The 43,451-nt window shown below is 70.6% G+C and carries 38 protein-coding genes; 19 read left to right on the top strand and 19 right to left on the bottom strand.

The features are described from left to right. Positions 1 to 60 precede the first annotated feature (60 nt). Both G6045_RS12880 and G6045_RS12875 read left to right on the top strand, forming a co-directional pair. Complete coding sequence (locus tag G6045_RS12880; protein ID WP_165332042.1) at positions 61 to 1,443, top strand: ABC transporter permease; 1,383 nt, start codon at positions 61 to 63, stop codon at positions 1,441 to 1,443. A gap of 6 nt (positions 1,444 to 1,449) precedes the next feature. Beyond that, complete coding sequence (locus tag G6045_RS12875; RefSeq protein WP_165332041.1) at positions 1,450 to 2,157, top strand: ABC transporter ATP-binding protein; 708 nt, start codon at positions 1,450 to 1,452, stop codon at positions 2,155 to 2,157. 48 nt (positions 2,158 to 2,205) lie between these two features. On the opposite strand, the gene G6045_RS12870 is transcribed toward G6045_RS12875, so the two are convergent. From G6045_RS12870 to G6045_RS12850, 5 genes are read right to left on the bottom strand one after another with little or no spacing between them, the layout of a single operon-like run. After that, complete coding sequence (locus tag G6045_RS12870) at positions 2,206 to 3,030, bottom strand: ABC transporter ATP-binding protein (RefSeq protein ID WP_165332040.1); 825 nt, start codon at positions 3,028 to 3,030, stop codon at positions 2,206 to 2,208. After that, complete coding sequence (locus G6045_RS12865; RefSeq protein WP_165332039.1) at positions 3,023 to 4,021, bottom strand: ABC transporter ATP-binding protein; 999 nt, start codon at positions 4,019 to 4,021, stop codon at positions 3,023 to 3,025. Before G6045_RS12865 ends, G6045_RS12870 begins: the two co-directional genes overlap by 8 nt. Then, on the bottom strand, positions 4,018 to 4,875 hold the full coding sequence (locus G6045_RS12860; RefSeq protein ID WP_165332038.1) for an ABC transporter permease: 858 nt from the start codon (positions 4,873 to 4,875) through the stop codon (positions 4,018 to 4,020). Before G6045_RS12860 ends, G6045_RS12865 begins: the two co-directional genes overlap by 4 nt. Then, positions 4,872 to 5,822, bottom strand: coding sequence for an ABC transporter permease (locus tag G6045_RS12855; RefSeq protein ID WP_328707748.1), 951 nt, complete (start codon positions 5,820 to 5,822; stop codon positions 4,872 to 4,874). The genes G6045_RS12860 and G6045_RS12855 overlap by 4 nt, the downstream gene beginning before the upstream one ends. Then, complete coding sequence (locus G6045_RS12850; protein ID WP_165332037.1) at positions 5,819 to 7,522, bottom strand: CocE/NonD family hydrolase; 1,704 nt, start codon at positions 7,520 to 7,522, stop codon at positions 5,819 to 5,821. The genes G6045_RS12855 and G6045_RS12850 overlap by 4 nt, the downstream gene beginning before the upstream one ends. A gap of 100 nt (positions 7,523 to 7,622) precedes the next feature. On the opposite strand from G6045_RS12850, the gene G6045_RS12845 reads away from it, so the two are divergent. Continuing rightward, the gene (locus tag G6045_RS12845; protein ID WP_165332036.1) at positions 7,623 to 8,207 is read left to right on the top strand and encodes a TetR/AcrR family transcriptional regulator; all 585 of its coding nucleotides are present in this window, start codon (positions 7,623 to 7,625) and stop codon (positions 8,205 to 8,207) included. Positions 8,208 to 8,270: 63 nt separating this feature from the next. On the opposite strand, the gene G6045_RS12840 is transcribed toward G6045_RS12845, so the two are convergent. Then, the gene (locus tag G6045_RS12840; RefSeq protein WP_165332035.1) at positions 8,271 to 8,681 is read right to left on the bottom strand and encodes a (2Fe-2S) ferredoxin domain-containing protein; all 411 of its coding nucleotides are present in this window, start codon (positions 8,679 to 8,681) and stop codon (positions 8,271 to 8,273) included. Beyond that, on the bottom strand, positions 8,678 to 10,678 hold the full coding sequence (locus tag G6045_RS12835) for a heavy metal translocating P-type ATPase (protein WP_165332034.1): 2,001 nt from the start codon (positions 10,676 to 10,678) through the stop codon (positions 8,678 to 8,680). The genes G6045_RS12840 and G6045_RS12835 overlap by 4 nt, the downstream gene beginning before the upstream one ends. A 95-nt stretch (positions 10,679 to 10,773) precedes the next feature. Between G6045_RS12835 and G6045_RS12830 the strand changes: the two genes are divergently transcribed. Together G6045_RS12830 and G6045_RS12825 are read left to right on the top strand one after the other, a co-directional pair. Then, complete coding sequence (locus G6045_RS12830; protein ID WP_165332033.1) at positions 10,774 to 11,148, top strand: ArsR/SmtB family transcription factor; 375 nt, start codon at positions 10,774 to 10,776, stop codon at positions 11,146 to 11,148. Between the two features lie 80 nt (positions 11,149 to 11,228). Beyond that, the gene (locus G6045_RS12825) at positions 11,229 to 11,684 is read left to right on the top strand and encodes a nuclear transport factor 2 family protein (RefSeq protein ID WP_165332032.1); all 456 of its coding nucleotides are present in this window, start codon (positions 11,229 to 11,231) and stop codon (positions 11,682 to 11,684) included. A 51-nt stretch (positions 11,685 to 11,735) separates the two neighbouring features. Here the strand turns inward: G6045_RS12825 and G6045_RS12820 are convergent, their stop codons facing one another. The 5 genes from G6045_RS12820 to G6045_RS12800 form a co-directional block, all read right to left on the bottom strand. Continuing rightward, positions 11,736 to 12,329: a dihydrofolate reductase family protein gene (locus tag G6045_RS12820; protein ID WP_165332031.1), complete on the bottom strand. Its 594-nt coding sequence runs from the start codon at positions 12,327 to 12,329 to the stop codon at positions 11,736 to 11,738. 199 nt (positions 12,330 to 12,528) lie between these two features. Beyond that, the gene (locus tag G6045_RS12815) at positions 12,529 to 15,573 is read right to left on the bottom strand and encodes a golvesin C-terminal-like domain-containing protein (protein WP_165332030.1); all 3,045 of its coding nucleotides are present in this window, start codon (positions 15,571 to 15,573) and stop codon (positions 12,529 to 12,531) included. Between the two features lie 31 nt (positions 15,574 to 15,604). Continuing rightward, entirely contained in the window at positions 15,605 to 16,786 is a 1,182-nt protein-coding gene (locus tag G6045_RS12810) for a family 16 glycosylhydrolase (RefSeq protein WP_165332029.1), read from the bottom strand. A gap of 201 nt (positions 16,787 to 16,987) precedes the next feature. Further along, complete coding sequence (locus G6045_RS12805) at positions 16,988 to 17,923, bottom strand: sugar kinase (protein WP_165332028.1); 936 nt, start codon at positions 17,921 to 17,923, stop codon at positions 16,988 to 16,990. After that, positions 17,920 to 18,585: a bifunctional 4-hydroxy-2-oxoglutarate aldolase/2-dehydro-3-deoxy-phosphogluconate aldolase gene (locus G6045_RS12800; protein WP_206343656.1), complete on the bottom strand. Its 666-nt coding sequence runs from the start codon at positions 18,583 to 18,585 to the stop codon at positions 17,920 to 17,922. The genes G6045_RS12805 and G6045_RS12800 overlap by 4 nt, the downstream gene beginning before the upstream one ends. A gap of 135 nt (positions 18,586 to 18,720) precedes the next feature. Between G6045_RS12800 and G6045_RS12795 the strand changes: the two genes are divergently transcribed. From G6045_RS12795 to G6045_RS12785, 3 genes are read left to right on the top strand one after another with little or no spacing between them, the layout of a single operon-like run. Further along, complete coding sequence (locus G6045_RS12795; protein WP_165332027.1) at positions 18,721 to 19,887, top strand: mandelate racemase/muconate lactonizing enzyme family protein; 1,167 nt, start codon at positions 18,721 to 18,723, stop codon at positions 19,885 to 19,887. A 1-nt stretch (position 19,888) separates the two neighbouring features. Then, positions 19,889 to 20,803: a dihydrodipicolinate synthase family protein gene (locus tag G6045_RS41425; protein WP_165332026.1), complete on the top strand. Its 915-nt coding sequence runs from the start codon at positions 19,889 to 19,891 to the stop codon at positions 20,801 to 20,803. Continuing rightward, positions 20,800 to 21,519 (top strand): SDR family NAD(P)-dependent oxidoreductase, encoded by a 720-nt coding sequence (locus G6045_RS12785; RefSeq protein ID WP_328707747.1) that lies wholly within the window; start codon positions 20,800 to 20,802, stop codon positions 21,517 to 21,519. Before G6045_RS41425 ends, G6045_RS12785 begins: the two co-directional genes overlap by 4 nt. Before the next feature lie 123 nt (positions 21,520 to 21,642). On the opposite strand, the gene G6045_RS12780 is transcribed toward G6045_RS12785, so the two are convergent. The 4 genes from G6045_RS12780 to G6045_RS12765 form a co-directional block, all read right to left on the bottom strand. Beyond that, positions 21,643 to 22,452 carry an IclR family transcriptional regulator gene (locus G6045_RS12780; protein ID WP_165332024.1) on the bottom strand — a complete coding sequence of 270 codons (810 nt, stop codon included), beginning with the start codon at positions 22,450 to 22,452 and terminating at the stop codon, positions 21,643 to 21,645. A gap of 113 nt (positions 22,453 to 22,565) precedes the next feature. After that, complete coding sequence (locus tag G6045_RS12775; protein WP_165332023.1) at positions 22,566 to 23,867, bottom strand: ABC transporter substrate-binding protein; 1,302 nt, start codon at positions 23,865 to 23,867, stop codon at positions 22,566 to 22,568. Between the two features lie 58 nt (positions 23,868 to 23,925). Then, entirely contained in the window at positions 23,926 to 24,801 is an 876-nt protein-coding gene (locus G6045_RS12770; RefSeq protein ID WP_206343655.1) for a carbohydrate ABC transporter permease, read from the bottom strand. Positions 24,802 to 24,806: 5 nt separating this feature from the next. Beyond that, on the bottom strand, positions 24,807 to 25,742 hold the full coding sequence (locus tag G6045_RS12765; RefSeq protein WP_165332022.1) for a carbohydrate ABC transporter permease: 936 nt from the start codon (positions 25,740 to 25,742) through the stop codon (positions 24,807 to 24,809). A 548-nt stretch (positions 25,743 to 26,290) separates the two neighbouring features. Between G6045_RS12765 and G6045_RS12760 the strand changes: the two genes are divergently transcribed. From G6045_RS12760 to G6045_RS12740, 5 genes are all read left to right on the top strand, one after another. Continuing rightward, positions 26,291 to 27,778 (top strand): ABC transporter substrate-binding protein, encoded by a 1,488-nt coding sequence (locus tag G6045_RS12760; RefSeq protein WP_165332021.1) that lies wholly within the window; start codon positions 26,291 to 26,293, stop codon positions 27,776 to 27,778. Between the two features lie 97 nt (positions 27,779 to 27,875). Further along, the gene (locus tag G6045_RS12755) at positions 27,876 to 29,606 is read left to right on the top strand and encodes an ABC transporter permease subunit (protein ID WP_165332020.1); all 1,731 of its coding nucleotides are present in this window, start codon (positions 27,876 to 27,878) and stop codon (positions 29,604 to 29,606) included. After that, positions 29,603 to 30,622, top strand: a complete 1,020-nt coding sequence (locus tag G6045_RS12750; RefSeq protein WP_165332019.1) for an ABC transporter ATP-binding protein — start codon at positions 29,603 to 29,605, stop codon at positions 30,620 to 30,622. The genes G6045_RS12755 and G6045_RS12750 overlap by 4 nt, the downstream gene beginning before the upstream one ends. Then, a complete protein-coding gene (locus tag G6045_RS12745) occupies positions 30,619 to 31,419 on the top strand; it encodes an ATP-binding cassette domain-containing protein (protein ID WP_165332018.1) in 801 nt (266 codons plus the stop codon). The genes G6045_RS12750 and G6045_RS12745 overlap by 4 nt, the downstream gene beginning before the upstream one ends. Next, positions 31,416 to 32,369, top strand: coding sequence for a M14 family metallopeptidase (locus G6045_RS12740; RefSeq protein ID WP_165332017.1), 954 nt, complete (start codon positions 31,416 to 31,418; stop codon positions 32,367 to 32,369). The genes G6045_RS12745 and G6045_RS12740 overlap by 4 nt, the downstream gene beginning before the upstream one ends. Before the next feature lie 18 nt (positions 32,370 to 32,387). Here the strand turns inward: G6045_RS12740 and G6045_RS12735 are convergent, their stop codons facing one another. The 3 genes from G6045_RS12735 to G6045_RS12725 all read right to left on the bottom strand — a co-directional run bounded on the left by G6045_RS12735 (position 32,388) and on the right by G6045_RS12725 (position 36,317). Next, positions 32,388 to 33,989 carry a PucR family transcriptional regulator gene (locus G6045_RS12735; protein ID WP_165332016.1) on the bottom strand — a complete coding sequence of 534 codons (1,602 nt, stop codon included), beginning with the start codon at positions 33,987 to 33,989 and terminating at the stop codon, positions 32,388 to 32,390. 58 nt (positions 33,990 to 34,047) lie between these two features. Next, complete coding sequence (locus G6045_RS12730) at positions 34,048 to 34,887, bottom strand: GNAT family N-acetyltransferase (RefSeq protein ID WP_328707746.1); 840 nt, start codon at positions 34,885 to 34,887, stop codon at positions 34,048 to 34,050. A 173-nt stretch (positions 34,888 to 35,060) separates the two neighbouring features. Next, positions 35,061 to 36,317 (bottom strand): serine hydrolase domain-containing protein, encoded by a 1,257-nt coding sequence (locus G6045_RS12725; RefSeq protein WP_165332015.1) that lies wholly within the window; start codon positions 36,315 to 36,317, stop codon positions 35,061 to 35,063. 374 nt (positions 36,318 to 36,691) lie between these two features. On the opposite strand from G6045_RS12725, the gene G6045_RS12720 reads away from it, so the two are divergent. The 6 genes from G6045_RS12720 to G6045_RS12695 form a co-directional block, all read left to right on the top strand. Next, complete coding sequence (locus tag G6045_RS12720) at positions 36,692 to 38,260, top strand: ABC transporter substrate-binding protein (protein WP_165332014.1); 1,569 nt, start codon at positions 36,692 to 36,694, stop codon at positions 38,258 to 38,260. Position 38,261: 1 nt separating this feature from the next. Further along, entirely contained in the window at positions 38,262 to 39,371 is a 1,110-nt protein-coding gene (locus G6045_RS12715; RefSeq protein WP_165332013.1) for an ABC transporter permease, read from the top strand. A gap of 26 nt (positions 39,372 to 39,397) precedes the next feature. After that, positions 39,398 to 40,273 (top strand): ABC transporter permease, encoded by an 876-nt coding sequence (locus G6045_RS12710; RefSeq protein WP_235967849.1) that lies wholly within the window; start codon positions 39,398 to 39,400, stop codon positions 40,271 to 40,273. Next, positions 40,270 to 41,028 carry an ABC transporter ATP-binding protein gene (locus G6045_RS12705; protein ID WP_165332011.1) on the top strand — a complete coding sequence of 253 codons (759 nt, stop codon included), beginning with the start codon at positions 40,270 to 40,272 and terminating at the stop codon, positions 41,026 to 41,028. Before G6045_RS12710 ends, G6045_RS12705 begins: the two co-directional genes overlap by 4 nt. Then, entirely contained in the window at positions 41,025 to 41,957 is a 933-nt protein-coding gene (locus G6045_RS12700; RefSeq protein WP_165332010.1) for an ABC transporter ATP-binding protein, read from the top strand. Before G6045_RS12705 ends, G6045_RS12700 begins: the two co-directional genes overlap by 4 nt. Positions 41,958 to 42,184: 227 nt before the next feature. Continuing rightward, positions 42,185 to 43,451: RNA polymerase sigma factor (locus tag G6045_RS12695; RefSeq protein ID WP_328707745.1), on the top strand; the 1,267-nt coding region annotated here is incomplete at its 3' end.

Below are 43,451 nucleotides of genomic sequence, written 5' to 3'. Positions count from 1 at the left end.
CCCTTCCCCCGGCAACACGGCACACCCACCCACCAGCACGGACCGAGAGAGCCGAATTCCATGAACTTCGTCAAACGTGCAGGGCTCAGCCTGTGGGCCCGCAAGGGCCGCACCCTGATCTCCTTCGCCACCTTCCTCGTCATCTCCGTGATGGTGCTGGCAGGCATCCTGATCAACGGCGCGACGGCCCAGGCCGAACAGGATGCCAAGCGCTCCGTGGGCGCCGAGGTCAACCTCGATATGGATCCAGGCCAGTTGGGCGATCCGAGCGCCGGCCTGCAGGCCCCGCACATCGACGCCGCGACCGTCGACAAGCTGGGCAAGCTGCCACAGGTGCAGAAGTACACCTACTCGATGTGGGACCGCGCCCTCCTCAAGGGCGAGCTCGAGCTCGTCGACGGCGGCCCGCAGGACCCCATGGGCCCCGGCGGCACCGTGGGCATGGGTGTGCTCGACTCCTCGTTGCTGCCCGACTTCCGCAGTGGCAAGTTCACCCTCCTCTCCGGTGAGCACCTCACTGCCGCCGACCAGGACGAGAAGCAACTCCTCATCGAGGAGCGGCTGGCCGAGAAGAACGGCCTCAAGGTCGGCGACAAGATCACCCTGACCGGCAACGACGAGAAGACCACGGCCGACTTCACCGTGGCCGGCATCTACCGCGACCCCCGCCCCACCACCGAAGCCGACGCCGAGTACGGCATCAGCCCGGCCAACATGCTCTACGGAACGGTGGGCGGCATGGCCGCCCTCGCGTCCGGTACGAAGGGTCCGTTGCAGGTCGGCAAGGCGACGTTCCTCCTCCAGGACGCCGACGCACAGGGCGCGTTCAAGGACGAGGCAAAGCACGCCGCCGGCTCGGCGCTCGACGGCTTCAAACTGGACGCCAACGACAAGGCCGTCCAGCAGATGACGGGCCCGCTCAAGAGCATCCGCTCCACGGCCACCGTCGCCATGTGGCTGATGGGCCTCGCCGGCGCGGCCGTCCTGACCCTCCTGGTCAACCTCGCGGTCAAGCAGCGACGCAAGGAGTACGGCGTCCTGCTGGCGATGGGCGAAAGGAAGGGCAAGCTCATCGCCCAACAGGCCCTGGAAATCGTGGTGGTCGCCGCCCTCGCGATCGGCGTGAGTTCCCTGTTCGCCCCTGCCCTGACCCAGAGCGCCGGCCAGTCACTGCTCGGCAAGGAAGCCTCCGCCGCCGAGCGCAAGCTCGACTCCTGGCAGCCCCCTGCCCCTGGCAGCACCGGCATCGACCAAGGAATCGACCCGAACGACAAGCCCGTCGAGAATGCCGACCCCATCAACAAGATCACCGTACGGCTGGACCCGGCGGACCTCGCCACCGTCGGCGCCATAGGCCTCGGCATCGGCCTGCTCGCCACCGCCGTCCCGGCCGGCGCCGTACTGCGCCTCAGCCCCCGCTCCATCCTCACGAAGGGCAAGTGACCCGTCATGACCAGCACCACCGCCACGCCACCCGTCCTGCGCATTGCCGACGTCAGCCACACCTACTCGGGCCAGCGCCGCAGGACAACAGTCCTCAAGAGCATCGACTACGTCTTCGAGCGCGGCACGTTCTACACCATCCTTGGCCCCTCCGGCAGCGGCAAGACGACCCTCCTCAGCCTCGCCAGCGGCCTGGACACCCCCACCAAAGGAACGATCAGCTTCGACGGGCAGGACCTCACCGCGCTCGGCCTGGGGCGCTACCGCAACAAGCACGCCGCCACGATCTTCCAGCAGTACAACCTCCTCACCTACATGACGGCCCTGCAGAACGTCACCACCGCCATGGAGATCACCGGCACCAAGCCCGCGAGCGGCAGCCGCAAGGCGCACGCCCTGCGACTCCTCGAGGACATGGGTCTCGACAAGGCCATGGCCACGCGCAACGTGCTGCAGCTCTCCGGCGGTCAGCAGCAACGGGTGGCCATCGCCCGCGCCCTCGCCTGCGACGTGGACATCCTCTTCGCCGACGAACCCACCGGAAACCTCGACGAGGACACCGCCCAGGGCATCATCGACACGTTCCGCGAACTTGCCCACGAGCAGGGCACATGCGTGGTCGTCGTCACCCATTCCCAGCACCTGGCCGCCCAGTCCGACCGCGTCCTCCACCTGCGCAAGGGCAAGCTCACGGAACAGGTGAACGCCCGATGAGAAGGAACCAGACGGCAGGGCACTCGGTCCGAAGGACAGCGCGACCAGTCAGGGAAGCCGGGCGGCTGCGGCCGGGTCCATCCGGCGGCGCGGTATCCACCCCGGCTTCGGCACGGACGCGATAAGGCGCCGCGTGTACGGGTGTTGCGGGTCGGCCAACACCGTTGCCACCGGGCCATGTTCGACGATCTTGCCCGCCTGCATCACGAGCATGTCGTCGCTGATGTGCCGGACGGCGCCGAGGTCGTGCGTGATGAACAGCAGCGCCGTACCGGTGCGGGCACGGATGTCGGCGAGCAGGCGCAGGATCTGTGCCTGGATGGAGACGTCGAGCGCGGCGACAGCCTCGTCCAGGATGAGGATCTGCGGTTCGGCGGCCAAGGCGCGGGCGATGGCCGCACGTTGGCGCTGACCGCCGGACAGGGCCTTCGGCAGTGCGGCCGCCTGCCGGTCGTCGAGTCCGACCATGTCGAGGAGTTCGGCGACGCGGGCGCGGAGCCGGTCCGCGGGCAGGCGTTGGTGCAGTGCGACCGCCTCGGCCACGGCGGCGCCGACGCGTTGGCGGCGGTCGAGGGAGGAGTACGGGTCCTGGAACACCATCTGGATCTGCCGGCCGCGGGCACGCCGCTCGCCCGAGCGCAGGCGCTGGCGCTGGCGCTGGCGCTTGTGGCCGGGCCCGCGCTCCTCGCCCTCGACGAGGATGTGTCCGCCGCTCGCCGTCTCCAGGCCGGCGATCATGCGCGCGGTGGTCGTCTTGCCCGACCCCGATTCGCCGACGATCGCGAGGGACCCTCGCTGTGGAAGGGAGAACGTCACGTCGTCCACGGCGACGAAGTCGCCGAACTCCTTGCGGAGATTGCGTACTTCAAGCATGGCAGCCCGCCTCCTCGGCCGGCGCGGTGTACGGGAAGTGGCAGGCCGCCGTGGAGTCCCCGGCGGCGCTCGGGGCAGGCCGTTCGCTGCGGCACCGGTCGCGCACCCTCGGACATCGGTCGCTGAAGGCGCAGCCGTCGGGTACCTCGAACCCGGACAGCGGCCGGCCGGGAATGGAACGGAGGTCAGCCCCGGCCTCGAAGACCGAGGGCCGCGAGGACAGCAGGGCCCGGGTGTACGGGTGGGCGGCGCGTTCCCGCAGATGGCCCGCGGGAAGTTCTTCGACCGTCGAGCCCGCGTACATGACGACGATCCGGTCGCATACGGCGGCCGCGAGTTCGAGGTCGTGGGTGATGAACAGCAGGGCGAGCCCCCGTGCTTCGCGCGCCTCGGCGATGATGGCCATCACCTCCTCCTGTGTGGTCACGTCGAGGGCGGTGGTCGGTTCGTCGGCGAGCAGCAGACGCGGCTCCGCGGCCAACGCGGCGGCGATCATGACCCGTTGGAGCAGGCCACCGGACAGCTCGTGCGGCCGCTGGCGCATCCGCCGCTCGGCGTCGGCGATGCCGACCTCCCGCAGAATGCCGGTGACTTTCCTTACGGCATCTGCGGCCCTGACTCCCCTGGTGAGGGTCAGCCCTTCGATGAGGAAGTCGCCGACGGAGCGGGCCGGGTTGATGTGGGCCCGCGGGTCCTGGAAGACCATGGCGACCTCGCCCGCGCGGAACCTGCGCAGTCGCTCGGGCGCCATTCCCGCGACGGATTCGCCCGCGAAGGCGACGTCACCGTGGAGGCGAGCCCCCGCGGGCAGCAGGCCGAGTACGGCGCGCGCGGTGAGGGACTTGCCGGATCCGGACTCCCCCACCAGCGCGACGGCCGCTCCCTCGGGGATGACGACGTCGGCGCGATGGACGATCGGGCGCGGTTCTCCGTCGAGCGGCAGGTCGATGCCGAGCCCGTCGATCCGGAGCAGGGGCGGTGTGGCGCTCATGCTTGCTCTCCGAGCAGACGGCGGGACAGTCCCGTGCCAAGCAGGTTGAAGGCGACGACGACGAGGAGGATGGCGAGGCCCGCGTACAGGGACTGTTGAGGCGCACCGGCGAGGATGGAAGGTGCTCCGTTGGCCACCATCAGTCCCCATTCCGGGTCCGGTGGCTGGCTGCCCAGGCCGAGGAAGGAGATCGCGGCGACGTCGAGCAGCGCGTAGCCGAAGCCGATCGTCGCCTGGACGAGGACGAGGGGCCCCAGGTTCGGCAGCAGGTGGCGCAGCCAGATGCGGGCGGTGGGCGCGCCGAGCAGTTGGAGTGCGGAGACGTAGGGCAGGTTGCGTTCCTTGATCGCGGCGGACCGTACGACGCGGGTGATCAGGGGGAGATACGCGATCGACAGGGCGACGACCGGTGCGGTGAGCCCGGCCCCGAACACCGCCGCGACGAGCACTGCCATGATGAGCCCCGGGAAGCCGAACACCACGTCGAGGGCGCCGGAGACGAACCGGTCCAGCCATCCGCCGAACCAGGCCGCGACCAGGGCGAGCAGGGTGCCGAGCGTGGTGGACACGGCGATGACCACGGCGGGGGCGGCGAGGCTGGCGCGGGTGCCGGCGATCAGCCGGGACAGCAGGTCGCGTCCGCTGTCGTCCGTTCCCAACAGGTGGGTGGCGGACGGTCCGGCGTGGACGTTCAGCGGGTCGACGGCGTTCGGGGCGTGCGGGACGAGCAGCGGTCCGCATACGGCGAGGAAGACGAACAGGCCCACGACGCAGCCGGCGGCGAGCGTCACGCGATCGCGCGGGCGACCGGCGCGTGGCTTGGATGCGGTACGGGCGAACAAGGCGCTGGTCATCGGGCCCCCTTCTGCGCGACCCGCGGGTCGAGGGCGGCGCTGACCAGGTCGACGGTGGTGTTGATGACGACGAACACGACCACGAAGATCAGCGACACGGCCTGGACGACGGCCATGTCCTGCTTGGACGCGGCCTCGATCATGAGCGAGCCGAGCCCGCCGGTGCCGAAGGCCTGCTCGGCCACGGCGGCGGTGGCGATGACGCCTGCGATTCCGACGCCGGAGACGGCGAGTACGGGTCCGGACGCGTTGTACAGGACGTGCCGCCGGATCACCGCGTGTTCCGGGACGCCCCGGCTGCGCGCGGTCTCCACGTGTTCCGAGCGCAGCTCCGCGCGGACGGCGGTCCGGGTCACCTGGGCCACGTATCCGATCCAGGTCAGCGCCAACGCGACGGCGGGCAGCGTCAGATGCTTCAGCGTGCCGGCGAAACCCTCGCCGGATCCGTAGACGGGAAACCACGGCAGCTGCACGGCGAAGAGCCAGATGAGCAGCACGGCCATGACGAAGGTCGGCACTGCCATCGCCCCTGCCGTCAGCGTGGTGACGAGCGTTTCGGTACGGCCACCGCGCAGAGCGGCGACGGTCCCGATGACCGTGCCGGTCACGAGGACGATGACGGCCGCGTACGTGACGAGCGCGAGGGTGTCCGCGGCGCGGGTGCCGATGAGGCCGGCGACGGAGTCGCGGTAGACGAGGGACTTGCCGAAGTCGCCCTGGAGGCAGTTGCCGAGCCAGTGCAGATAGCCCTGGATGAACGGGTCGTCCAGGTGGTATTCGCGGTGTATCTGCGCCAGTACGGCCGGGTCGGGATCGCGACTGCCGCCGACGAGCAAGGTGGCGGGGTCTCCCGGGGTGAGGAACATCGCGCCGTAGATGGCCAGGCTGGAGACGAGCACGGTCACAACCAGCAGGCTCAGGCGCGTGAGGACGAAGCGGAGCCTCACGCCGGCTCACTTCCCTCGCCGGTACAGCTGGTACGGGCCGGGGACAGGACGGTCAGACGCAGGCGGGAGGGGTGGGCGGAGCCGGTGCGCAGCTTCTGCAGGCTCGCCTTGGGAGTCGTCGTGTGCCACGGGCTCTCCAGGGAGCCGGAGTTGGGCAGGTGGTTCGGGAAGTCACTGCCGGCGATCATCAGGGCGAGCCGGTGTCCGGGGCGCACCCGGTAGCCGGTGTGCCCCAGGGCGATCTCCAGCTCACCGGCCGCGTCGCTCTGCGCGCAGCCCCGGACGATCAGCCGCGCGGCGCCGTCCGGGGCCAGATCGAGGAGCCGCACGAAGACGTCGTACGTAGGTGCCGTGCTCTCCACGTGCAGCACCGCGTGTACGGGTCCGGCGAGGTCAAGCGGGCGTTCGGAGGCGGGTGTTGTGAAGACGAGCACGTCGTCGCGGTCGAGGGTGGAGCGCTCGTCCACGTGGTCACGCAGCTGCAGAAAGGTGACGGGGGCGGCGGACGGTACGAGGTTCTCCGGGTCGTAGCGCCACTCCACCTCTTCGGCGGCGTCGGCCGGGCTCGGTACGAGCGTTCCGCCGGGGACCGCGCCGGGCGTGGCCGCCGGCTGCGCCAAGTAGAGCTCGGCCGTGGTCGCTTCGGGCGGCGGCCACGCGTCGGAGTCGCGCCATCCCGCGTGTCCGAGCTTCCAGCGCACCCGCGGCAGCGTATGGGGCTGCGCGGTGCCCTTGAGGAAGACGTCGAAGAACGCGATCGCCGGGGCGGTGTAGGAGTCCAGCATGCGGGCGAGGGCGGCATCGTCGGCGAAGTGATCGCTCTCGCGTGACACCGGGGCGTCCTCGAGTGCGTAGTTCTCGTGGTCGGTCGTGTCGGCGATCAGATACTGCACCGCCGACCACCCCGGGCGCCGGGCCAGCTCCGTGTAGTCACGCATGTGCGCGATGCCGAGATTGTCGAACCACCCCACGCAGTGCAGCACCGGCACGGGCCGCGCGTCATACGGGTGCGGCCCGTTGTACGGGTCGAGGCGGATGTCACCGACGATCAGGTCGAAGCCCGCGGACCGTTGGCCGATCGCGTCGAAGGCCTCCTCGTACGCGGCGAGGACGGGACGCCGGGTGAGATCGACGTCGAACTCGTAGCTCTCGCGGTCGGTCCACACCTGCGCCTGATACGTGGCGCCCTCCAGCCATACGGGTTGCCTGCCGGAGCCGGGGTCGTAGGCGGCGATGCCGGGCGCGTTCGTCGTGCAGGTCACCCGGGGGACGATGGCGCGCAGGGCGGGGTGCTGGCTGGAGACCGCGGACCACTGGGTGAACCCGTAGTAGGAGTCGCCGAACATGCCCACCGACCCGTCGGACCAGGGCTGGTGGGTGATCCACTCCAAGGTGTCGTAGGCGTCGTCGACTTCGCCGGTCCAGCCCAGAGTCCGGCCCTGCGAGCGGAACTTGCCGCGGACGTCCTGGACCACCACGACGTAGCCCTGCGCGGTGAACCGCTCGGCGATCTTGTCGAAGAACACGTACCGGCTGTTCTTGTCGTAGGGCAGGCGGGCCAGGACCGTCGGCGCCGGCTCGCCGCCGCCGATGTCGTACACGTCGGTCGCCAGCCGTACGCCGTCGCGCATGCGGACCATGTGCTGCCGCGCGTCCGGGGGCACGGGTTCCGCGTTGACGCGTTGAACGACAAGGCTCATAGGGCCCTCCAGGAAGGCAAACCTTTAGACAACGTTGTGATATAACAGCGTTGCATTCAGGAGAGTTCAGCGTCAACCCCCTCTGAGCTAGGTTGCTTCCATGCCGATCGACGTCGACGAAGTCCAGCGCCGCGAGGCCATCGCCCAGGCCACGCTCGCGATCGCCGCCCGGGACGGCGCACGGGCCGTCACCATCCGAGCCGTGGCCAAGGAGCTCGGCGGATCCACGGCGATGGTCACGAACTACGTGCCGACGCGGACGGCCCTGATCACCAACGCCGTGCGCGCCGCCGAGTCGCGGTGGCGCACCGATCTCGAGGCCCACCTGGGCGACTTGACCGGCGCCGACCGGCTGCGCGCCACCGTGGAATGGCACCTCAGCACGGAGCCCGAGGACCTGCTCCTTCGCACGCTCTGGGTCGAGATGCTGTCCACGGCGCACATCGACCCGGCCGGCGTCGACCACGAGGAACCCCGCGAATCCCGCCAGGAGTTCCTCGAAGCCTCACTCGCCGCGGGAGTGCCCGACGCGGCCCTGGCCGCCGACATCCTGTCGCTGCTCACCCGCGGCTACTACGTCTCCACCATGGAGGAGCCCGCCCACTGGACGCCGGAGCGAGCCGGTCGTGTGGCCCGCGCGGTGGTGGACGCGTTGATGGCCGAGACGCCGGCCCGGCACGGTTAGGACGCGCCTCAGCAGCACTCATCAGCGCACCCAGCCCGGACGAGACCGCCGTCGGCAACAGACTCAATGGTCATCGAGTTCGCTGCGCACCCTCCGGGAGGGAGTGAAGGCGTACAGGGTCAGGACGTCGGGCGGGTCGGCGAGACCGGGGCCGCCGGCGCGCACCCAGGCGGTGATGTCCGCGGCGGCGTCCGGGTCGTTGACCTGGCCGAGCCACACGGGGCGGCCGCCGGCCCGCCGTCCTGCGGCGGAGGGCTGGATGACGATGACATTGGCGCGTTCGCAGACGTCCAGGCAGTCGCTGCGACGCACCAAGGCGACACCGGTGAGCGCCGCGCGCAGGTCGGTGGCCTGGGCCTCGTGGTCCAGGTAGGGGACCTTGGCCGCGGTGCCGCAGCAGCAGCCCCGGCAGACCGTCACGGTGGGCCGCCCCGGTCCGGCCTCGGGGGCGGACGCGCGGTTTCGGCGGCTCATGCGCCGGCCCCGGCCGAGCGTGCCGCGCGGCGCCAGGCCGCATCGCGCAACAGGCGCAAGCCGTTGAGCCCGACGATGACCGTGGAGCCCTCGTGGCCGAGCACCCCCAGCGGCAGGGGCAGGGTGCCGACGAGATCCCAGATGACCAAGCCGGTGATGAAGATCCCGGCGATCACCAGGTTCTGGATCACCAGGCGGCGGGCGGCGCGGGAGAGCGCCACGACCGTGGGAACGGTGGTGAGTTCGTCGCGGACGATGACCGCGTCGGCCGTCTCCAGGGCGAGGTCGGAGCCGGCGCGGCCCATGGCGATGCCGGTGTGGGCGGCCGCGAGGGCGGGGGCGTCGTTGACGCCGTCACCGATGACGAGGACCTTGCGGCCGTCGGCCTCCAGGCGACGTACGGCGTCGACCTTGTCCTCGGGCAGCAGGCCGGCGCGTACGTGGTCCGCCTCGATGCCCGCCTCGGAGGCGAGGTGAGCCGCGGCGCGTGGATTGTCGCCGGTGAGCAGCAGCGGCGACGTTCCGGAGAGCGTGCCGAGCGCGGCGACGGTGGCGGCGGCGTCCGGGCGCAGGCGGTCGGCAACGGCCAGGACGCCGACCGGGATTCCGTCGCGCTGCACAAGGACCGCAGTGTGTCCGCGCTCCTCGTACGGCGCGACGATGCGCGCCATGCGTTCGGCGTCCTTGGCGGTGGATCCGGTCAACAGGCGGTCCGGGGCGCCCACTTCGACCGTCCGGCCCTCCACGGTGGCCTTGACTCCGACGCCCGGGGTGGAGGTGAAGTGGTGAGCCGACGGCACGGGGAGGTGTCGCTCGCGGGCCGCGTCGACGACCGCCCGCGCCAGTGGGTGCTCGCTGGGGTGCTCGGCCGCGGCCGCCAGGGCCAGCAGGCCGGCCTCGTCCAGATCGCTGCCCTCCAGGGGGCGGACCTCGCTCACGCGCGGGGTGCCTTCCGTGAGCGTGCCGGTCTTGTCGAGGGCGACGGCATCGACCTGGCCGAGGCGTTCCATGACGACGGCCGACTTCACGAGGACTCCGTGGCGTCCCGCGTTGGCGATGGCCGAGAGCAGCGGCGGCATGGTGGCGAGGACGACCGCGCACGGTGACGCGACGATCATGAAGGTCATCGCGCGCAGCAGCGAGCCGGTCAGCTCCGCGCCGAAGGCGAGCGGGACGAGGAAGACCGCGAGGGTCGCGGCGACCATGGCGAGCGAGTAGCGCTGTTCGACTTTCTCGATGAACAGCTGGGTGGGCGCCTTGGTCGCGGACGCCTCCTCGACCATGGCGACGATGCGGGCGATCACCGAATCTGAAGCGTCCCGTTCGACGGCGATCCGCAGGGCGCCGGTGCCGTTCAGTGTCCCGGCGAAGACTTCGTCGCCGGTCTGCTTGGCCACCGGCAGCGGTTCGCCGGTGATGGTGGCCTGGTCGATCTCGCCGGCGCCGGCGAGGACGCGGCCGTCCGCGCCGACGCGCTCTCCGGGCCGTACGAGGATGGTGTCGCCGACGACCAGATCGGCTGTGGCCACGGTCTCCTCGCCACCGTCGGCGGTCAGGCGGGTCGCGGTGGCGGGGGCGAGGTCGAGCAGTCCGCGTACGGCGTCTTCGGTACGTGCGGTGGCCAGCGCCTCCAGGGCACCGGAGGTGGCGAAGATGACGATGAGCAGGGCACCGTCCATGACCTGGCCGATCGAGGCGGCGCCCAGGGCGGCGACGATCATCAGCAGGTCCACGTCCAGGGTCTTCTCCCGCAGTGCCTGCAGCCCGGACCAGGCGGGCTCCCAGCCTCCGCTCACATACACGAGGGCGTAGAGCGGGCCCCACAACCAGGCGGGAGCGCCAGCCAGTTGGAGCGGCAGGGCGAGCAGGAACAGCGCCAGGGCGACTGCGGCCCAGCGGGCTTCGGCGAGCGCGAGCACTCTGGTGCGGCGGCGCGGGACACCCGGCCGGGCGGACCTCGCCGTGGGTTCCGGGCGCTGGAGGAGGGCTGAAGGCATGCCGAGGTGACCCTTCGCGTACGGCGGACGGCTTCCTTTCCACCGTACAGGAACATCTGAACAGGTCTTCAGGTGTGCCGGGTAGGATGGCCGTCATGGGTCACGGAACGGACGCCAAGCACGTTGCCACCGCTCGCGAACGCCTGGACGCCGTGGGCACGGCGGACGTGGCCGCGACGCTCCAGGCCCTGGCCACCCCCTCCCGGCTGCGGATCCTCGCCCGCCTCCAGGAAGGTCCCTGCTCGGTCGGCGATCTCGCCGAGGCCGTCGAGATGGAACCGTCCGCCTGCTCCCACCAGCTGCGCCTGCTGCGCAATCTGGGTCTGGTGACCGGCGAGCGCCGCGGCCGGTCGATCGTCTACGCCCTGTACGACAACCACGTCGCCGAACTCCTCGACCAGGCCCTGTACCACGTCGAGCACCTCCGCCTCGGGCTGCACGACGCACCGGGCGAGCAGCCAGGCGCCTAGGGTCTGTTGCGACCGGCCGCAGCCAGGTCGATGTCTGATCGCCGCCAGCGTGGTCCGTCTCGATTGATCACCCTTGCGGCATGACGATTCGATCCACGACGGACTCCGTAACCATCCTCACCGGCATGTACGCGGCCGAGGCGCAGTATCTGGCGGCCGGCGGCCCGGGCGAGGCCCCGTTCGACCTGCTCGCCCCCTTCTTCGCGCCTGATGTCGTACTGCATCAGGCCGACGCGCTGCCCTATGGCGGAACGTGGCGTGGGCATGAGGGCATGGAAGCGTTCTTCCTTGCGATGAGCCAGGTGTGGGAGTCGTTCGACATGGCGGAGCAGGAGTTCCTCGCCACCGGCGAGACGGCGGTGGTGCTCACACAGGTCCATGCGTGCGCCCGTGCCACCGCTCGCGACCTTGCGTTCCCGATTCTCCAGACGATCAAGGTCAAGGACGGGCGGATCTCCGAAGTCCGCCCTTTCTACTGGGATACGGAGGCCATTGCCGTCGCCTGCGGAGCGCCCGGTAGCCGTCGGGGTCGCTGAACCGCGACGCCTTTGGGCCACGAGACCCGCCCGGCCGGTTCGCCAGGGAACTCAGTGGTTTTCACGCGGACTCCCCGGTCGGCGTACCTGGTAGCGGAGATGTGTGACGTCCCGGTCCTCGAGCCGTCGGACGAGGTCGAGTTCGATGTGATCACCACCGAGGTGGTCGAAGAGCCGTCGGCCGCCACCGAGAAGGACCGGCACCAGGTGGATCTCCATCTCGTCCAACTGCCCGGCGCGCAGGAGCGCCTGGGCCGCGCCCGCCCCATGGACCATGACCGGCCGGTCCTCGGAGGCGGCGCGGGCCTGACGGGCGCAGTCCTCGGCATCGGTGACGAATCGTGCGTGGCCGAGTGGCGCGTCCCCGTCGTCCTCACGATGGGTGAGGACGAAGATCGGCACCCCGTCGTGGTGGTCGCCCTGCCAGCGCCCGGCGAGTTCGTAGGTCCGCCGGCCGGAGATCAACGCGCCGGTCGCCAGCGCCTCGCGATAGACCTGACCGCTGGGACCGTCCGACAGCCGGTCGTCGAGCCAGTTGAACAGACGTCCACCGGCACGGCCGAGCTCCTGGCCCGGTCGATCGTCCGGGCCGGCGATGTAGCCGTCGAGCGACATCGACATGTACAGCCGAATCGGATTCCTCATCCTGGCCTCCCTCTCTCCTCCATGACGTGGGGATGCTCCGCTCCCCCGCCCCGTGGGAGCGGGGAGGTCACAGAGGTAGACGTCGGGCGGCAGGCGAATTCATCGGCCGGACTGGGCGTAAGCAGTCAGGAGCAATGCATTGACCGTGCCCAGCCCCGGAAGAACCCGGGACTGGGCACGGCTCCCGCTCAGCAACCTGTCACTTCGGTACGAACTTGACGTAACTGGTGCGCAGATAGCTGCTGCCCGCACCGTTGGAGACCGTCACGTCGCCGGTCGAGCCCGCGGCGAACGCGTAGGTCCCCAGCGAGACCCACCGGTTTCCGTCCGCGGTCTGGCCGATATCCACGGCGTCGGTGCCGCCCGCGTGGGTGACCGTGTACCGGGCGCCGGTGGTGCTGTTCGGATGGTTCGGCACCCATGCGAACACCTCGTAACTTCCCGCTGCTCCCAGATCGGGGCGCCAAGTCGCCGTCGCCGACGTGTCGTTGGTGCTGCGCGTCTTGGAGCCCAGCCAGCCGGCGACGCTCGACCCGGACCAGGTGCCCTTCTCGGTGTAGGCCGGGTCCTCGATACCGATGACGCTCATGGGCAGCGGTGTCACCCGTACCGGTGTCGGCTTCGACTCGTTGCCCGTCTGGTCCACCGCGGTGACGGCCAGCTCGTGCTCGGTGTTGTTCGTCAGGTCCTCGACCGGGAAGCCGAGCGCCCGCAGGTGCGCGTCGACCGGGTTGCCGAAGGGCACGTCGGTGATCCGCTTGCCGTCCACGTAGACGTGGTAGCCGTGCAGGTCCACCTCGAGGCTCTGCTCCCAGTACAGCACCGCCCCCTTGTTCGTCGCCTCCGCGGTCACACCGGCCGCCGGTGCCGGCGGCTTCGTATCGGCCGGGACCTTCACCGACAGCGGTGCCGAGGGCGCCGATTCGTTGCCGGACCGGTCGACCGACGTCATGGTCACCTTGTGGGACTGGCCGGCCAGCATCTCGTACAGGCGGAACGCGTCGCGCCGCACCGGCTTCCAGGTGATCCGGCGTCCGTCCAGGTAGACGTGGTGCCCGAGGACGTCGTCGCCCTGGACGGGGCTCCAGCGCACGTGGAGCACGGAGTCGCCGTTCGACGCGTTCGGCCGGACGAACGCCTGCGGATTCTGCGGCGCGGCGGGCCGGCCGGCGTCGTCCTCGGGCGTCGGGAGGAACTTCACGGCGTCCGCGTGCATCAGCCCCTGCGCGCCCTCGCCCCTGCCCAGTTCCACATAGCCGTCGCTCCCGGCGTCGAACGCGAAGTTGCCGAGCCGCACCCAGCGGTCTGTACCGCCGCTCGTGTCCGCCTGCACTTCGGTGGTGCCGCCCGCATGGGCGACGGTGTAGGCGGCCGGGTCGGGCGTCTCCGCTCCCACCCGAACGAACTTGACCACGTTGGTACGCAGATAGTTGGCGCGGGCGGCGTTGGAGACGGTGACGTGTCCTTCGGTGCCTGCGGCGAACTCGTACTCGCCCAGCTCGACCCAGTCGTTGCCCCCGGTGGTCTGGTCGACGTCGGTGGCATCGGAGCCGCCGGCGTGGGTGACCGTGAACCGGGCCGCAGTCGTGCTGACGGGGTTGGTCGGCGACCAGGCGTACACCTTGTACTTGCCGGCTTCCTTCAGATCCGGACGCCAAGTGGCGGTCGCCGACGTGTCGTTGCTCGTCCGGGTGGGGGTTCCGTCCCAGCCGCGGAGGCTGGACGCGGCCCATCGGCCGGTCTCCGTGTACCTGGAGGTGTTGGTGGCGATGACGGTCTCATTGTCGGCCGCGGAATCCGGCACCCAGGCGTAGACGTCGTACCTGGTGCTCTTGGGCAGCTCGGGCGTCCAGCGCGCGGTCGAGCCGGCGGCGCCGGCCCAGCGGGTGCCGGTCCCCCGCCATCCCGTGACCTTGTCCGACGCGCGCCACGTGCCCTGCTCGCGGTAGCCGTCGTCCCCGTTGTCGACGACCACGGACGGCACGAACTTCGCGGCGTCGGCGCGCAGGACACCGGAGCCCGAGGTTCCACCGGTCACGCTTACGCCGCGGCCGGCGCCGGGCGTCATCCGGTAGGAGCCGAGACTGACCCACTGCTGGCCGGCCTCCGTCTGGTCGAGGACGACGTCGCTCGCTCCGCCGTCATGCGTCACGGTGTACGTGGCGGCTTTGTGGCCGGTCTTGAGGAAACTCGGATTCCATACGAACACCTCGTACGGCTGGGCGGACTTCAGCTTCGGTGTCCACCGGGCCGCGGCCCCCGGGTCCTCGGAGCGGCGGACCTCCTTGTCCTGGTAGCCGAAGACCTCGCGGTGCCCGTCGGTGATCTCGTCCGTCCAGCTGCCCGTCTCGGTGTACGCGCTGTCGCCGTTGTCGACCACGACGGTGTCCGCGGACTCGTCGTCGGCGGAGGTCACGGGCGCGTAGTAGCGGAAGTAGTCCCACGTGGTCTCGCCCGGCAGGTTGGTCTCGTCGACCGGGGAGGTGTAGCCGAGCGTGGTCAGCCAGATGTTCTGCAGTCCGTGCGGACCGGCCTTCGGGAGGGTCTGGGTCAGCTTGCCGTCGATGTAGTAGCGCACCTCGGTGGGCGTCCACTCGAAGCCGTACGTGTGATAGCCGTCGGACGAGTCCGGCCCGGTGTACGGCCGGCCGGGGTTTCCCACGTGGTGCGGTACGAACCAGTGCGAGACCTGGGTGAACTCGTCGGGCTTGTGCGAGTCGACCTCGAAGCCGTCGATCTCGTTCACCCGGTTGTTCGGGCCCTTGTACTTGGGGGTGTCCGGCACGTAGTCGGCGAGACCGGTGGTCCACATCGCGGAGTGGAAGCCCTGGTCACCCCAGAGCTGGGCGCGTGTCTCGTAGTAGCCGTAGCCGAAGGTCCGCTTGCTGATCACACCGCCGCAGGTGTACTCCTTGCCGTTGCGGTCCTCGCGCTTGAGGGCGATATGCATCAGCCCCTCGGACACGGAGACGTTGTCCGGGCTGTTCGAGCAGATCGCCTTCTCGCTCTCGCGGTAGTGCCACTCCGCTTCGTCGAGGCCCTTGCCGTCTGCGTCGACTCCCTCGAACTCGTCGGACCAGGCGAGTTCGTATCCGGGAACCGGTGCACCGGCGGGCGCGGTGGCCTGTGCACCGACGGGCGCCGCTGCCTCCGGGGCGGCGGAGGTCGCGGCCGACCCGGGTATGAGGGAGAGGGCGACGGTGGCCGCCAGGACGGCGGCCACCACCGTTCTGCGGACGTTCACGACACAGGCCTCCTGTAAGGCGTCGGCTGGTTCAGGAACGGACGAACTTGACGGCGTCGGCGCGGATGCATCCCGGGCCGTCCCGGTCGATACGCACGATGTAGGTCGTGCCGGCCTTCAACGTGTGCGCGCCGAGCGGCGCCCAGGAACTGCCGGGCGCGGTGAGGTCCACGCGCGTACGGCTCAGTGCGGTGCCGCCGTCCCACACGCTGACGGGAGCGTCGGCCTGTCCGCCCTCCCCGCCCGCGCGGAAGAAGTACCCCTGGTAGGTGCCGTCGGCCGGCGGCGTGAACGTCCAGCGGCCGGCGCTGTCCGTGTCGCACGAGAACCTTCCGGTCAGCCGGCCGAACGCGGGCAGTCCCGATGTGCTCCAGCCGGTGCCGGTCTCCGAGTAGCCGCTCGGTGCGTCGTTGTCCGCGTACACATCGCGTGCGTAGTGGCGGACGTAGTCGAACTGGACCTTGCCCGGCAGCGCGCTCTCGTCGACGCCCGGAGAGTTGCTGGCGTCGTAGGCGATGGCCGTCAGCCACGTGTTGAGGAAGTTGTGCGTGTAGGCGCTGGGCGCGTACGGCTGCGACCACTTGAGCACCCCGTCCACGTAGAACTTGACGGAGTCCTCGAGCCATTCGAATCCGTACGTGTGCCAGTCGGCCGAACTGTCGAAGTCGAGGCCGTAGATGTTGCTGGTGAACGTGCCCTGGGTCCAGGCGATGACGTTGTGGCGGACCTTGTCCGGCACGTGCGAGTCGATCTCGAACCCGTCGATCTCGGTGCGCGGTTCGGTGCCGCTGCCCGCTTCGGCCGCCCAGAAAGCGGAGTGCCAGCCGCTGCCGCTGTTGGTCCGCACCCGGGTCTCGTAGTAGCCGTACCGGGTCTTGCGTTTACTGATCAGACCGCCGCCGGTGTAGAGGTCCTTGCTGTCCACCTGCTGCGTGCAGCCGGCGCCCGCCTTGTTGCGCGGACACAGATGGACGGTCATCGCGCCACCGCCGACGGTCACGTTCTCGGGCCGCTGCTGGCTCCAACCCTTCGTATCCGTGCGGTAGTTCCACTCGCTCGCGTCCACGGCCGTGGTGTTGAACTCGTCCGCCCAGATCAGTTCGTACGAGGCCGTGGGCGGGGCGGCGACCGCCTCATCGGGGGCCGCGCCCAGGGCGCCGGCGGTCAGCACCAATGCGGCTGCGATACCCGCAAGGCCGGGTCTCCTTCTCACCTTCGGAAGCCTCAACGTCGTTCCTCTCTGGGGAAGCAGCGCGCGGGCGGATCGCGCAACTCAGCGTGTGGGCGGCCGACTTCAGTCCCGACAGGAAGTCAGATCCTCATTATGAATTCCACATGCGATCCTGCCGAAGCGTAGGAGCGTTCATGGGTAACGTCAATCAATCTGCACCACATCAGCGGGCCTGACGGTGCTTCAGCGCAGAGCCGTGCCGGATGTGTGCGTGAGGAGCCCCAGCGTCTGGCGGGTGGGCAGTGCCTCCCAGTCGCCGTGCGCCCCCACGCAGAACGCCCCGGTGGTGACCCCCCGCAGCAGACGATCCGCAGGGGGCAGTTCGTCCAGGAGGGCGGAGAGGTAGCCGGACACGAAGGCGTCGCCCGCGCCGACGCTGTCGACCACGGTGACCGGGAGGGCGGCCTGGTGGTGTTCCCCCTCCGCCGTACGGCAGTGCGCACCGGCGGCGCCTGCGGTCACGACGACCTCGCCGATCCCGTGTCCGAGCAGCTCGGACACCGGGGCCGACGCATCCGTGAGGATGTCGAGTTCGTCGTCCGATGCGAACACGATGTCGGCGTACGGCAGCAGGGGCCGCAGCAGCCGCGCGGCTTGCGGTCGAGTCCACAGGCGGGCGCGGTAGTTGACGTCCACGCTCACCCGCACTCCCGCGGCGTGCGCGGCTTCCGCCACTGCGAGCGTCGCCGCCCCGGCGGCCGGCGAGAGCGCCGGAGTGATCCCGGTCAGGTGGAGCAGGGCCGGGGACGCGTCCTCCAGTGCGGCGAGGCATTCCCCGGCGGTGAGCAGCGAACCGGCCGATCCCTTGCGGTGGTAGCTGACCCGGGTGACGTCGTGCAGCGGCTGGTCGAAGGCGACGAGTCCGGTGAACGACTCGCCCGTGGACCGGATGAAGCGGGTGTCGACCCCTTCGGCGCGCAGCGTTCGGCTGATCAGCCGGCCGGGCTGGTCCTCGCCGACCACGCCGAGCCAGGCGGCCTCATGGCCCAGCCGGGCAAGACCGATGGCGACATTGCTTTCGGAACCGGCCACGGACAGCCGTGCGACGCCGCCGAGTTCCATGGGTGCCGAAGTGCGGACGGACACCATTGCCTCGCCGATGGTCAGCACGCTGCTCATCGCGTCTCCTGCCGACGGTCGCGGCCCGCACCGCGGCCGGGTGCCACGGCTTCGAGGAACTGTGCGGCGCGGCCGGCCAGATCGTCGTACGCCTGCGGGGTGTCGGTGGTCCCGGCGACGCCGATGAGCGGTGATCCGACGCCGACAGCGACAGCGCCCGCCGCGAGGTATTCGGGCGCTGTCCGTGCGTCGACGCCGCCGACTGCGACGAGGGGCGCTTCGGGCAGGGGCGCCCGCAGTTCACGCAGGTAGCCGGGACCGTGCAGTCCGGCCGGGAAGACCTTCACCGCCATGGCTCCGAGGTCCAGCGCGGCAATGACCTCGGTGGGGCTCAACGCCCCGCACAGGAGCGGCGTCCCGTTCGCGGCGGCCCGCCGTGCGCCCGGTGTGATCCCCGGCGTGACGACGAAGCCGGCACCGGCGGCGGAGGCGGCATCGGCCTGGTCGGCGGTCAGTACGGTCCCCGCGCCGAGGAGCACGCCGGGCGGGCACTGCGACCGCGCACGGGCCAGCGCGTCGAGGGCGCCGGGCGTGGTCAGGGAGACCTCGAGCGCTGTGACACCGGCGTGGACCAAGGTGCGGATGCAACGCAGGGCGCGATCGGGGCCGTCGGCACGGATGATGGCCAGCAGTCTCCGCTGCGCGATGTCTTCCAGATACACGAGTTGTCCGGTTCCGGGCCGCGATGTCAGGGGCGCGGTCCTGTGAAGGGCTTGACCAGCCCACCGTTGATGGATGTTTAATTCACCATGCGCAAGTGCTGAATCGCAATACGAATCTCGTAGTCCGGAGGAATCATGCGGGTCACCCAGGTGCGTACCTACGTCCTCAAACAGCCCACGGAGACTGCCTACTTGGGCAAGCTGAACGACGGTTCGGCGCCTGCGCCGGACCAGGGCTACTTCGTACGCCCGCCATGGCGAAGCCTGTACTCGGCCTTCATGGAGACGGTTCTCGTCCGCGTCACGACCGACGAAGGGGTGGAAGGCTGGGGCGAGGCGCTCGCGCCGGTCGGCCCCGAGGTCGTCGCCGCGATCATCGACCGCATGCTGGGGCCGTGGCTCGTGGGCCGGGATCCGCTGCGGGTACGCCCGTTGTGGGACGGCATGCGCGATCTCATGCGTGAGCGGGGCCACTTGGCGGGCCATCAGGCGGACGCCCTTGCCGCCCTGGACATCGCCCTGTGGGATCTGGCGGGCAAGGCGGCGGGACTCCCCGTGGCCCAACTCCTCGGCGGGGCCTACCGGACCGAGATCCCCGCCTACATCTCCGGACTGCCCGAGCCGACGGACGAGGGACGCGCCGAGCTGGCCGCCGACTGGGCGAAGCGGGGCGCATCCATGGTGAAGCTCGCTCTGGGCAACGGCGTCGAGGAGGACCTGGCCACGTACGACGCGGTGGCCGCCGCCGCACCGGGCCTGGGCATCGCCATCGACGCCCACTGGGTCTACTCCTTGCCGCAGGCCCTCGAACTGGGACGTGAACTCGACCGCCGCCGCGCCCTGTTCTTCGAGGCTCCCCTAGCGCCCGAGGACATCGCGGGGCACCAGGAGCTGGCGTCCCGGGTCACCACACCGATCGCGGTCGGTGAGGCGCTGCGCAACCGCTACGAGTTCCGCGACTGGTTCGACCGCAGGGCCACCGGACTTGCCCAGCCGGACGTGGCCCGCACCGGTATCACCGAGGCCATGACGATCGCCACGCTGGCCGACGCCCGCCACATCCCCGTGGCGTGCCACCACTCCGTGGGTCTCGGCGTGTCACTCGCCGCCGGACTGCACGTGGCCGCGGCCGTGGCCGACAGCCCCTTCTTCGAGCTGCAGCCCACGACGCTGCCCTACGCCCAGCGGATTCTGCGCACCCCGATCACCCACACAGCCTCCGGGTTCACCTTGCCGCAGGGTCCGGGTCTTGGCATCGACATCGACCAGGAGGTCCTCGACGACCTCGTTCAGGGAGGCTGACATGACACGCACCGCCACCCCCATCGGACTCGTCCCGATCCTCGCCACACCGTTCACCGCTGCCGGCGAGCTGGATCTGCCGTCCCTGCGCTCCCTGGTGGAATTCCAACTCGACGCGGGCGTGGACGGCTTGGCGGTCTTCGGCATGGCGAGCGAGGGCTTCGCGCTGGCCACCGATGAACGGGCCGTCATCCTGCGCGCGGTCAGAGAGGTGGCGGGAGAAGAGGTGCCGATCGTCGCCGGGGTGAACGGCACCAGCACCGTGGTGGCCATCGAACAGGCACGGCACGCCTCAGCCGGTGGCGCCGACCAGCTGATGGTGCTCCCCCCGTACCTCGCGAAGCCCAATCAGCAGCAACTCATCGAATTCTTCGGAGAAGTGGCCGCCGCGACCGACGCCACGGTCATGGTGCAGGACGCCCCCGGGGTCACCGGCGTCGCGATCGACGTGGCGACGATGACAGCCCTGGGCCGTATTCCAGGCATCACCTCGGTGAAGGTGGAAGCACCGCCCACCCCCGTCAAGGTGGCAGCGGTGACCCGCGCTCTGGACGAACTGGCGGTTCTCGGCGGTCTCAACGCCGCCTCGCTCATCGAGGAGTACGACAACGGCAGTGTGGGCACCATGCCGGCCTGCGAGTTCTCCGATCTGCTCCGCGGCATCCTCGACGATATGGCGGCCGGCCGGCGTGCCGAGGCGCGTACGGCGTTCGGCAGGCTGCTGCCGCTCATCCACCTCGGCATGCGCCCGGGCCAGGCATGGGCGGTGCACAAAGAGGTGCTGCGCAGGCGCGGGATCATCACGTCGGGCCGGGTGCGGCTCCCGGCGCAGGAACTCGAGCCGGTGACGGCCCGGGCGCTGGACGAGATCCTGGCCGAACTGCGCCTGCCTTCCTGGCAGAAGGTGCCCGTGTGAGCCGGTCGGTGCTGCTGATCGGCAGCTCTTCCCCGATCGGCGGGGCCATCGCTGCCGCCTTCGCCGAGGCGGGGGACAAAGTCGTCGGCGTCTCGTTGGACGGCGAACCCGGCCCGCACCTGGCCGAGTCGCTCGCTCTCGACGTCAGCACCGAGGAAGGAGCGGACGCGGCGGTCGGCCGCACCGTGCAACGGCTCGGCTCCCTGGACGTCCTGGTCCTTGCCGCAGCGGTGATGGCGCCGGCGCCGGCCCATGCCGTCACCGCTGAAGACTGGCACCGCGCGCTCACCAACACCTTGGACACCGCCTTCTTCCCGGCCCGGGCCGCCCTGGCCGTCCTTCCCCGGGGCGGCAGCATCGTCGCGGTGAGTTCCGTCAACGCCACCCTGGCCGCGCCCTGGCTGCCCGCGTACGCGGCGGCGAAGTCCGGAGTGGAGGGCCTGGTGCGGCAGTTGGCCCTCGAGTACGGGCCGCGCGGTATCCGCGTCAATGCCGTGGCCCCGGGGATGATCGACAACGACCACCTTCCGAAGGTCACCGAGGGGTATCCGCTGGGCCGCGTCGGCCGTCCCGCCGACGTCGCCGGCGCGGTGCTCTACCTCGCGGCGGCCGGGTTCGTCACCGGCGTCGTCCTGCCGGTCGACGGCGGCCTGTCGATCGCGTCCCCCGCGGCGTTTCTCCGCCCCGACCTGCGGCGCAAGTTCCTCGAGGACTGACCCGGAGCCAGGCATGACGAAGCGGGTGCGGGCCAGTGGCCCGCACCCGCTTCGTACGTGGTGACGTGGAGGGACGGTCCTGGCGCACGACCGGGATGCTTCTCCCCAACTCAGCGGCCCCCGCTAACCCATGGGCACCCGCGGCTGCGGTGCCCGGGCCATGGTGAAGCCCAGCGCGACGGACACCTCGTCGGCGGCCTCGACAACCATCAGGGCAAGCTCCCGCAGGCGCTGCGGGTCGTCCAGTTCGGAGAGAGGACCGCTCACGGACAGCGCCGCCACCACGTCCCCTCCACGGCCGCGGATCGGGGCGGCGACACAGGCCCGCCCGAAGGCGAGTTCTTCGATCTCCGTGGCGTAACCGCGGCTGCGCGCCTCGGCCAACGCGCTCTCCATGGCGGACAGCTCCGTGATCGTGTGCGGGGTGTAGGCGATGCCGAGCCCCTTGGCGTAGAACTCGCGTACATACTCCGCGGGTTGTGCCGACAGAAACGTCTTGCCCATGCCGGTGGCGTGCAGCGGCGCCGTACGTCCGGCCATGGTGAACGACTTGGGGGACTTCGAGCCCTCGAAGTTCCCCAGGTAGAACAGCTGGTCGTCGCGGAACTCCGCCAGATTCGCGCCGAGGTCGGCGACATGGGCGAGGTTCTGGGCGATCTGCCGCGCGGCCCGGAAGATCGACGAACTGTTGAGCGCCACCGACCCCAAGGTCACCACGGTCGGGCCCAGACGGTACAGGCCGGTCCGGGCGTCCTGTGCGAGGAAACCCATGCGGTCCAGCGAGGAGACCATGCGGGACACGGTCGACTGCCCGAGATTCGTCTGGGCGCAGAGCTCGGAGATCCGCAGTTCGCTGGTCTCATCGGTGAAGCAGGCGAGAAGCGACATCGCGCGCTCGACGGCCTGCGTTCCGGCGCCGTGTTCGGCAGCCATGGTTCTCCTGTCTTGTGGGCGGCGTCGATCGACCATTTATATCGGTCATCCGCTTTGTGGGTTACGTTTCCACGTATGGTCCGGCCCCACGGCGGAGGCCGGACCGGCCGGCGTCACCCCTGCTCGAGGGCGGTTTCGACCTTCTTGCGCAGGTCGTTGAGGCCACTCTGGACCCCGACCTGACCTGCGAGGATCGAAGCGACCCCTTCGCCGATCGCCGTATCGATCCGAGCCGTGGTGGACAACGTGTCCCAAGGGCTGAGCCGGGCGTGCTCCGCGACCGCACTGGCGAAGCCGATCTGGAACGTGTCCTTCTGCAGGGCCTCGATCCGGTCCGCCACCTTCTTGTCGGCGGGCGGCAGCGCGGACTGCTTGTACAGCGCGGTGGCGGCGCTGAGGTCGGTGGCCACGTAGGAGATGAAGTCCCTGCTCGTCTTCTCCCCCTTGCCCGCGCTGCAGGCCAGGCCCGAGCCCCAGAAGCGGTTGTACGAGGGGAGGCCCTTGGCGGTCGGCCGCTGCAACGGGCGGATGGCGGCGTGCAGCGCCGCCGAGCCGCCGTTGGACTTCACGAAGGTGTTGGCCAGCGGAGCGTCGTCGTACATGACGGCCTGCCCGCGCGCGAACATGATGCGCGCATCCGTGCGGGCGACGCCCGCCTTGGTGAGCTTGGCGTCCTGGAGCTCCTTGTACCACTCGATGGCCGCGACGCTCTCCGCGTCGCCGATGGTGCACTTCAGGTCCTTGGTGACGACCTCGCTGCCCCAGCCCCACATCCAGTGCACGGCGTCCTTGAGGTCCGGGTTCTTCGTGACCGCCGCGTAGGGGATGAGGTCGGAGTCCTGGCGCTTGATCTTCTCCAGCGCGGTCGCGAACTCCTCCACCGTCAGACCGCTCTTGAGTCCGACCTCGTCGGCGATCCGGCCGTCGCATACGAGTCCGATACCCGAGGCCGTCAGGGGCAGCATGTACAGCTTGCCGTCGACGCGCAGTCCGTCGACCACCGCACGCGGTATGTCCATGCCTTCGGCGAGATCGGAGAGGTCGGCGAGAATCCCCATGGGGACGAGCAGTTGCCACGGACCCTGGGCAACTCCGTTGAAGGAGCCGGACTTTGCGGCAAGGGCCAGCTGGGTGGCTGCCTGGTCGTAGGGGAAGATGACCGGCTTCACCATCTTGCCGGACTTCTTCTCCCAGCCCGCGACGACGGCCTGCCACGCCGCCTTCTGCGCGTCCTCACCGAGTGCGTTGCCGTACAGCTTGATCGTGTCGGCCTCCGACGCACCGCTCCCCGCAGCGTTGCCGGGCGTGGAGGTGGAGCACGCCGTCAGACCGAAGGCGCTGGAGAGGCCGAGTGCTCCGAGGCCCGCGAGGACTCCTCGCCGGGTCATGGCCTGCTGAGGGGCATGGTTGGACATGATGGCTCCGTCGTGTCTTTGGGGTGGGAGTCGTGCCTTGGGGTGGGAAACGGGCAGCTCAGCCCTTGACCGCTCCGGCGGCGAGGCCGGATACGAAGTACCGCTGCAGGGCGATGAAGATCAGCGCGAGGGGCAGTGAAGTGATCACCGAAGCCGCCATCAGGGCCGGCCAGTCGCCGGAGCCCTCGTGGATGAAGGCCGTGGTCATGCCGACCGGGAGCGTCTGCTTGTCCGGCCCCGCCAGCGTCAGAGCGAACAGCAGATCGCTCCAGCCGCGCATGAAGGCGAACATCCCGGCTGTGACCAGGCCAGGGGTGATCAGCGGAAAGATGATCCTGAACAGGATCGCCAGGTTGGAGAGGCCGTCCACCTTCGCCGCCTCGATGATCTCGTCCGGCAGCCCGTCGATGATGCCTTTGAGGAGGAACACGGTGAGCGGCAGCGTGAACGTGGTGAACGCCAGCACCACGGCCGTATACGTATAGAGGAGTCCCGCGGCGCTGAACATCAGGTACAGCGAGACCAGCAGCAGCACGCCGGGGACGAGCTGTCCGACGAGGAACATGACCATGAAGAGGTTGCGTCCGCGGTAGCGGAACTTCGACAGCGAGTACGCCATCAGTCCGGCAACCAGGACCGAGACCGCCGCGGTGCCGGCCGAGACGATCACCGAGTTGCCGAGTGCGGACAGCAGCGCGGTGTCCTCGAAGAACGCGCCGAAGTTGTCGAGCGTCGGGTTGAACGGGAAGAACGGCCGGTCCTTGGAGAAGACGTCCTCGCGTTGCATGAACGCGGTGGCCACCAGCCAGTACACCGGGAGCAGTCCGAACAGACCGAGCACCGCCAGGCTCAGCTTGCCGGCGACGCCGAGCGTCGGCCGGGTGATGCCCTCGCCCACATGGCGGGAGCGGCGCCGGGCCGGCAGAAACGACACGAGGCTCACCGTCGCGCCTCCAGTTTCTTGTTCAGCAGGAAGTACGCGGCACACACCACGGACAGGGCGACGAGCCACAGCACACCCATGGCCGCCGCACGGCCCAGGGAGAACTCGACGAACGCGTACTGATAGATGCTGACCGCGAGGGTCATGGTCGAGGTCCCGGGACCGCCCCCGGTCATCACGAAGATCATGTCGAACGAGCCGAAGTTGTAGATGAACTCGAGCATGGTCACCAGGGCGACCGGGCCGATCAGATGCGGCAGCGAAACGTGCCAGAAGCGCTGCGGGCGGGAAGCGCCGTCGATCGCGGCCGCCTCCAACTGCTCGCGCGGCAGGGTCTGCAGGACGGCCAGGATCACCACCATCATCCAGGGGAAGGTGTTCCACGACTTGGCGATGATCACCGCCGCCATGGCGGTCCCCGGCGCCCCGAGGAAGTCGACCTCCGGCAGGCCCACTTGCGACAGGACGTGGTTGAGCACGCCATAGCTGTCGTTGAAGATCCACGCCCAGAGGAACGAGACGACGACACCGGGCAGCAGCCAGGGAAGCATGAGCATCCCCCGCAGCACCGACCGACCCTTGAGGCGGGCGTTGAGGAGCAACGCGAGCCCCAGACCGAGGAACAGGGGAAAGACCGTCGCGAACACGGAGAACACGAGCGTGATCCCGAGGCGGTCGACGAAGTCGGGCCAGACGTCGGAGTAGTTGTCGAACCCGATGAACGAGCGGCCGGGCCGGATCAGGGACTGGTCGTAGAGGCTGGTCCCCAGGCTCGCCACCAGCGGGTACACCGCCACGGCAAGGAAGAGGGCCACTGCGGGGGCCGCGAGCATGAAGCCGAAGGTGCGGTCCCGCCCGTTGAGCGTGGTGCGCTTCCCCGCCCGCACCGGCGAGCGGGCGGGGGCTCGCACCGGCGGGGGTTCGGTGGTCATCGTCATATCAACTCCTTGCGACGCGACGGACCATATCTCAGAAGCGAAATCTGGTAAATGGATGTGACGCCCACATTGTGGTGAACTACCTAGGCCCGCTTGGGCGGACATGCCCCGTACAGGGTCTTTGAGCTGAACTTCCCTACAGGCATGCCGAGTTGAAGTGGTGCGACCACTGCAGCACGGCCGACCGGCCTCGCATAGCGGGCGAGGTATCCGCGATACGAATTGGCCTTGCGTACCAGGGAGTTGAGACGCCGTGGCTGCTGCTGCCGCTATGGGCATGGCGCTCAAGGCGAGCGCTCGGCGAGCCGAAGCGGTTCTCCTCGCCGCGGGCCGAGGACGGCGCGCACTACTCGAAGGAGCGATCGTTCCGCCACGCCGCTGACCGTCACGGCCCTGTCGAGGTCGCCTGCTCCTTCGCCGTGAACGGTGCGGGACCGGTACCGCGCCAGGTGCGCCGACCGCCCGTTAGTTGAAAATGATTATCATCGGCTATTGTCGTCCAGGTCCCCCGACCTGCCCCGTTCCACGGACCTGGATGTTCAGTGCGCATACCCACACCCCTGCCTGCCCTCTCCCTCACGGCTGTCGCCGCCCTGCTCCTGACGGGCTGCTTCGCACCCGACGGCGAGGCGTCCGACTCCTCGTCCGAGCGCCTGCGCGTGGTGATGATGCAGCCGCCGCGTTCCGGGCTCTCCCCGCTCAGCGACGACGCCTTCAAGCTGTCGCGCTGGAGCACCGCGGAGACCCTGGTCACGCTCGACGCCAACGGTGATCCGCAGCCCGCGCTCGCCACCTCCTGGCGCGCGTCCGGTGACGCGGCCTGGACCTTCACCCTCCGCAAGGGCGTCACCTTCCACGACGGCACCCCGCTCACCGCCGCGGACGTGGTCCGCTCCCTCACCCGGGCCGCACAGGCCGCGCCGAAGCCGCGCATCCTCGACGGGGTCGAGCTCACCGTCACCGCCCAGGGCGACAAGGTGAAGGTGGTCACCGCGGCCCCGGATCCGCTGCTGCCCCAGCGTCTGTCCTCGCCCCAGCTGTCGATCCTGGCCGCCAAGGCGTACCGGGGGAAGACGGTGAACCCCGTCGGGGCCGGCACCGGCGCGTTCGTCCTCAAGAAGGTGAACGGCACCAGTTCCGCCACGCTCGACCGCAACGGCGCGTACTGGGGCGGCCGCCCCGAGGCGCCCGGGATCGACGTGCGGTTCGTGCCCGACGGCACCGCGCGGGCCGCCGCGCTGCGCAGCGGAGAGGCGGACATCGTCGAGTCCGTGCCGGTGTCACAGGCGGCGATGCTCGATGAGGACCAGATCACCGAAGTGCCGATGCCGCGCACGAACACCCTCTACCTCAACACAGAACGGGGCGCCTTCGTCGACCCCGCGCTGCGGGCCGCCGCCCGCGGCGCGATCGACGCCGAGGCGCTGGTGAAGGGGGTGTACGAGGGGCGCGCGGACGTGGCCGAAGGGCTGCTCGGGCCCGCCATCCCGTGGGCCGAACAGCGCGCCGGGCGCACCGAGCCCGCCGCGCCCGGCAAGCCGGACGGCAAGGCGATCACCATCGGCACCTTCACCGACCGCGCCGAGCTGCCCGAGGTCGCCGCCGCGCTCCAACAGCAGCTCCAGCAGGCCGGGTTCACCGTGAAGCTGGAGGTCCGGGAGTACGCGGCGATCGAAGCCGACGCACTCGCGGGCAAGTTCGACGCCTTCATCCTGTCGCGGGCCACCGTGCTCGACTCCGGCGACCCGGCGGCGTACCTCTACAGCGATTTCGCGAGCGACGGCTCGTTCAATCTCTCCCAACTCGCCGATCCCGCCGTCGACAAGGCCCTGGGCAAGGCCACGAAGGCCGCCTCCGGGCCGGAGCGGCGCGCCGCGATCCTGGCCGCCGAGAGTGCGGTGCTCAATGCCGACGCGGCACTCCCGATGCTGCACGAACGGGTCATCCAGGGCGACTCCCCCCGTGTGGTCGGTTCGGCCAAGGATCCGCGCGAGCGTCTGCTCGTCACGCCCGACACGTACGTGAAGTGAGGGCTCCGGCATGAGAGCGGCACTCGCTCGTGGGGCCGGCACGCGGGCGGCGTCGGCCCGCACGGCCGGAATGAGGGCGGCGGCTCGTAAGGCCGGCATGCGAGTGGCCCTCGCTCGCGTCGCAGGACTTGCCGTCGTCCTCGCGCTCATCGGGCTCCTGCCCTGGCTGTCCGGCCGGGACGCGGCGCTCAGTGTGCTGCGTGCCCGGTCCGCCGAGCAGGAGGCGACCGCCGAGGCGTTGACGGCGATCCGCGAGGACCTCGGCCTGGATGCCGGGCCCCTGGCCTTGCTGGGCCGCTGGGCCGGCGGGCTGCTGCGCGGCGACCTCGGCCGGTCCTGGGTGTCGGGGTCGGATGTGCTGCCGTCCGTGCTGTCCGGGCTCACGGTGTCGCTTGCCCTGATGGGCGCCTCGCTCGTCGTGGCCCTGCTGGTCGCGGTCGCGCTGTGCTCGCGGACGGTGGTACGGGGTGCGCGGGGCACACTGCGCGCGTCGGGCTCCCCGGGGGCGACGGCCGCCATGCTCGCCTCCGTACCCGAATTCCTGCTGGCGACCGTGCTGTTGATCGCGGCCGGTGTCTGGCTGGGGTTGCTCCCGACCTCCGGCTGGCAGGGGCCGGCCTCGATGGTGCTGCCCGCGCTCGCCATGGGGGTGCCCGCCGGAGGGCTGCTCGGCCGCCTGGTCGACGACGCGCTGCCCGGGGTGTACGCGGAGCGCTGGGCCGACCTGTGGCGTGCCTCGGGTGTCTCGGCGTCCCGGATCGCGCTGGCCTCGCTGCGCCGGGCGGTGCCCGCGATCGTGCCGCAGTTCGGTCTGGTCGCGGTCGGGCTGACCGGGGGCGCGGTCGCGGTGGAGGCCGTGTTCGCGATCCCTGGCATCGGCCGCACCGCGCTCGGCGCCGCCAAGGCGCAGGATCTGCCGCTGCTGCAGGGTGCGGTGCTTGCCCTGCTCATGCTGGGACTGGTGGCGGGTGTGCTCGCTCACCTCGTTCGCGGATGGCTGCTCGGCCCCGGCCTCAGGGATGCGGCTCTCGCGCTGCCGGCCGCGCCCCGGCGCTCGACGGGCCCGGCGCAGAGGGCCGTTCCCTCGGTGCTCGCGGCGGTGCTGCTCGCGGTCATCGGGTGGGGGCTGGTGCGTGAGCCGTACGCCGTCGATGTCTCGGCCCGGCTCTCCGCCCCCTCGTGGCACCACCCTCTCGGCACCGACGGTCTCGGCCGGGATGTGCTGGCGCGGCTCGGCCACGGCGCCGCCGCGACGGTCGGCGTGGCGCTCGCGGTCTGTCTCATCAGTTATCTGATCGCGGTCGCGATCGGCTTCCTGCCGTCGCTGTCCTCGGGGATCGCCGATGTCGCCAACGCGCTGCCGCCGGTCATCGTGGGCATCCTCGTCGCGGCGGCGCTCGGCCCGGGCACGGCCGGGGCCTCGGTGGCCGTCGCGCTGATCTCCTGGCCGCCGCTGGCCGCGCACGCCGCGGCTCTCGTGCAGGAGACCCGTTCGGCCGGGTTCCTCACCGCGCAGCGGGCGATCGGCGCCTCCCCGCGCTGGGTGCTGACCCGGCACGTACTGCCGGCCGTGGCAGGACCGGTGGCCCGGCACGCGCTGCTGCGCCTGCCCGGCATCGCACTCGCGCTCGCCTCGCTCGGCTTCCTCGGGCTCGGCGCTCAGCCACCGGCTCCCGAGTGGGGGCTGCTGCTCGACGAATCACGCGCGTACGTGGAGCGGGCGCCGTGGGCCGCCCTCTCACCGGCGCTCGCGCTGGCTCTGCTCGCCGGTCTGGCCGTGTCGCTCTCCCACACCACCTCGTACGCGCCGAAGGGACAGCGCGCATGACCGACCGTCAACTCCTGTTGTCCGTACGCGATCTGCACGTCACCTTCCCGGAGGAGCGTCTGACTCCCGTCCGGGGCGTCTCGTTCGACGTACGCAAAGGAGAGGTGCTTGCGCTGGTCGGCGAGACCGGGGCGGGCAAGTCACTGACCGCACGGGCCGTGCTCGGAATGGCGCCGCCCACCGCGCGGCTGAGCGGCAGCGTGGAATTCCGCGGCCGCGAGATCCTGGGCGCATCGCGTGCCGTGTACGCCGGGCTGTGGGGCCGCCGGCTCGCCTTCGTACCGCAGGACGCGCTGTCCGTGCTCAGCCCCGTGCACACGGTCGGCGATCAACTGGCCGCCGCCGTGCGCTCGGTGAGCGGGACGGGGCGCCGCGCGGCGCGGGACGCCGCGGTGGCGGCCCTCGAACAGGTCGGCATCGCGGACGCGGCCCGGCGGGCACGGGCGTATCCGCACGAGTTCTCCGGCGGGATGCGCCAGCGTGCCGTCCTCGCGATGGCGATGATCAACGAGCCGGACCTGGTGGTCGCCGACGAACCCACCACCGCACTCGACCCCGCCCGCCAGGAGCAGGTCCTCGAACTCCTCGCCGAGCTGCGGGAGTCGAGCGGTGCGGCGATGCTCCTGGTGACCCACGATCTGGGGGTCGTGGCGCACCACGCCGACAGGGTCCTCGTCCTGTACGCGGGCCGGGCCGTTGAGGCGGGGCCCGTGGCGGACGTACTCGCCCGGCCCCGCGCCCCGTACACCGCGGGCCTGCTGGCCTCCCTGCCCCCGGACACCCCGGCCGTCGACCGCCGGCTGCCCGCGATCGGCGGCGCACCGCCCGCGCCATACGAGCTCGCCGACCTGAAGGGCTGTGCGTTCGCCCCGCGCTGCCCACGCGCTGACGATCATTGCCGCACCGAGGCTCCGCGCCCCGAACCGGCGGCGGACGGCCACCTGGTCGCCTGCCACCACTGGCGCGAACTCCCTGCTGCACCACAGCAGTTGTTCACCGAAGGAACCACCCTGTGAACCCCGTCCTGAGCGTCCGCGACCTCACCGTCCGCTACCCCGGCCGCAGCCGGCGCGCGGCGCCCGTGACCGCCGTCGACCGGGTCTCCTTCGACGTGGCCGAGGGTGAAACCCTCGCGCTCATCGGCCCCTCCGGCTCCGGAAAGTCCAGCACCGGCGCGGCCGCCCTGATGCTGCGCCGGCCGGACGGCGGCGAAGTCCACTTCGACGGGCGGGAGTTGACCGCGCTCGACGAGAGCGCGATCCGCCCGCTGCGGCCGCTGCTCCAGCCGGTCTTCCAGGACCCCTACGGCTCGCTCAGCCCTCGTCTGCGGATCCGTGACGCGATCGCCGAGCCGCTGCGGGTCCAGGGCCGGTGGGATCCGAAGACCGGACCGGACCGCGTGACCCACCTCCTGGAGACCGTCGGGCTCGATCCGCGGCTCGGCGACCGTCTGCCGCACGAACTGTCCGGCGGCCAGTGCCAACGCGTCGGCATCGCCCGGGCGTTGGTCAGTGAGCCGCGGTTGCTCGTCCTCGACGAACCGGTGTCGGCCCTGGACCCGTCGGTGCGCGCGGGAGTCCTCAATCTGCTCACCGGTCTGCAGGAGGGCCTCGGCCTCGCCTACCTGTTCATCTGCCACGACCTGGCCGTCGTACGGCATGTCGCCCACCGGGTCGCCGTCATGGACGGCGGCCGCATCGTGGAGACGCTCGCGGCCACCGCCCTGTACGGCCGGGGCGAGGTCCACCCCCGTACGCGGGAACTGCTCACGAGCGCGTTCCCCCGGCCTCGTACCACTGGAGCAATGCGATGATCCCGCCCATCGGGCCCGGCACGAAGACCGCGCACCACGTGCCGGTCGACCTGGGCAGCCTCACCGTCGAACTGCCCCTCATCCAGGTGTGTGGGGTGCGTCCCGGACCGCGGGTCGTGATCACGGCCGGTATGCACGGCGGCGAGTTCTGCGGCATCGAAGCGGCCACGCGTCTCGCGGCGCAGCTGACGCCCGAGGAGGTGCACGGCGACGTCGTCATCTGCCCGGTGGCGAACCCTCCGGCCGTGTACGACGGACGCCTCGGTGTCTCGCCGCTCGACGGCGTGAACATCAACCGGGTCTTCCCCGGCGACCCAGCCGGCGGCCCCACCGAACGGCTGGCCGCCTGGCACACCGCGCACCTCGGCGCCGGGGCCGACCTCTACGTCGATCTGCACTCCGGCGGCATCGACGAAACCCTGCGCGACTTCGTCGGCTACCGCCTGACCGGAGACCACGCGCTGGACGCCCGTACACGTGAACTCGCCCACGCCGTCGGCATCGAGGACGTGATCATCGGCCGCACCGCCGAGGGTGGCAACAGCCATGCCGCCGCCGCCCGTCGCGGCATCCCGGCCCTGCTCGTCGAGGTCGGCGACCGCGGCACCCGCGACCCGGACACCGCCGCCCGTCTCGTCGGCGGTCTCCTCAGGCTCCTGGGCAAGGCGGGTGTCACGGCCCTTACCGACGGCAGCGAGCCGATGCCGGTACGCGAGTGGCTCTGGGCCTGCTCGGTCACCGCCGAAACGACCGGACTCTGGTATCCGGCTCTCACCGCCGGTGACGAAGCGACAGCCGGCGCTCCGCTCGGCCACCTCGTCAGCCCCGCCGACGGCACCCGCACCACGGTGGTGTCCCCGGCCACCGGGCGGCTCTTCTACGGCATGCACGCGCTCACCGTCCGCCGCGGCGCGGAACTGGCGGCGATCGCCGAACGGAAGGTGGCGTGACGGATCAGGACAGCACAACTAAGGCGCGAGCCGCAGGTGAAGCATCGCCTCGAAGCGGGCTTCGGGGGTGGACAGGTCGAGACCGGACACCGTGGCGAGCCGTTTCAGGCGGTAGCGGAAGGTGTTGGGGTGCACGTGCATGGCGGCCGACGCGGAGATGACGTCGCCGAACGCGTCGAGCCAGGCCGCGAGCGTCTCGGTCAGCGTCGTGCCGTGCTCGGCGTCGTAGACGCGCAGCCGGACGATCGGGTTGTCCGGCGGGCCGCCGTCGGTGGCGATCCGGTCGGCCAGTTCGAGGAGCAGGGCGTCCACATAGACCGCGGCGAGGCGGGCGGTCCGCAGGTCCGGTCGCCGCTCGCGCAGTACCCGCAGGGCCTGGTCGGCTTCGGCGCGCGAACGGCGCAGGTCCTCGGGTCTGCCCGCGACACCGCCGACGCCGATGACGGCCGACGCCCGGTCCCCGATCCGCTCCAGGAAGGACTCGGCGACCCGCCGGGCCGCCTCGTCCGAAGTGGCGGGCAGTACCGCGTAGGTGACGCCGCCGAGTGTGGCGGTGGCCGTCCTCGGGTGGATCGCGTTCAGATGGAGGGCGAGGGCGCCGGCGATCCGGTCGGCCGCCACGACCTGGTCGGCGGCCGGTGAGGTGTGGGTCACCGCGGCCCGGTCGGCGGCCGGTGACGTGTGCGTCGCCGCGAGGGCGAGTACGCAGGCGGGCTGGGCGGACAGACCGAGCCGGGCAGCGGCTCCGGGAGCGCCTTCGCCGCCTTCGAGGAGCGTGGCGAGCAGGTCGGCGCGGAGCCGGTGCCCGACGTCCTCGCCCGCCCTGCGGCGCAGCAGATGCAGGGCGGCGACCTTGGCCGCGTCGCTCAGGGCGCGCTCGCGGTCCCTGGTCAGGGGCTGCTTGACCACGACCCAGATGGAGCCGAGGATCTCGCCGCCCGCGCGGACCGCGATCGCGACCCGCGGCTTGGCCGCGATCCCTTCCAGATACAGCGGCTCGTCGTTGCGGTAGAGCAGCCGGAACGCACCCCGCTCCTCCAGGGCCCGCAGCTTCTCCGCCGGGACCTGACGGTCGAGGATCGTCGCGATCCTGGCCTCGTCGCCCTCGTCCTGACGGCTCGAGAACGCGAGCACCCTGCCGTCTCGGTCCTCGACCGTCACCGGCCCGTCGAGCAGCGCGGAGATCGCGTTGGCCAGCGCGAACAGGTCTCCGGCGAGCGGCTCTTCGGCCGGCTCCCCGACGAGCTCGTCGACCGAGAGCATCGACCGCAGGAGAGCCGCGACCTGCGCCCAGGAGGCGCCGGCCATCAGACCGAGCACCGGGATCGCGGCCTTGTCGACGGCCGCCTGAACCGCTTCGTCCACGGCGATCGGGGCTCGTACGATGACGGCCGCAGCGCCGAGGACGGCGGCCCACTCGACCAGGCCCACGACCTCGTCCGCGCCGTAGATCCCGACGCCGAGGACGATCGCCCCCGGCAGGCGCGCCGGGGCGTCGTGCGGGTCGTGGATGAGTACCCCGCCGACCGGCCGCGCCGGATCCGGTTCGCCGACCGTGGACACGATGAAGGTCGAACCCAAGTCCGCGAGGACGCGGCCGAGCGGGGCTCGCCCGCTCATCGCCGCTCCCGGTGGCCTCGTGGCGAGGGCCCCACAGGCAAACTCGCGGCTGCGGCCTTCATCGATCCGCCTTCCGTTCGACGAGATACCGGCCGTCGCGGGTGAATCCGGTGACGGCCGCACCGTCCGCGAGCAGGCCGCCGAGGGTTTCCCGCAACGCCGAGCGCCAGGCCTGGGCGGCCGCCGGACGCTCCCGGCGCAACGTCTCGATGTCGGACGGGATGCGGACGCTGACGCACGGGCCGTCGAGCGGTCCGCGCACGGGCAGTCCGTCCGCGTCCGCGTCGAGCCCCGGGGCAGCGTCCGTGGGGACGGGTGCCTGGCGGTGCGGCCGGATGCAGGCCTCGGCGACGGCGGGGTCGGCGAGGTTCCAGCCGACGAGCAGCCGGTCGGATCCCTGGCCCTTGTTGACGCTGTCGTCCATGACCCCGTAGAAGTCCGGCAGATACTCCTCGGCCACCGCGCCCAGCTTGGCCAGGTTGAAGTAGGCGTTGCGGCTGACCAACGGGTCGTAGGTCCAGGTCACCTTGGTGAGGGAGCGTTCGAGGCACCAGGCCCGCTGATGGACCTTCAGCGCGAACCCGATGTTGTGGCCGCGGGCGCGCGCGTCGACGCCGGCGATGTGCGAGTGCAGTCCGGCCTCCGCGAGGAAGCCGACGCACACGCCGATCAGCCGGTGGGCTTCGTACGCGCCGGCCACGTAACTGCCCGAGTGCTCAAAGCCCCTGAGCAGCGCCATGGTGATGAGCGGGCTGTCCGCCGGGGGCCGCCACACCCGGTCGAGCAGGGCGCAGGCTTCCCGGAACTCCGCCTCCTGCGACAGCTGCCTGATGGTCACGCCGGACCGCCGCTGAGCCAGGTCGGACGCGGCTGCGGACACGTCGACGAGCTCGCTCACGCCTCCTCCCGTACGGAGCAGTGCTGTTGCCCGGCCCGAAGGGCTTCGGTCGGGGCGTGCAGGGTGGCGTGCTCGGTCAAGGTCGCCTCGCAGGTGTCCGGTGCGGAAGTCGGCCCCCCGCCCGCCCCGGCTGTGTGCGCGAGGCGGGCAGTGGGCCACGGTCGGTGAGTGGGTCAGGAGAGCTGCAGGGGGCGGGTCGCCGGCACGGCGGCCGCGGAACCGGCAGCGTCGCCCGCGCCTGCGCCCGCTGCGGAGCCGGGACAGAAGGTCGCCTCCATGACAGCGGTCGAGATGCCGCCCTGGTCGACCCAGTCGCCGTTGATGTTGGTGCTCGCGACCTTCGATCCGTCGCGCAGACCCATCGACCACGACAGCGAGCCGTGGATCGTGCCGCCGTGCCCCCACACCTGGACACCGCAGGACAGCTTCTGCCTGATCATGCCGAGCCCGTATCCGGTGTTGGGGATCCAGTTCACGGTCTCCACGGCGGTGAACATCTCCTTCTGCTGGGCGGGACGCAGCAGACGCCCGCCGAGCAGCGCGCTGTAGAACCGGTTGATGTCGCCTGCCGTGGAGATCATGTCGCCGGCCGAGCCCGCCCAGGTCGCGCTCATCTCGGTCACGTCGTGCACCGGCGCCGCGGGGTCACCCGTCATGAGCTTGGAGTAGGCCCGGCCGTGCGGCCCCACGATGGTCGTGCTCTTACCCGGCAGATACGTGTTGCCGAGGCCGAGCGGTCCGATGATCCGCCGGGTCACCTCGGCGCTGAGCGAGCGGCCGGACACCTTCTCCACGATCATCCCGGCGAGGATGAAGTTGGTGTTGGAGTAGGCCCAGGACGTACCCGGTGCGAAGTCCGGGGCGTGGCCCATCGCCGTCCTGACGAGGTCCTGGGGCAGGACGCTGTCGAAACGGTGGTCGAGGAAGCCCTGGCCGACCAGCTTGGCCAACACCCCTGCGTCGTTCGTGTAGTTGAAGATGCCGCTCGTGTGGTTGAGCAGCTGCCGTACGGTGATCTTGCTGCCGTCGTGGCCGTTGCCCTGCACCACACCCGGCAGCCACTTCTCCACGCTGTCGTCGAGGCTGAGCCGTCCCTCACCCACCAGCTGCAGCAGGACCGTGGCGGTGAACGTCTTGGTGGTGCTGCCGATCCGGTAGCGGTCGTAGGACACCGGCTTGCGGTTGGTGGAGGTGTCCGCGACTCCGGAGGTGCCGAACCACCGGCCGGCACCGTTCTTGACCTCGGCGAGAATGCCGGGCGCCCCTCCCTCGCTCACCGCGCGGTCCAGCACACGCTGGACGGCGTCGTTCGTTGTCCTGGGTTCCGCGGACGTCGTGGGGTCCGCGGACACGGCCACGGACACAGCCGGTGACGCGACCATGACCATGGCCGCGATGCTCGCGGTGAGGACAGCTCTGAAACGCAACATGGGGCTTCCTTTCGTGGCGAGGCTCGCAGGGACGTACTCCCGGGCAGCGCATCCGGGCAGTGCCTCCGGGAGCCGACATCGTCACCGGTCGCGGCACGCCCTGGCTAAGTGCGGCAGGACGAAATCCCGCCCGCCGATTGGTGCCGCGGGATGAACCCGCCCCTGCGGCCCCTTGCGACCTGGCCGCCAAGTGCCCTTTGGACACCGGCACATATAACAGCGCCCGCATTCGTACGACGGTCCGAAGAGGCGCCCGGGCGGCTGGCCTAGCGTTCGCTGTTACCTCGTCAGGGCCCGTACGACGTGCATGACGTGGGTGACCTGCATGAACACCTCACCTTCCGCGCGCTGACGTCCGACCTGGAGGTCCTCTCATGGCGCCCCGTAAGAACCTGACGGTCCTGCTGCTCGCCACCGCGGTGGCGCTGACCGCCTGCTCCGGTGGCGGTGCGTCCACACCGGCGGCCGGCGGCCGGACCCTGGTCATCGACACGTCCTTCGACCTCAAGACCGCCGACCCGGGCCGGATGTACGAGGCCACCGGACTCTTCGTGGGCAAGGCGGTCTACGAGACGCTGCTCACCTTCGAGGGCGGCGACGTGACCAAGCCGGTGCCGGCGCTGGCCGAGTCGTACACGCTGTCCGACGACGGCAAGGTCCTCACCCTCAAGCTCCGTTCGGGGGCGAAGTTCAGCGACGGCTCCCCGCTCACCGCCGACGACGTGGTCTTCTCCCTGACCCGGCTGCGCGACATGAAGGGCAACCCGTCGTTCCTCCTGGCCGGAGTCGAGGTGGCCAAGACGGACGACTCCACGATCACGCTGACATCGAAGACACCCAACCCCGCGCTGCCGTACATCCTGCCGAACCCCACCCTCGGGATCCTCAACAGCAAGGTCGCCAAGGAGCACGGCGCGACGACCGACGACAAGGACAAGGCGGAGCAGTACCTCAACACGACGTCGGCCGGATCGGGTCCTTACACGATCGAGTCGTTCAACGTCAGCAACCAGGTGGTGCTGCGGGCGAACAAGAAGTACTACGGCGACAAGCCCGCGTACGACAAAGTCGTCATACGCAACGTCGAGGCGGCGACCCAGAAGCTCAACGTGCAGCGCGGCGACAGCCAAGTGGCGCTCAACCTCTCCGGCGACCAGGCCAAGGGCATGTCCCCCGCCGTGCAGGTGAAGCGGACCGCTTCGGCCAACGTCATCTACCTGCACCACAGTCGGAACAAGGCGCTCAGCAAGGTGACGTCGAACCCGAAGTTCGTGGAAGCCGTGCGCAAGGGCGTCGATTACAAGGGCCTCCTCGAACTGGCCGGCGAAGGGTCCGTGCAGGCGCCGGGCATCATCCCCTCCCAACTCCTCGGCGCGCTCCCGCCCGACCAGGCGCCCCGGCGCGATGTGGCGGGCGCGAAGGCGGCGCTGGCGGCAAGCGGCCTGAAGAACCCGAAGGTCGAGCTGGAGTATCCGAGCGAGCTCACGGTGAACGGTCTGTCCCTGCAGCCGCTGGCCGAGCGCATCCAGTCCAACCTCAAGGAAGTCGGCATCACCGTCGACCTCGCACCCGCACCCCTCACCACCGCGGCGGACAACTACCGCAACGGCAAAGAGGAGATGGGCCTGTGGTACTGGGGCCCTGACCACCCGGACCCCACCGGCTACCTGGTGTTCCTGCCCGGCCAGATGGTCGGGGAGCGCCTCGGCTGGAAGGCGGGCGCGGACAAGAAGCTGGAGGCCGCGGGCGAGAAGGCGGCCGCCGCGGTCGGCGAAGAGGCGCGCAAGCAGGCCTTCGCCGACGTGCAGACGCAGTTGAACACCACGGGCCCGTACGTCCCGCTCATCCAGCCCGGCCAGAACATCGTGACGGCCGCCTCGGTCACCGGCCTCGAATACCACCCGGTGTGGACCGTCGACATCGCCGACCTCGGTGTCAAGTGACATGACGAGCACGCAGAATCGGGTACGGCGCCGCAACGGGCCACTGCCCACGTTCCACGTCCGCGGCCCCATCCTCGGATTCCTCGCCCGCAGGCCGCTGCTCAGATTCCTCGCCCGCAGGATCCTTGTCGCGATCCTGCTTGCCTGGGGCATCACGCTGGTCACGTTCGTCCTGACCAACCTGGTGCCGGGCGACCCGGTGGCGGCGAACCTGGGGCAGCGGGCGGTCGGCGATCCGGTGGCCGTGGCGCAGTGGCGGGCCGAGCACGGGCTCGACAAGTCGCTCCCCCAGCAGTACTTGCTGTTCCTCGAGGGCCTGCTCCACGGTGACCTGGGCACGAGCCAGCAGTCCCACCGGCCGGTGAGCGAGGACTTGGCGGAGTTCGTGCCCGCGACCCTGGAACTGGCGGGCGCGGCCATCCTCGTATCACTGGTGCTCGGTGTGGCCTTCGGCCTGATCGCGGCCCTGCGCCGGGACCGACTGGCGGACCACGTCCTGCGGATGCTGAGCCTGATCGGGGTCTCGGTGCCGACGTTCTGGCTGGCGCTCCTGGCGTTCTACGTCTTCTTCTACCGGCTCCAACTCACGCCGGGCAGCGGCCGGGTGGACCCCGCCATCGGCGCGCCACCACCCGTCACCGGCCTGCACACGGTGGACGCGGCCCTGGCCGGCCGGTGGGACATCTTCACCAGCGCGCTCGGTCACCTGATCGTGCCCGCCCTGGTGCTCTCGCTCTACACGATCGGGCTGCTCACCCGCTTCACCCGCAGCGCGGTCCTCGAGGTGCTCGGTCAGGACTACGTCCGCGCGGGCCGGGCCAAGGGCCTCTCGGGCCGGGTGATCCTCTTCCGCTACGTGCTGCGGTCCGCCCTTGTACCGATCATCACGGTGGCGGGGCTCGCGTTCGGCAGCCTCCTGTCGGGCACCGTGCTCGTCGAGGCGATCTTCGCCTGGCAGGGCGTCGGGCAGTACGCGTACAAGAGCGCCACCGCCCTCGACCTGCCCGCCATCATGGGCGTCGGCCTGGTGGTCAGCGGCGTGTACCTGGCGATCAACCTGCTCGTGGACGTCCTGTACGGCGTCATCGACCCCCGGGTGAGGCTGCGATGAGTCAACTGCCCCTTGCCGTAAAGCGCTTGTCCGTCACGGTGAAGCGGCTGCCGGCCGCGCTGCGGCGACTGCCCGAGGCGTGGCGGCGGCCGCAGGCCGTGGCCGGAGCGGTGGTGGCGCTCGCCTGGCTCCTTGTCGCCGCCGCCGCACCCCTGCTCGCTCCGTACGATCCACTCGCCCAGGAGCTGCCACGTCTCGCCGAACCGGGCCCCGGGCACTGGTTCGGCACCGATCAGCTCGGCCGCGACATCCTCAGCCGGGTCCTGTACGGCGCCCGGGTGTCGATCCCGCTCACCCTGCTCCTGGTCGCCCTGTCCGTACTGATCGGCGGGTTCCTCGGCGGTGTCGCGGGGTATTTCGGCCGCTGGGCGGACGAGGTGATCATGCGCTTCGCGGACCTCGTGTTCGCGTTCCCGACGATCATCCTGGCCATGGTGGTGGCGGCCGCACTCGGCGCCAGCCTCACCAACGCGGTGCTCGCCGTGCTCGTGGTGGCCTGGGCGTCCTACGCCCGGGTCGGCCGCGGTCTCGTCCTGGCCGTGCGCGAGCGGGAGTTCGTGCTCAGCGGACGGCTGCTCGGCTTCTCGGTCTGGCGGTCGCTGCGCGTGGACGTGCTGCCCAACGTGGTGGGCCCGGTCCTCGTGCTCGCGACCCTCGACATGGGCACGGCACTGCTGCTGCTCTCCGGCCTTTCGTTCCTGGGCCTGGGCGCCAAACCGCCGTCCGCGGAGTGGGGGGCGATGGTGGCGTCGGGCATGGAGGTCTTCGACAGCTGGTGGGTCGCCACGTTCCCGGGGCTCGCGATCCTCACCGTGGTGCTCGCGTTCAACTTCCTCGGTGACACGCTGCGCGACGCCCTCGACCCTCGTACGGCCCGCGCCGTGAAGGAGCGTGCGCTGTGACGCTGACGATCACAGGTCTACGGGTGGCGATCCGGGACACGCAGATCCTGTCCGGCATCGAGCTCGCCCTCCACAAGGGGCAGGTACACGGTCTGGCCGGCGAGAGCGGGTCGGGCAAGACCATGACGGGCTTCGCCGTCCTCGGCCTCCTGCCGCACGGCGCACGGGCGAGCGGACGGATCGAGCTGGCCGGGCGCGACCTGCTCGGGCTCCCCGACAAGGAACTCAACCGGGTGCGCGGCAACGACATCGCGATGGTGTTCCAGGACCCGTCCACCAGCCTGCATCCGATGCTGACCGTGGGCAGGCAGCTGACCGAGCACATGCGCCCGCACCTGGGCCTGGGCAAGGCCGAGGCACGCGAGCGCGCGCTCGAACTCCTCACCAAGGTCCGCATCCCCAACCCGGCGGAGGCGTATCGGCGCTATCCGCACCAGTTCTCCGGCGGCATGCGGCAGCGCATCGCCGTCGCGGTGGCGCTGGCCTGCGATCCGCAGGTGCTGATCGCCGACGAGCCCACCACCGCGCTCGATGTGACCGTGCAGGCCGGCATCCTGCGCCTGCTGCGCGGCCTGTGCGACGAACTCGGGCTCGCCGTCCTGCTCATCACCCATGACCTCGGTGTCATGTCGGCGATCGCCGACGAGGTGAGCGTGCTGCGCGACGGCCTGGTCGTGGAGTCGGGCGCCCGGAAGTCCGTCCTGCGCACGCCCACCCATCCGTACACCCGCTCGCTCCTCGAGGACCTGCCATGACCCTGCTCAGCATCGCCGACCTCGTCGTCGAGCACCGCTCCCCCGGGCAGCCGCCCGTCAGGGCCGTCGCCGGGGCCGGGCTCACGGTCGCGGCCGGTGAAGTCGTCGGTCTGGTCGGTGAGTCGGGGTGTGGCAAGTCGACGCTGGCCCGCGCCGTCTGCGGACTGCACAACGTGGCGGGCGGCTCCATCACGTTCGAAGGCCGCCCGGTCACCCCGCTCGGTCTGCGGCGCCGGGCGCTGACCGGGATCCAGATGGTCTTCCAGGACCCCTACTCCTCCCTGAACCCGCGTCGCCGGGCCGGCGACCAGATCGCCGACGGCCTGCGCGTCAGCGGCGACTCCGTCACTCCCGCCGACCTCCTCGAACGCGTCGGCCTGCCACGGTCGTTCACCCACCGCCATCCGCACGAACTCTCCGGCGGGCAACGCCAGCGCGTCGCCATCGCCCGCGCGCTGGCCGCCCGCCCCCGCCTGCTGATCGGCGACGAACCCATTTCCGCGCTCGACGCCTCCGCCCAGTCCCAGGTCGCCACCCTCATGCGCGATCTCGCCGTAGATTCGGGCGCCGGACTCCTCTTCATCAGCCACGACCTGTCCGTGGTCCGCTTGATCGCCGACCGGATCGCGGTGATGTACCTCGGCAAGATCGTGGAGATCGGCGACACCGCCTCCGTCTGGGACGCCCCCCAACACCCGTACACCCAGGCCCTCTTGCGGGCCATCCCGCACCCCGACGGCCTCGGCACCCTGCCCGCCGAACTCCCCGGCGACGTCCCCGACCCCGCCGACCCGCCGCCGGGCTGCCGCTTCCACCCGCGCTGCCCGCACGCGATGGACATCTGCCGCGTACAGGAGCCCGACTTCGGACCGGCCGCCTGCTGGCTGCACGCCCCGTCCGACCTCACAGAACAGTCGGCGAAGGTATGAGGAGGCGGAGTGAAACCCGCCACCGCCCCGCACCCCCGAATCACCGCAAACCAGCCCGCATCATCAACACAGCCTCTTCACATACGGCATTTCCCACACCCCCGAACCCTTGTGCCCCTGAGCGCGTACGCGCAAAGGTGACGCAATTCCTGTTATCCGCCGACGCCCTCACGGTCTCCTGATCGCCGGCCCGGGGAGGCGGCGAGCGAGAGGGAGAGTGGACGGACGTGGGTGTGAGCCGAGAGAGCGGCGCGCTGGTGCGCGCGGCGCAGCACGGTGACCGCAGAGCGCAGACCGAACTGGTCACCGCGTATCTGCCGCTGGTCTACAACGTCGTGGGCCGCGCACTGAACGGTCATGCCGACGTCGACGACGTGGTGCAGGAGACCATGCTGCGCGCCCTGCGCGGCATCGGAGGCCTGCAGGATCCGGGGCGTTTCCGGCCGTGGCTCGTGGCGATCGCGATGAATCAGATACGGGGCCACTGGCAGGCGCGCCAGTCCGCGCCCGACGGCTTCGGGGCCCGGGACGAGTTCGATCTGGCCGATCCCGCCGGGGACTTCGTGAATGTCACGATTGTCCGGCTCGGCCTGGAAGGTCAGCGGCGCGAGGTCGCCGAGGCGACGCGCTGGCTGGAGAGCGACGACCGGGAGCTGCTCTCGCTGTGGTGGCTCGAGGCCTCCGGAGAGCTGACCCGTCCCGAGCTCGCCGCGGCTCTGGAGATCTCCGAGCAGCATGCCGCGGTGCGGGTGCAGCGAATGAAGGGCCAGCTGGAGACCGCCCGCGTGGTGGTCCGTGCGCTGGCCGCACCGCCCTGCCCAGGGCTCGGTGCGGTGGTCGGAATCTGGGACGGGGTGCCGTCCGGGCTGTGGCGCAAGCGAATTGCCCGACATGTCCGCGAATGCCAGGTGTGTTCGCGGCACGCGGCGGATCTGTGGCCGGCCGAAGGGCTGCTCGTGGGCTTCGGCCTGGTGCCGGTGGCCGGCGCCGCGGGAGCCGGCTTGTTCGCCGCGCTCGGGTTGTACGGGGCGTCGGCGGCCGAGACGGTCGCCTTCGCGTCGTCGTCGGCGGGGTGGGGCGCACCGGAGCGTGAGCCGTGGGACACCAGGGCGGGTGGCCCTGGGGACGCCCGGCGGGCCGACCTGACCCCGGCCGGTCCCACTCGCGCCGAGGAACGCCGGATGCGGGTGCGCAAGCGCCGCCGTACGGCCACGGCGGCCGCCGTGGTGGTGCTGCTCGTCACGGGCGTGACGGCCGTGGGGATCGACCTCCTTTCACCGGACGCCGACAGCGACAAGGTGCAGGCGGCCAACGCCACCGAGTCGGACTCCCCCGCCGAGGCCGAAAGCACCGACGCCGATACGCCCTCACCGAGCCCGTCCGTATCGAAGTCGCCGAAGCCTTCGGCGAGCAAGAAGCCCTCGCCGACGGCGACCCCGAAGCCGGCCACCCCCAAGCCCCAGCCGACGAGGACGAAGACCACCGAGCCCGCAC

It is taken from the genome of Streptomyces mesophilus (genome assembly GCF_011044995.1).
In the GTDB taxonomy this organism is placed as follows: Bacteria; Actinomycetota; Actinomycetes; order Streptomycetales; family Streptomycetaceae; genus Streptomyces; species Streptomyces mesophilus.
This window is presented reverse-complemented; position numbering and strand designations above follow the sequence as displayed.

Coding starts and splice junctions, on each gene's coding strand:
- G6045_RS12880 (WP_165332042.1), top strand. CDS start 61: ATGAACTTCGTCAAACGTGCAGGGCTCAGCCTGTGGGCCCGCAAGGGC.
- G6045_RS12875 (WP_165332041.1), top strand. CDS start 1,450: ATGACCAGCACCACCGCCACGCCACCCGTCCTGCGCATTGCCGACGTC.
- G6045_RS12870 (WP_165332040.1), bottom strand. CDS start 3,030: ATGCTTGAAGTACGCAATCTCCGCAAGGAGTTCGGCGACTTCGTCGCC.
- G6045_RS12865 (WP_165332039.1), bottom strand. CDS start 4,021: ATGAGCGCCACACCGCCCCTGCTCCGGATCGACGGGCTCGGCATCGAC.
- G6045_RS12860 (WP_165332038.1), bottom strand. CDS start 4,875: ATGACCAGCGCCTTGTTCGCCCGTACCGCATCCAAGCCACGCGCCGGT.
- G6045_RS12850 (WP_165332037.1), bottom strand. CDS start 7,522: ATGAGCCTTGTCGTTCAACGCGTCAACGCGGAACCCGTGCCCCCGGAC.
- G6045_RS12845 (WP_165332036.1), top strand. CDS start 7,623: ATGCCGATCGACGTCGACGAAGTCCAGCGCCGCGAGGCCATCGCCCAG.
- G6045_RS12840 (WP_165332035.1), bottom strand. CDS start 8,681: ATGAGCCGCCGAAACCGCGCGTCCGCCCCCGAGGCCGGACCGGGGCGG.
- G6045_RS12835 (WP_165332034.1), bottom strand. CDS start 10,678: ATGCCTTCAGCCCTCCTCCAGCGCCCGGAACCCACGGCGAGGTCCGCC.
- G6045_RS12830 (WP_165332033.1), top strand. CDS start 10,774: ATGGGTCACGGAACGGACGCCAAGCACGTTGCCACCGCTCGCGAACGC.
- G6045_RS12825 (WP_165332032.1), top strand. CDS start 11,229: ATGACGATTCGATCCACGACGGACTCCGTAACCATCCTCACCGGCATG.
- G6045_RS12820 (WP_165332031.1), bottom strand. CDS start 12,329: ATGAGGAATCCGATTCGGCTGTACATGTCGATGTCGCTCGACGGCTAC.
- G6045_RS12805 (WP_165332028.1), bottom strand. CDS start 17,923: ATGAGCAGCGTGCTGACCATCGGCGAGGCAATGGTGTCCGTCCGCACT.
- G6045_RS12795 (WP_165332027.1), top strand. CDS start 18,721: ATGCGGGTCACCCAGGTGCGTACCTACGTCCTCAAACAGCCCACGGAG.
- G6045_RS41425 (WP_165332026.1), top strand. CDS start 19,889: ATGACACGCACCGCCACCCCCATCGGACTCGTCCCGATCCTCGCCACA.
- G6045_RS12780 (WP_165332024.1), bottom strand. CDS start 22,452: ATGGCTGCCGAACACGGCGCCGGAACGCAGGCCGTCGAGCGCGCGATG.
- G6045_RS12775 (WP_165332023.1), bottom strand. CDS start 23,867: ATGTCCAACCATGCCCCTCAGCAGGCCATGACCCGGCGAGGAGTCCTC.
- G6045_RS12765 (WP_165332022.1), bottom strand. CDS start 25,742: ATGACCACCGAACCCCCGCCGGTGCGAGCCCCCGCCCGCTCGCCGGTG.
- G6045_RS12755 (WP_165332020.1), top strand. CDS start 27,876: ATGCGAGTGGCCCTCGCTCGCGTCGCAGGACTTGCCGTCGTCCTCGCG.
- G6045_RS12750 (WP_165332019.1), top strand. CDS start 29,603: ATGACCGACCGTCAACTCCTGTTGTCCGTACGCGATCTGCACGTCACC.
- G6045_RS12740 (WP_165332017.1), top strand. CDS start 31,416: ATGATCCCGCCCATCGGGCCCGGCACGAAGACCGCGCACCACGTGCCG.
- G6045_RS12735 (WP_165332016.1), bottom strand. CDS start 33,989: ATGAGCGGGCGAGCCCCGCTCGGCCGCGTCCTCGCGGACTTGGGTTCG.
- G6045_RS12725 (WP_165332015.1), bottom strand. CDS start 36,317: ATGTTGCGTTTCAGAGCTGTCCTCACCGCGAGCATCGCGGCCATGGTC.
- G6045_RS12720 (WP_165332014.1), top strand. CDS start 36,692: ATGGCGCCCCGTAAGAACCTGACGGTCCTGCTGCTCGCCACCGCGGTG.
- G6045_RS12715 (WP_165332013.1), top strand. CDS start 38,262: ATGACGAGCACGCAGAATCGGGTACGGCGCCGCAACGGGCCACTGCCC.
- G6045_RS12700 (WP_165332010.1), top strand. CDS start 41,025: ATGACCCTGCTCAGCATCGCCGACCTCGTCGTCGAGCACCGCTCCCCC.